The sequence below is a fragment of the Sphingomonas benefaciens genome, assembly GCF_052907485.1.
The window spans coordinates 504,397-560,540 of the sequence record NZ_JBREIC010000002.1 but is presented as its reverse complement, the minus strand read 5'-3'; the positions used below and the strand labels follow the sequence as shown (position 1 = coordinate 560,540).

Below are 56,144 nucleotides of genomic sequence, written 5' to 3'. Positions count from 1 at the left end.
TGACGATCCCCAGCAGGACCACCGCGCCAAGCAGCGACACCAGGATCGACGGCAGGCTGATGATGCCGCTGGTGATGGGCGCGCCGCCGATCAGCGGCGTCAGCAGGAAGCCGGCAAGCATGGCACCGACGATCCCGACCACCACGTTGAGGAAGATTCCCTGCTGACCATCGGTCCGCATGATGATGCTGGCCACCCAGCCGATCAGCCCCCCAACGACGAGTAAGATTATCAAGCCCATGACATCCTCCGCGGGCGGACTGGCGGAATTGCCGATCATCGCCTCTGCTGCCGTATCAACCCGCAGGGAGGTCTGGACGTTCATCGGAGATTACGGCCGGCCCCGGCGCGCATGGTAGTTTCGTCACGATCGAATTGGTAATTCCGCACCGCGGGCGCTGGAACTCCGCGCCTCGCCGAAGGCTTCATGCCGCATGGACGATCAGCCGATGCAAGCCTTCCACGCGCCGACCCTGCGCCATCTGGAACAGCTGATGGCGGGCCTCACCGTCGGCGTGATCCTGGTCGATCCGTCGGGAGCGATCGTCGGGACGAACGATGCGGCATTGTCCATGCATGGCGTGCATCATGCCGACGAACTGGGCGCGACGGCCGACGACTATTGCCAGCGTTTCTGCCTGCGCTACCGCAACCATCAGCGCCTGGCGCGGCGCGACTATCCGATCATGCGCATGCTGGCCGGCGAGAACTTCCCCGACGTGGTCGTCGATGTCGCGCCGATCGGCACCAACGAGCCGCGCTGGACCCATATGGTCCACGACGTCGTGATGGACGTCGACGGCGGCGACCCTGACTATCTTGCCCTCGTCATTCAAGACGTTTCCGAGCGCTACGATGCGGAGGCACGGTTCGAGGCGATGTTCCAGGCCAACCCAGCCCCTGCGCTGATCCTGCGCCTCGCCGACCAGCGCTTTGTCCGGGCCAACTCAGGCTTCGCGGAATTGTGCGGATGTTCGCGCGACGCGATCGAGGGACGGCATCTGCGTGATCTCGACATTCTGGCCCATACGGAGCGGAACGCGCTGGTCGCCGAGCGGCTTCAACGCGGCGCAACGATCCCGCAGGTCGAGGCGGAATTGCCATTGCCAGACGGATCGTCGCGGCTCGTCATCCTTGCCGGCCAGCCCATCGAGGTTGCCGACCAGCGTTGCATGCTCTTCACCTTCGCGGATCTGGAGCCGCGGCGGCTCGCACAGCGCGCTCTGGCGTCGAGCGAGCATCGCGCGGCGACGATGTTCCGGCTCGCCCCCGGCGGTATGGTCGTCACCGCTCTGCCCGACCACCGCATTGTCGAGGTCAACGAGGCTTTTGTCCGGCTGACCGGTCGCGGCTCACACGATCTGATCGGACGCGACGCGGATGAGATACAATTATGGAACGATGCAACGCAGCGCGAGGCCGTCGAGCGCGAGCTAGAGCGGCGCGGAGGCATACGTACTTACGACGTCCGCGTGCTCCCGGCGAGCGGCGCTCCGATCGACTGCTTGGTCTCGGCGGAGATCGTCGACCTGCATGACAAACGCTGCGCCCTCTGGCTCTATCAGGACGTGACGGCACGCCGCCACAGCGAGTTGGAACTCGTCGCAGCGATCGACGCGGTGATGAAGGACGCGAACTGGTTTAGCCGCTCGATCATGGACAAGCTAGCGACGCTACGTGGCGGCGGTGACGCGGAGCAGCACCATCCCCTCGACCTCAGCAAACGGGAACGCGAGGTGCTCGAACTCATCTGCCAGGGCGCCAACGACAAGGCTATCGCAGACCAGCTCGGGCTGACGAGCAATACTGTGCGCAACCACGTATCGCGCCTCTATGCGAAGATCGGCGTCAACCGGCGCAGCGCAGCGGTCATCTGGGCTCGCGAACGCGGCATCGGCATGGGTTGAGCAACCCCGTCCGTCCCCGTTGATAGCTCGTGAAATCGATCACGATCGACGGCGGGCTGGACCCATAATCGGCCACGCTACGTGACTAAGCCAATTCTCCATTCCTGCCGTTCATCTCGCGCGTGGCGGATCACCCGGGGATGCAGGCGATGGAAGGAGTGCTTTCGGGTGGGTGTCGCTGGCCATTGCCTGACGTCAGGCTGATCAAAGATTGCTAGGTGGGGCGGCGACTGCGATATCGTCATCTGGGTGCGCGCTTTGGCCGGAAGGCGCAGGTTTATGGCGTTGGTCGGGCCGCCGGCGCCGATTACCTGTGACCAGGAATGCCTATGCTCGATATGAAAGCATCCGCTCGACATGCGCACGCGCCTCTCGTCCTCGGCATATCCTGGAACAATCGACCGCTTCGATTGAGGGTTATCGGCGCGACGGTGGGGGGCGATCGATGAGCGGCGATATCGGGCTGACCGAACTCGGCACCCTCCTCGTCGTCGCCTCGCTCGTCGCGATGGTGTCGCGGCGGATCGGGCTGCCCTATACGGCGGGTCTGGTGCTTGCCGGCATCGGCCTCGCCTATCTGCCGGTCGGTGCCGAGCTGCCGCTGTCGCGCGAGCTGATCTTCAACGTCTTCCTGCCGCCGCTGATCTTCGAGGCGGCGATGCAGCTGCGCTGGTCGCGCTTCCGCGAGGAAATGCCCCTCACGGTCGTGCTCGCCTTCCTCGGCGTTGCGATCAGCGCGGTCGTGGTCGCGGGCGGCATGCACCTGCTGCTCGGCTGGAGCCTGCTCGGCGCGGCCTTCTTCGGGGTGCTGATCGCGGCGACCGATCCGGTGTCGGTGATCGCCGCCTTCAAGGAGATGAAGGCCGAGCCGCGGCTCAGCATGGTGGTCGAATCCGAGAGCCTTCTCAACGATGGTGTCGCGGCGGTCGGCTTCGCGATTCTCGTGGGCATCGCCAATGGCGAGGCGCTGACCGTATCGGGCGCCGCCTTGGCGCTGCTGTGGACGGTCGCCGGCGGTCTGGTGATCGGCGTGGCGATCGGCATCGGCGTGCTGACCCTCGCCGGCCGGACGAGCGATCATCTGGTCGAGGTGACGCTGACCACCGTGGTCGCCTGGGGATCGTTCCTGCTCGCCGAACATGTTCATGCGTCGGGCGTGTTCGCGGCGCTCGCGGCAGGCCTCATCGTCGGCAACGTCGGGCCGCGCGGTTCGATCTCGGTCGCGGGGCGCCAGCATGTGCAGGATTTCTGGGCCTATGCCGCCTTCCTTGCCAATTCCTGTCTGTTCCTGCTGATCGGCAGCCACGAGGCGCATCAGCCGATCGCCTTGGTGTCGCTGCCGCTGGTCGTCGCGATCGTCCTCACGCTGATCGGCCGCGCGGCGGCGGTTTACCCGCTGGCGCTGCCGTTCGCGCGATCGCAGCTGCGGCTGCCCGCGACCTATCAGCATGTGCTGGTCTGGGGCGGATTGCGCGGCGCGGTCGGCCTCGCGCTGGCGCTGGCGGTGCCGGCGAGCGTCGCCGAGCGCGGACAGATCGTCGTCATCACCTTCGGCGTGGTCGCCTTCTCGATCTTCGCACAGGGGCTGACGATGCCCCGTCTGCTCCGCCGCTGGCAATTGACCGGATCGGACGAGGCGGAACACTGACGCGCTGCTGCTGCGGAACCCCACGCCGTCGCCAAGGCTTGGACAGCCGAAAGGGGAGCGGCCGTGACGCGTTGGCAATGGGTGATCCGACTGCTGACGCGCCGGATGTGGTTCCGGGCGGCGCTGATGTGCGGCTTCGGCGGGGCTCTCGCGCTTGCCGGCGCGCTGGTCGGGCACACCATCTCCTATCACTTCGCCGCGACGGTTGGATCCAAGTCGGTCGACAGCATCCTCACCATGCTCGCCTCGAGCATGCTGGCGGTCACCACCTTCTCGCTGACCGCGATGGTGTCGGCCTATTCGGGGGCGACCAGCACGATCACGCCGCGCGCGGTCCAGCTGCTGATCGACGACAGCACCGCACAGAATGCGCTTGCCACCTTCCTCGGCAGCTTCCTGTTCGCAATCGTCGGCATCGTCGCGCTGTCGACCGGCCTCTACGGCGATACCGGCCGCGTCATCCTGTTCTTCGGCACCATCCTGGTCATCCTGTTCATCGTCGTGACGTTGCTGCGCTGGACCGAGCATATCGCCCGATTCGGCCGCGTGTCCGACACGATCGACCGGGTCGAGCGCGCGGCGATGTCAGCGGTGGAGACGATCGCCGTACCGCTGGCGCTGGATGGCGAACCGCCCACGGTCGAGCAGAGCGGCAGGACGGCCGTGCCGGCGCCGACGATGGCGCGGGTCACCCATGTCGACATCGCGCGGCTGGGTCGGATCGCCAAGGCGATGGATGCCGACATCCACGTGCTCGCCCTCCCTGGCAGCCCGGTCGAACCCGGACGGCCGATGGCGCTGATTGGCGCCGCCGCCGATGAGGCGGCGGTGGACGACGTGCAACAGGCCTTCACGCTGGCGCACCAGCGCGCCTTCGATCACGATCCGCGCTTCGGTCTGGTGGTGCTGTCGGAGATCGCGTCCCGGGCGCTGTCACCGGCGGTCAACGATCCCGGCACCGCCATTGCGGTGATCGAAGCGGGCAGCCGGGTGATGCTGCGGCTGCTCGATTTCGGGTCGCAGCAGATCACGCCGCTACCCACCAAAGTTCATGTTTCACCGATTCCGCTAGCCGCATTGCTCGACGACTGGTGCAGGCCCATTGCGCGCGACGGCGCCGGACTCGTCGAAGTCGGCGTTCGCCTGCAAAAGGCGCTCGGGGCGCTAGCGCGGCATGCGCCGGCGGCACGACAGCTTCTCGCGCGCGAGGCTTCCGATGCCGTCGATCGGGCACGCGCCGCGCTGACCAGCGACACAGACCGGGAGCTGGTCGAGCAGACGCATCGCGAGGCATTTGGAGTCAGCGAACACGAACATCTCGCCCTTGGAATGTAGACGCGACACCTCGCGCGACTGCAGCATTATTTGGTCGAGGCGGAGGATTTATCCGCCTTTCCCTTGCAACAGACGGGCGGCCACATTCCGCGCCATAGCTGTCCGCAAAGACGCTTGATGGCCGCCAGCGCTCATTGGGTACCATTAACCTTCGACAAATACGCAAGTTTATCGATGTGGTACCTCGCTCATTCCGCAACCCACGGAAGGAGAGTGCGGCATGCCAGCGAAATTATTCTTGAACCGCCTTTGCCAGCTCGCAGACTTGGAAGAGCTCGACATCGACCTCGTCCAATCCATCCCCTGGTCATCCGTGTCGGTCAAGCGCGGGCGCGATATCCTGCAGGTCGGGGATCGCCCGGGTTACGTCTACGTCATCGAGAGCGGCTGGGCTGCACGTTACAGCGTCCGCAGGAATGGAAGCCGACGTATCACGGGGTTCATGCTTCCGGGCGATTTCTGCGGCATTCACGCCGTGACCGGAGAGGCGATGGAGCACGCCATCGTCGCCCTGACGGACTGCGAGGTGGCGCGAGTCCAGGCTAATGTGATCGAACAAGCCGTCGCAGTGTCTCCCGCGATCGGCAAGGCATTGTGGCGTGCGAAGCTGACCGACGAAGCTATCTTGCGGATGTGGCTGCTGAATTCGCAGGATGCGGAAACTGCGCTGGCCCATCTGATTTGTGAGCTGCACACCCGAGCTGATGCCATCGGCGCGGTCCGTGACGGTCGATTCCTGGTGCCGGTGATACAGGAGCAGCTTGGCGACGCGCTTGGCCTGACTGCGGTGCACGTCAACCGTATGATGAAAAAGCTGCGACTTGCCGGTCTTGTAGAGTTCGAAGGGCATGAGGTCATCATCCCCGACATAGCCGCGTTGGAATCGGCCTGCGGCTTTTCGCCCTCGTATCTTCATCTGCCTTTGGTCACAGGGCATCCGGCGCTGGCGGCGTGACGGTACGGACATATCCGTCACGCCTCGGCATCCCCAGTGCCATCGCACACGCACAGGCTGTACCGCGCGAGACTTCACGCGTCGGGAACGCCTGTGACATTCATAATAAGGCTTGGATAGCGCCGAAGAACATTCTGACAATTTGACGCACTAGATTCGGCTTGCACGCATCCCGAACCGACGACGATGCTGTTGCCTGGTCCGCAGCGACTGGAAAGTTCTGAAGGAAGGCTCATGGCATCGAAACGGTCATTATGCGCGAACTAACTGTTCAACCTGTCGATGCTCACCACAAAACAGATTAATGATCAGGATCATACAGGATGGCACTCGCCGATTGAGGCGCATTAGGGACATGCACTTGCGCTGCAAGTAAGATCAACTCGCCGGCGGGGGCCGATCAGGGAGATACTGATGAGCACTCCAATTCCGGCTGACGCCCCATTTCCCGCCGCACAGTCGCATCTGCTCATCTGTTTTTCTCACCTGCGCTGGGATTTCGTGTTCCAGCGGCCACAGCATCTGATGACCCGCATGGCCGAGCGGATGGCCGTGGTCTTTTGGGAAGAGCCGGTAATCGACGGCGATCAGCCGCCAGCTTTAGAGGTGCGACACGATGGCGATGTCTGCATCGTCGTTCCGCATCTGCCGACGGGGCTCGACGCGGACGCCAGCCAGATTGCGCTCACCGAACTGCTTGGCGACTTTCTGAAGGATCAGCCACCGGTTGCCGTCCGCTGGTATTACACGCCGATGATGCTTGCCTTCTCGCGCGACGTCGAGGCGCAATGCACCGTCTACGATTGTATGGACGAACTGTCCGCGTTCCGCTTTGCACCGGCTGAACTGCTGGCCCTGGAAAGCGAATTGCTCCGTGCGGCCGACCTCGTTTTCACCGGTGGCTACAGCCTTTACGAAGCGAAGCGCGAACGGCATGCGGACGTGCGGCCTTTTCCGTCCAGCGTCGATGTCGCGCATTTCGCCCGGGCGCGGGACGCCACGCCATGCCCGGACCTACCGGCAACGCTCGGCTTCTACGGCGTGATCGACGAGCGCATGGACATGGACCTTGTCGCGCAGCTCGCCGATGCGCGACCAGATTGGCGGATCGAGATGGTCGGCCCGGTGGTCAAGATCGACCCGATCGACCTGCCGCGGCGCGACAACCTTCACTATCTCGGGCCGCGATCCTACGACGACCTTCCCGACACCGTCGCGTGCTGGGACGTCGCGTTGATGCCCTTCGCGATCAACGATGCGACCCGGTTCATCAGCCCGACCAAGACGCCGGAATATCTTGCCGCTGGCCGGCCGGTGGTGTCGACGCCGATTGTCGACGTGGCCCGGCATTACGGCACCATGGCCGGCGTGATGATCGCCTCCGGCTCCCGCTTCGTCGCCGCGTGCGACGAGGCGCTGGCGCTCGCTCGCGGCAGCGACATGGCGTGGCGCGACGAGGCCGACGCCGTGCTTGCCGCGTCCTCGTGGGACGACACCGCGGCGGCCATGCTGGCAGCGATCGCCGAGGTCGCCTTGCCGCCCTCGCGCCCGCACTATGACGTTCTCGTCGTCGGTGCCGGATTTGCCGGCAGTGTCATGGCGGAGCGATTCGCGTCCGAGGGCGATACACGCGTGCTGGTGATCGACCGACGTGCGCACATTGGCGGCAACGCCTATGATGAAGAGGACGCGGCCGGCATCCTGATCCATCGCTATGGCCCTCATATCTTCCATACCAATTCGGCCGAAGTCTTCGAGTATCTGTCGCGATTCACCGATTGGCGGCCTTACCAACACCGCGTCCTCGCGGAGGTCCGCGGCCGGCAAGTGCCAGTCCCGATCAATCGTACCACGCTCAATATCTTGTTCGACGCCGGGCTGGACAGTGATGCGGAGGCCGCCGCCTTTCTGGCCGCCCGTGCCCAGCCGGTCGGAGAAATCCGCTCGTCGCAAGACGTCGTCGTCTCCACCGTCGGCGACGAACTCTACCGGTTGTTCTTCCGCGGCTACACGCGCAAGCAATGGGGTCTCGACCCGTCTGAGCTCGACAAGGCGGTCACCGCCCGCGTGCCGACCCGCACCAATACCGACGATCGCTATTTCACCGATACCTTCCAGGCGATGCCCGCCGAGGGCTACACCGCGATGTTCGCGCGCATGCTTGATCATCCCAACATCGACGTCCGGCTCGACACGGACTTTGCCACGGCAAAGCATATGGTCGACTTCGACAGGCTCGTATTCACCGGCCCCATAGACGAATATTTCGACCATTGTTACGGGGCACTTCCCTATCGCTCGTTGCGGTTCGAACATCGCAGCCTGCCCGTCGCGCGACATCAGCCGGTGGCTGTCGTCAATTATCCGGACGAGACGGTGCCGTATACGCGGGTCACCGAGTACAAGCATCTGACCGGCCAGATTGCCCCGGTGACCAGCGTCACCTACGAATTTCCGACCGCGGAGGGCGATCCCTATTATCCGATCCCCCGCCCAGAAAATCAGGCACTGTTCAAACGCTACGAGGCGCTTGCTCTTGCCGAGCCGGATGTTCTGTTCGTCGGGCGCCTTGCCACCTACCGCTATTACAACATGGACCAGGTCGTGGGTCAGGCGCTCGCCACCTATCGCAAGTTCAAGGCACGCAAGGATCCGGCGCCGCTCGCGACCGCCGCGGAATGATATGACCGGCGAAGCCATGGGTGGGCTGCTGCGGCGGCGGCACATCCTTTTGATTCACGAGGACGCGTTCATCGGGCGGTATCTCGCCGAGGTGATCATGCGCAGCGGCGGCACAGTGACGCATCTCCCTGGGGTCACGGCGGGTGCGGCGCCGTTCGACATCCTCCTGCTGGCGTGTGCCCTGGTATTGAGTGACACGGCGCCCGCCAGCGATGCCGTTGCGGCCGCTGCCGCCGAACGCGGCCTCCCCTTTGCGATCGTGAGGTCTGCACAGCGCGCCTGTGCCGTCGCGCCGACCGAGCACGTGTTGACCGCCCCATTTGCGGGTTTTCAGGTCGTCGAACTGTTGCATCACATGCTCGAGAGGCAGGAGCCCGCCATCGGCACTGCGGCAGATCGGCCCCGTCATGGCGGTTGACGCGAAGCGGATCGAACTTTGGGGGGGCGTCGAATGCACCGTCAACCGCGTGGGCGACGCCTATCGGGACCAGCTGCGATTGAGCGGCCATCAAGGCCGGCCCGACGATCTCGACCGATTTGCGGGTCTCGGCATCAACGGCCTGCGATATCCCGTTCTATGGGAGCGCACGGCATCAGCCGGCGTTCCCGACTGGACCTGGCCCGACCCGCGTCTCGAGCGCATACGTCTGCTCGGCATGCGACCGATCGTCGGCTTGGTCCATCACGGCAGCGGCCCCCGGCACACCCACCTGCTCGACGACGGCTTCGCCCCTGGGCTTGGCGCCTATGCGGGTCAGGTGGCCGCCCGCTATCCCTGGGTGGAGGCTTGGACGCCCGTCAACGAACCGCTGACCACGGCCCGTTTCGCCGCGCTTTACGGCCATTGGTATCCGCATGCGGCCGACGAACGGTCGTTCTGGCTGGCGCTGCTCAACCAGATCGATGCGACGCGCGCGGCCATGACCGCGATCCGCAGCATAACCCCAACCGCGAAGCTGGTGCAGACCGACGATCTCGGCCGCACCTATGCGACGCCTGCGCTGAGGGAGCAGGCCGACCATGACAATCTGCGTCGTTGGGCGGGTTGGGACCTGCTGTTCGGGCGGATCGACCCGACGCACCCGCTGTTTGGACGTCTGGACGCCCTGGGCTTCGGCGATCGTCTGCGCGCCATCGCGGATGATCCCTGCCCTCCCGACATCGTCGGCGTGAACCATTATCTGACAAGCGACCGCTTCCTCGATCATCGCCTCGACCGCTATCCCGGCGAATTACATGGCGGCAACGGACGGCTGCGTTACGCCGACACCGAAGCCTTGCGAGCCGCCAGCGCGACGCCGGCCGGCCTGGGCGGCGCCTTGCGGGAGGCCTGGGCACGGTATCGCACACCGATCGCGGTGACCGAGGTGCATAACGGCTGCACCCGCGACGAGCAGCTGCGCTGGGCGGCACAGGCATGGGACACGGCGCAGGCCGTAGCGGCGGAGGGCGCCGACATCGTTGCGGTCACGGCCTGGTCCTTACTTGGCAGCCATGGCTGGGATACGCTGTTGCGGGCGGACGGCACATACGAGTCCGGCGTCTACGATGTGGCTGGCGGTACGCCTCGTGAGACGGCCCTGGCGAGCTTATGGCGCGGTCTGCCACTGGACGCGCCGCGTCACCCCGTCGCTCTGGAGTGCGGATGGTGGGAGCGCCCGGAGCGTCTCATCTATGCAGACGAGCCCTTGGCGGTCCGACCTCAGCCGAAGCCCCGACCGGGGCGGCCATTGCTCATCTGGGGATGGGACGGCAGTCTTGTCGACCGGGTGTCGAACGCCTGTACCGCGCGCGGCATTACGCATGTGGTGGCTGGCCGCGACCTTCCTGCTTGGCCCGAGCGAGGCGATATCGAAGGGCTATTGCGGGCCTTGAAGCCTTGGGCCGTTTGCTACGTCGTGTCTGGCTTCCCTACCCCGAGCGCGGTCGGGGGACCAGCGTACGCCCGGTGTGATGAGGCGCATGCCTCGCCGTTGATCCAGGCCTGTTCGGCCATCGGCATTCCCTGCATGGGGCTCGACGCGCCAAGTCGCGAATCCGGCCTCGGCCAAGCGTCTGTCGACGTCGCTTTGGACCGTCTGATCGATGCATGGCCATGCCCGCACCAACCCATCGTCGAGCAGCAATAATCCCGGGCATCTCTCACTGGGGCAACGGTCGCCTTCGCCTGTTCCCTAGCCACGCAGAAGCGCCCGCCGAAGACGCCCCGCGTGACGCCGCTCGCCTATTTCAGCGTGTAGAGATAGGCCGTCATGTCGCGGGCGTCGCGTTCGGTGACACCCTGTTCGGGCATAGCGTTGCCGGGGATCATCGCCTGCGGATGCCGTAGCCAGCGCGCCATGGTGGCAGGGTCGTTCGGGAATTTTCCTGCGATCGTCGCACGCACCGCGACTTTACCCAGGTCGGGCCCGACCTGCCCGGTCGCGCCGGCGATACCCGGAATGACGTGGCAGCTGCCGCAGCCATAGGCTGCCATTGCTTCCCGCCCCGCCCGGCTGCTTCCGTCACTGACCTGGTCCGCCATGATCCGCGTGCGCGTCCGACCTTGCGCAAACATGATCCCGCCCGCCGCCATCGCCGCCAGCACGGCGGCCGCAAACAGCGCCCCGAGCCATTTCAGACTAGCGGGCATGCGGCACATCCTTCCCCGGTTCGGCCAGCAGGCGCCGCATCAGCAACAGCGCGGCGCCGGCGTGGACCAGCCCGCCTGGCACCCACATCAGCAACCCGGCAAGTTGCTGGTCTTCAGCCGGGCTGAGCCCGAACGGCGCCATGCCGAGACTGGCATAGCCGGCGTACCAGGGACTGGTGGCGAAGGCCATCAGCGCGCCGAGCGCGCCCGACACGATGGCGGTGGCGACGAGGCAGAGCGCAGCGCTTCCCGCCGGGGTGCGCCGATGCAGCATCGCCGTCCAGAACAGCAGCGCGGTGACGAGGAAGGACAGATGCTGCGCGACGTGCCAGCCCTCGCTCGCCAGCGCGCGGTCGAACAGCGCGGGGGCATGCCATAGCCACAGCGCGGCGGCCTGGAGCACGGTCGCGGTCACCGCGCCGGTGAGCCGTCGCCAGGGCAGCGACACGACCGGCAGCGCGGCGGCAAGGGCGCGCCGGCCTGCCGGCGGGAAGGCCCAGAGGATCACCACCAGCGGTTCGGCGAGCACCAGCAGCGGCGCGCCGACCAGCATCAGCAGCTCATGCTCGAACATATGCGCCGCGAAGGAGCGCTCGCCCGCCTCGTGCAGCGGCGAGATCAGCGCCGCGGCGAGTACGACCAGCCCGATCGCGTAGAGCAGGCCGCGCCGCCGCAGCGCCCCGCTTCCCTGCCCCGAGCGTGCATGAAGTCGTCGCCAGCCACGCGCGAACAGCCAGGCGGCGAGCAGCAGTGGTCCGACGATCCACGGGTCCAATGTCCAGCCCGGCGGCGCGTGATGGTCGCGCGCGCCGGTCGCGTGCGCCGCGGCGGGGACGGCGCGGAGCAGCGCCGCGAGCGGGAGCAGGCGGATCAGCCGACGCATGCCGGCACCAGCAGGATCGCGAGCGTCTGGAAGGCGATGGCCAGCGCGAAGATGCCCGCGAGCACCAGCGCCAGCCGCGCCAGCCACAGGAGCGAGAGCCGGTTGCCGCCGCGCCGCGCCAGCGGACGCGCCAGCCACGCCGCGAGCGCGCAGGCGGCCAGGCTCGCCGCCCCCCAGGCGAGTCCCCAGCCGGCGAGGTCGCAGCGCGCGTGGAGCAGCGCGGACAGGCCCTGCTCGAAGCCGAACCACGCGACCGGCGGCAGCAGCAGCGCCGCCCAGCTGCGCGCCCGCACGCTCACCATAGCCGCGCCAGCACATAGACGATCGCGCCGATCGGCAGCCAGGTCAGCACCACGAAGGTCCAGTAATTGGCATTGTCCTCGACGTCGGCGAACTGATCGTCGCCGACCTCGTGGGTGAACAGCCACGCCGCCTGCACCGCGGTGTCGCCCCAGTCGGTGACGACGTGGCTGGTGTGCAGCACCATCAGCATCCACACCACCGAGCCGTAGGCGTCGCGGTCCCAGCGCGTGTTGAGATGGGCGAACTCATAGCCGCGCGGGATCAGCAGCAGCAGGCCGATGACGGCCATCGCCGCCACGCCGATCCGCACGCCGCGCGCGTCCTTGGCGAGCGCGCGGCGGCGCACCCACAGGTTGGGCAGCTCGCTCACCAGCAGCCCGAGCGTGAAGACCAGGCCCCAGGTCAGGTCGGGCGGGCGCGTGCCGGGCGGCGGCCAATGCGGCGCCTGCTGCGTCATGAGGTACAGATAGGCCGCCGCGGCGAGCGCGAAGCCGGTGCCCTCGATCAGCATGAAGCCGATATTGCCCCACCAGACGAGGTGGCGCGCGCCGTTCGCGCTCGCCGGCAGGCCGGACAGATCGCCGACGATCTCCACCTCGCGCGGCTCAACCTCGCTCATGACCGCACCCGCAACGGGCCGGTCTTGGCGCGCCCGCGCTGTGGCCAGAACCAGCCGGTCAACGCCGCCGCGATCGGCAGCGCGCCCGCGACGATCGCCCAGGGCGTGAAGATGCTGCCGAGGAACATCGCGGTCACCGCCAGCGCCGCGACCACGGGCCAGATCGACGGCGACGCGCTCTTCTGCCGGTAGAGCGGCGCGGCATCGACCACCGAGGTGACGACCACCTCGCGCCGCTCGATCGCGATGCCGTCCATCACGCGCAGGGTCGGCGAGTCCCATAGCGGGGTCAGGCTGTCGACCACGGGCGTATAGGCGAGGTTCCACGGCGGCGACGGCGACTCGCCCGCCCATTCGAGCGTCGACGCGCCCCAGGGGTCGGCCCCCGCCGGCGCGCCGCGCCAATAGCTCAGCAGCGCGTTGGCGACGAACACCAGCCCGCCCGTCACCGCCACCGCGCTGCCCAGCGTCGCGACCTGGTTGAGCCCGTCCCAGCCCATGCCGGCGGGATAGGTATAGACCCGCCGCGGCATCCCCATCAGCCCGAGCAGGTGCATCGGCGCGAAACCGAGGTTGAACCCACCGACGATCAGCGCGAAGGCGACCCGCCCCCAGCGCTCCGACATCAGCCGCCCGGTCGCCTCGGGATACCAGTAGCAGAAGGCGCCGAAGAGCGGGAACATCGCCCCGCCGACCAGGACGTAATGGAAGTGCGCGACGACGAAATAGCTGTCGGTCAGCTGGAGGTCGAGCGCGGCCGAGGCGGTCATCACGCCGGAGAGCCCGCCGAGCACGAAGGTGGCGACGAAGCCGAGCACCCATAGCATCGGCGTCGCCAGCCACAGCCGCCCGGTCGCCATGGTCGCGATCCAGCAGAAGATCTGCAAGCCCGCCGGCACCGCGATCGCCATGCTCGCCGCGGTGTAGAAGTCGTTGCCGAGCCGCGGCAGCCCGACCGCGAACATGTGGTGCACCCACAGGCCGAAGGCGAGGCAGCCGATCGCCAGGATCGCGAGCACCAGCACGTGGTGGCCGAACAGCCGGCGCCGCGCGAAGGTCTCCACGATCGACGAGACGAAGCCGGTCGCGGGGATGAAGATGATGTACACCTCCGGGTGGCCGAAGAACCAGAACAGGTGCTGGAACAGCAGCACGTCGCCGTTGGCCGCAGGCGCGAAGAAATGCGTCGAGACGAGCCGGTCGGCGATCAGCATGCTCGTCACCAGCATAATCGCGGGCATCGAAAGGATCGTCATCAGCGACGCCACGAGCATCGCCCAGAGGAACACCGGCATCCGCGCCAGCGTCATGCCCGGCGGCCGCATCTTGAGGATGGTCGCGGCGACGTTGACCGAGGCGCACAGCGCCGCCACCTCGGTGAAGGTGATCATCTGCGCCCAGATGTCGGCGCGATGGCCGGGCGCATAGTTCGGCCCGGACAGCGGCGGATATTCGAACCAGCCGAGATCGGGCGTGATGTCGAGCGCGGGCGACACCCACAAGGTCAGCACGCCACCGAGATAGAGCCAGTAGCTGAACGCGCCGAGCCGCGGGAACGCCATGTTGCGCTGCCCCAGCATCAGCGGCACCAGCCACAGCGCCATCGCCTCCATCGCCGGCACCGACACCAGGAACAGCATCGTCGAGCCGTGCAGCGAGAAGCTCTCGTTGTAGAGCTGCGGCCCCATCCGCGTGTTCTCCGCCCAGGAAAGCTGCCAGCGCATGTCGAGCGCGAGCAGGCCGGCGAGGAACAGCAGCAGCAGCGCGGTGACGATGTAGCGTGCCGCGATCCGCTTGTGATCGACCGTGGTGAGGAAGCCCCACCAGCCCGGAACGTCGCGCCAGGCCTGCGCAAGGCGATCGCGGCGATCGGCGTCGGGGGTCATCGCAAGGCCATCAGATAGGACGCCACCGCGTCAGCATCGGCGGGGTTGAGCGGAATGGCCGGCATCGCCGTGCCGGGTTTGATCGCCTGCGGCTGCGCGATCCAGCCCTGAAGATTGCCGCGCGTCATCGTCAGCGTACCCGCGGCCAGCGTGTGGCGGGTCGCTACATGCGTGAGATCAGGGCCAGCGCGCCCACCTGCCGCCATACCGCGTATGGCGTGACAGGCCGCGCAAGCGTCGGCGAATACCTCAGCCCCTCGCCCGCTGTCAGCAACGGCCGGGCCCTTCTGCGCAGCCAGCCAGCTGTGGAAGGCGGCCGGCGCTTCCACCTTTACCGACAACGCCATATGCGCGTGCTGCAACCCACAGAATTCCGCACATTGCCCACGGAACCAGCCGGGTCTCCGCGCGGTGACGTCGAGGACGTTGGTGCGCCCCGGGATCATGTCGAGCTTGCCTGCGACATTGGGCACCCAGAAGCTGTGGATCACATCCGCCGCCCCCAGCACCAGCCGCACCGTCTGCCCCTGCGGCAGGTGAAGTTCATTGGCGGTTTCGACCCAGCCACCGCTCGCCGGATCGCGGTACTGGATCCGCCACCACCACTGATGCCCGGTGACACGCACCTCCAGCGCAGGCGAGATACGGGTGGCGAACAATGCTCGGTCGGCGAAGAAGCTGGCGGTGATCAGCATTGTCAGCCCGAGGACAATGGCGCCAACGGCAAGCGGCAGCAGTCGCGCCAACCGTCCGTCCATGCCGCGCGTGACGCTGCCATCGCCGCGTGCGTCTGCCCCGCGGCGACGCCACGCGCGCCATAGCGCCCAGCCGAGGCCGGAGGACACGACGACATAGACGCCGCCGCACACCCACATCATCAGGGCGAAAAGCGAAAACAGGGCATGCGCCTGATCACCTCCCGGGTTAAGCGTGCTTTGCGCACCTCCGCATCCGGAAAGGAGAAGGCAGAGAGCGAACAGGCGAAGTCTCATCGGACTGGCCCCGACCAGCTTCGCCCCTGCGGCTCGCCGACCTGATCGACGCTCAGCCGCCGCCGCTTTTCCGGCGTATGCTGTGGCAGGTCACGGACATAGGCCGCCAGTTGCCAAAGCTGCTCCGGAGGCACGCGCTTGGCATAGTCCAATGGACCGTGCCGATGCGCGATCGACGCGAAGACCTCATCGAAGCTGCCGCCGTGGCGCCAGCGGCCATCCACGAGGTCGCGCACTCCGGAAGCGCCCTCGTCATGGCAGGCAGTGCAGCCATACCACCGGAAATAGCGGCCGCCCTGTGCGACCTGATAAACATTGTCCTGATAGTAGCCGATGCGGGGATCCGCGGCGCCCCTCGGCGCGGTCTGCGGCAACGACGGCCCGATATCGCGCGCCTCTCGCTGGCACCCGGCCAGCAACAAAGCGGCAGCAAAGCGAGTAGTAAGATCGCCGAGCCGAAACCGCATCCCGCTCCCTTGTGCCTATGATCCGACACATATTGTTACAGGAACGGAGCCAGGTCGCATTGTGCTGGATCAACCTGAAAGAATGATGGTGCCTCGACGGTGATGCGGCTGCCAAGGCCCAGTTGCGGACGCTCAAGGCACCTCTTCCCGTCCCCAGCTTCGGACGCCCGTTCAGCTTGCGGTGTCGGGGGGGATGCTGGCGGAAGCGCCGTGCTTCGCTTATATAGGATTGAAGGAGAATCGAGGGTCATGGCTAAGGGTCAACACGTCGTTCCAAACGCGGGTGGTTGGGGAGTAAAGAAGGCGGGCGCGTCGCGCGCGTCGAGCGTTCACACGACGCAAGCCGAAGCGATCGCAGCAGCTACGCAGATTGCACGCAACCAGAAGACCGAACTCTACATTCACGGCCGTGATGGACGAATCCGCGAGCGCAATTCCTATGGAAACGATCCCCATCCGCCTAAGGGCTGATCGTGCCGCCTTTTGACCGGTCGGTCTTTGTAAATTGCCCCTTCGACGACGATTTCGCGCCAATCCTGCAGGCGATTGCCTTCTGCATAACCGATTTGGGTTTCTATCCCCGTCTCGCCCCTGAAAACGCCGACAATGCCGCTAATCGGCTAGATCGCATCTTAGAACTCGTCCGTGGCTCGAAGTACGGCATCCATGATCTGAGCCGCTGTAAATCGACCCAAGCCGACGAGTACGCGCGGCTGAATATGCCATTCGAACTCGGCATTGATCACGGATGCCGGAAGTTCGGTGGAGGTCAGCTTACCGGGAAAGCCATCCTTATTCTGGAGGCGACCCGTTACGATTATCAGAAGGGCCTTTCCGACATCGCCGGATGGGATATCCACCCGCATGGCGGCGACTACATCGAAGCCGTTCGAAGCGTCCGGACATGGCTCGTGCGGCAGGCCGGAGCAGTTTCCCTTGGTGCATCCCGCATCCTCGGACATTACGCTGCCTTCCAAGAATGGTATTGGGAACGCGAACTAGCGCTCGGTGCTTCAGAGGATGACATTAAGGCTTATCCAACCGTGCAGATGGTTGAAGCGATGCGCGAATGGGTCGACGCAGGCCGCCCTGTCTGAGGTCGTTCAACCTACGGTTTCGCTTGTTCCTGGCTCACTCGCCGCCGCAGCCACCAAGGCCCAGAAACCGACGTTAAGCGGCATTTGTGCGGCTCCCAAAAGTCGACGTTCGTTCACATGCGTGCCGGTCTTCCAGGGAAAGCACGCCGGTAGGCTCTCAGCAGCCTAGCCCCTAGTGAAGGGTGGCCCGCGTACCTTGATAGTGAACAGCCGGGCTACCTCTCCAGGTGCTACTGTTTCATCGACATGGCCTCCCCAAGTCGGTTAACCGAGGTCGGCACCTAAGGAACTGCCGATGCTCCAAAACGCACTGCTCGCCGCTACCGCTCTCTCCATGGCGATTACCCCGGCGATATCTGCCGGCCCGTTCGCCCAGCGTAGTTCCTTGCCCTATGAGGCGCCGCCTTTCGACCGCATCCGGGATGCCGACTATCAGCCGGCGATCGAGGCCGGCATGGCGGAAAGCCTGACCGAGGTGCGGCGTATCGCCAGCAACCCGGCGCCTCCTACGTTTGACAACACGATCGTCGCACTGGAACGGCAGGGCGAGATGCTCGGCAGAGCGCAACGGGCGTTCGGCCAAGTCACACAGGCGAATACCAATCCTACGCTGCAGGCTGAGCAGGCCGCGCTCGCGCCCAAGCTTGCTGCCTATGGTGACGCCATTCACCTTGACCCGAAGCTGTTCGGCCGGATCAAGTCACTCCACGACCGAAAGGCTACGCTGAAGCTCGACGCCGAGCAGTCGATGCTGCTCGATCAATACTATACCGATTTCGTCCGCGCGGGTGCGCAGCTGTCGGCCGGGGATCAGGCCACGTTGCGCGCGCTGAACCGCGATCTTTCGACGGCGGGCATCGACTTTCGGCAGCGGCTGCTCGCGGCAACGAAGGCAGGGACTTTCGTCGTTTCCGACCCCAAGCTGTTCGCCGGCCTAACCCCAGGCGAGCTCGAGGCCGCTGCGCGCGACGCGGCTGATCGAGGCATGGCCGGCCAATACGCCCTGCCACTCCAGAACACGACCGGACAACCGGCCATGCAATCGTTGAACGTCCGCCAAACCCGCCAGGCGCTGTTCAATCAAAGCTGGACCCGAGCGGAGAAGGGTGACGCAAACGACACGCGCGCGACGATCCTCAAGCTGATCGCGCTGCGAACCAAGAAGGCGAACCTCCTCGGCTATCGCACGTGGGCCGACTATTCACTTGCCGAGCAGATGGCAAAGACACCGGACGCCGCCCGCGGGTTTTTGAACGCACTCGACGCCCCGGTCGCGGCGGCGCAGCACACCGAGGCCGGCGAGCTGCAACAGCTGATCGATGCGGACCAAGGCGGGTTCCAGCTGCAGCCATGGGACTGGCCTTACTACGCCGAGCGGCTCCGCCGCGCCCGGTTCAACCTCGATGAAAACGAGACCAAGCCGTATCTCGAGATTTGGAACGTCCTCGAAAACGGCGTCTTCTTTGCCGCCAATCAGCTTTACGGGATCACGTTCAAGCGGCGGACGGACATCCCCACCTATCATCCCGACATGCGCGTCTACGAGGTATTCGAGGCGAACGGGACGCCGCTCGGGCTCGCCTATTTCGATTACTGGAAACGCGACAACAAATCCGGCGGCGCCTGGATGAACAGCTTCGTGCCTCAATCAAAGCTGCTCGGCACCCGGCCAGTCATCTCGAACACCGCCAACTTCACAAAGCCCGCGCCCGGTCAGCCGGCACTTATCACCTTCGAAGACGTGCGCACCATGTTCCACGAGTTCGGCCACGGCCTGCACGGGCTGTTCGCGAACCAGACATATCCGACGCTATCCGGCACGGCGGTCGCGCGCGACTTCGTGGAGTTCCCGTCGCAATTCAACGAGCATTGGGCGCTAGAACCCCGCGTGTTGGCGCACTACGCCCGTCATTACCAAACCGGCGCCCCGATGCCGCAAGCGCTGGTCGACAAGATCAAGCGGGCCGAGAAGTTCGATCAGGCCTATAGCTTCGGCGAAACACTCGCGGCAGCGCAGCTCGACATGGCATGGCACTCGGTAGGCGTCGACAATCTGCCCAGCGACGCGGACGCATTCGAGGCTCAGGCGCTTGGCGCTACGGGGCTGGACGTCGCGCATGTGCCGCCGCGCTACCGGTCGAGCTATTTCGCCCATATATGGGGCTCGGGCTATGCCGCGGGTTATTACGCGTACCTGTGGACCGACATGATCCAAGAGAACATCTACGAGTGGTTCCAAGCCCATGGGGGCATGACGCGCGAGAACGGGCAGCGCTTCCGCGACCTCGTGCTGTCGCGCGGGCACACGCAGGATTACAACACCATGTTCCGTAACATGGTAGGCCACGATCCCGAGGTCGCCCCGCTCTTGCGAAAGCACGGCCTGACGCAGTGACGAGCGGCGGCAACCACCGCACGCTTGCACCATGTGCGGGGGTTCATCACCCCCGCATGTCACGAGCCAGGGTCGCTGCCGCCGGCCGCGGACCATATGTGAAATGCGGAATTGGCGTTGCAGGCGGATAGACCCAGAAAAGGAGATAGGCGGTCAATCTGCGACGTTCCGAATGCCGTCGTTGGTTCAAGTCGCGACTGGCAATGCCCTCAATCCACGGCTCTTAGAGCCCGAGTCATAATTCGATCTTTGCGATGCGTCGGGTCATTCGGCTCCTGGAATCGATGAGGTGCCAAGCTTCGGAGCACGCGATGGTTGCCTCCAATCCTTGGCCGGGCGGCGGCATCAATTGAGCCATGCGATGGTGCGCTCGATCACACATCGGCGGGACAGGACGACGAAGTGATGGACGTCGGAGCGCTTGACAATTTCAATCGCGAGGCGATCGAGATGCTCGACGGCGGTCGCTAGCTTCGATCCGGCATTGCCGCCATCGGCAAAGAGGCGTGACAGCGACGGATAGGCGTCCTGCCAGCGTGCGATGAGATCCGGCGCGCCATCGCGATCCTGGATGTCGGCAGGTCGCACCAGTCCGTCAAGCAGGTCGCCCGCCGTATCGCTCGCGATGTGACGCTTTTTCCCCCTTATCTTCTTGCCGGCGTCATGGCCGCGCGGCCAACCGGCGTCGGTGGTCTTGACCAGCGGGCTGTCGATGATGCCTGCCGCCGGTCCGGCCTCGGGGCCCTTGGCGACCCGAGCGTACAGGGCGCCGCACCGACCGAGCGACGGACGATGGTGGAGGCGCGGCTCGACTTGGGCGAAAGCACTGCTGGCGCTCAACGAAGTGTTCGTGGGCCACCGCAGCCATCAGTCCGCGCGCTATACGTTGCCGGCGGGCGACGCGGAGGAGAACCAGTCTTCGAGCGGGCTTATCGTCACATCCGGCACCGGCGCAAAGCCCCAGCGCATCGTGTTCAGCACACGGCTCTCGCCCTCCAGCCGGGCAACGAAGCCGGGCTTGCCGGCGCGGCATAGTCTTTCTCGACCGCCAAGCTGTTGCCCGGATCCTCCGCCGCCGCAAGCGCGTCGAAATAGCCGCGGGGGTCGGTCTTGATGCTGTAAAGATTGCACATTTCGCCGTTCGATCATGAGCGGTAGCGCGACACAAGCTTCTTCCACGTCGCCCCGTCCGGATAGGGCAGCTGCGCGCCGGTCAGCGGATCGCGCCCGACGGTGAGGCGGGGGCGGATGCGGACGGCGTCGCGCCCGGCACAGAGGGCGCAGTGCAGCCGCTGCCGTACCGCGGACAGCGCATCGTCCCAGCCGCGCCGCTGGAAATGCCACCAGAGCGGCACGGCGTCGAGGATGCGGGCATGGGGGCAGCGGGGCAGTTCAGGCGCAGCTTCCGCTTGTGCAGCACGCATTGCTCCAGCGTGCGGAGGCGGCCTACAGCGCGCCGAAGGGCTGCGTGCCGCCATTGTGTCCCTCATGCTCTCTGCCTCGCCTCCCCGGCCAAGGGGATGCTCAAGAGCCGAATTGGTCCCTCGACTCGGCGTGCAGATCGCCTTGGGCAGCCAGCAGTCACACCCTCGAAAGTGAGGCTCGGCGAACTTTGCTGACAATGTGCCGACAGTGGCCCGACTGAACCCATTGTAAGCAGCCACTTTCAAGGCCCGCTTCCGCCAACCGGCGGCAATATCAGGGAAAAATGGTGCTGCCGGTGAGGATTGAACTCACGACCTCAGCCTTACCAAGGATGCGCTCTACCACTGAGCTACGGCAGCACTCGCGTCGGGACGCGGGAAGGGCGCCTAGAGACGAGGTGGGGTCGCTTGTCAAGCGCTTGGTGACGCGGCCGGCGTGTTTTAAGGGAAAGCGATGAGCGGACAGCAGGATCGGGCGGCGCGGCTGGCGGCGCAATTGCGGGCGAATCTGCACCGCCGCAAGGCGCAGGCGCGCGCCGCCGACGACTCAGCGATGGGCGACGTGCGCGCCGACGGAGATCAGGCCACTGCCGGCGACATAGGCAAGCCCCGAGCCGAAGGTGAATAGACCGACCATCAGCGCCGCGACCCTCAGCTGACCGGCGAGCATTTTGACTCGAGCCATGCCCTATCCTCTCCGTCGAGCACCGGACCGATCCTAGCGACGACCTCGGCGTGATAGGCATTGAGCCATGAAAGCTCGACCTGGGTCAAGAGCGCGGGATCGATCAGTGTCCGCTCGATCGGCGCGAAGGTCAGGGTCTCGAAGCCCAGCATCGGACGCTCCGGATCACCACCGGGGATCGTCACCGGGATGGTGAGCAGCAGATTCTCGATCCGGATGCCATATTCACCCGCCTTGTAATAACCGGGCTCGTTGGACAGCATCATGCCGGCACGGAGCGGCTCGAGACTGGCGCCACCGGGATAATTGGGCGCGGCGATCCGCTGCGGTCCTTCATGCACCGCAAGATAGCTGCCGATGCCGTGGCCCGTGCCGTGGCCGAAATCGAGCCCCGCCTCCCACAACGGCCGGCGGGCGAAGCCGTCGATCTGCGCGCCGGGCGTGCCATCGGGAAAGATCGCCGTGGCGATCGCGATATGGCCTTTTAGGACGCGGGTGAAGCGATCGCGCATTTCCTCGGTCGGCGCGCCGATCGGCATCACACGTGTCACATCCGTGGTGCCATCGGCATATTGGCCGCCCGAATCGATCAGGAACAGCTGGCCCGGCGCGATCCGCGCGTTCGATGCCTCGGTGACGTGGTAATGGGGAATCGCGCCATGCGCGCCGGTCGCCGAGATGGTCGAGAAACTGGTGTCGCGCAGCAGCCCCGTCTCCTCGCGGAAGGCGAGCAGGCGGGCGGCGGCGGACAATTCGGTCTCGCCACCCTTCGGCCCTTCCCGCTCGATCCAGCGCAGGAAGCGGCTGAGCGCGGCGCCGTCGCGGATCGAAGCGGCGCGGTGACCGGCGACCTCGGCAGGGTTCTTCAGCGCCTTGGCGAGCACCACCGGGTCGCGCAGCGGCAGCACCCTGGCGCCACCGGCGGCGAGCGCTTCGTGGATCGCGGCGACGGCGCGTTCCGGGTCGGCGGCGATCCGCTGCCCGTCATAGCGGCCGAGCGCGCCGGCAAACGCCTGGCGATCGTGGATGCGCACCGCATTGCCGAGATGCTGGCGCAGCGCGTCGTCGACCTTTCCCGGCGCGACGAACAGGTCGGTGGTGCCGTCCGCGGCGACGATCGCATAGCCGAGCGCGACCGGCGTGTGGGCGACGTCGCCGCCGCGCACGTTGAGCGCCCAGGCGATCGAATCGAGCGCGGTCAGCACCACCGCATCGGCGCGCTGTTCGGCGAGCCAGTCGGCGATCGCGGCCCGCTTGGCCGCCGAGGCGACGCCGGCATGCGCATCGTCGTGGACGGTCATCCGCGCCGGCGACGGTTGCGGCCGGTCCGTCCAGATCGCGTCGATCGGATTGGCGTCGACCGCGACCAGCTCTGCCCCGACGTCGGCGAGCGCGGCCCGCATCGCGGCGACCTGGCCCACCGTATGCAGCCAGGGATCGTAGCCGATCCGTTGCCCGGCCTTCGCCTGCCGGGCCAGCCACCCGGCGACGCTGTGCTGCGGCACGTCGACATAGGTCCAGTCGCCGGCGTCGACCTGCTCGCGGACCTGGATGGTGTAGCGGCCATCGATGAAGATCGCCGCGGTTTCGGGGAGCACGACGGCGGTGCCCGCCGAGCCTTCGAACCCGGTCAGCCAGGCAAGCCGCTGCGCATAGCCGCCGACATATTCGCTCATATGCTCGTCGGTCAGCGGGACGACAAGGCCGGCGAGGCCGTGGGTGACGAGTTCGGCGCGCAGCGCGGCAAGACGGTCGGAATGGTCGGTCATGCGTCGTCTATCGGCGTCCCGCCGCTGCGCGGCAAGCGGCATGGCGCCCCATCCCTTCCAACGATGTCGCCATGCTGCGCGATGCAACCATTTTCGTTCTATTCACTACCGTTGTGCCATAGAGAAGGTATTCGCGCCGTTTCTACCGGTCGATCCTAATGTCGCCGGGCCTCGACAAGACTAGACGCAGATCAGATACTGGCGTTAACCACACATTATCCTATTTCTACTACACCGCGGACGATGAGGATCGCCCGATTGGCATATCGACGGCTGTATGCGTCGCTGTACGGTACGCGGCACGACGAGAGTCAGACGATCACGCGGCTGCTACTCTGCCTCGTCCTGCTGGCGCTGTTCGCCTCTGTCGTCACCACCGCCTTTCTGACCTGGCGCGCGGACCGCGATGCCAACCGCCTCGCCGCCACGACGATCGCCGGCGCGCTGGATCGCGAACGGTCGCGGATCAGCAACGAAACCTATATCAATGCCGCCTGGAACGACGCCGCCGACCATGCCTATGGCGCGATGGATCCCCGCTGGGTCGAATCGCAATGGGGCACGCCGATCGGCCATGCCTATGTGATCGATGCGGCCGGGCGGACGCTGTTCGGCCATATCCCCCACCGGCCGGCGCCGCCACTCGACCGGATGATCTCGCCGGCGACGATGAAGGCGCTGCTCGCCCGCCTGCCCGCCACCGAAGCGGCGGTGCGCGCCCGCCACGACGCGATCGTGCTGCCCGGCCGGTTCGGCGGCAAGCGGGCGCTGATCGGCTTTTCGCCGATCGTCCACGAGAAGGGCCCGTCACGACTCGACCGCAGCAGCTACCGCATCTTCGTCGACGTACGCATGCTCGACGCCAAGGTCCTGGACGAATGGGCGCAGGGATTCGGGCTCAAGGACCTGCGCTGGGTCGAATCCGGCGTGCACGACCGCGGCGACGCGACGACGGTGGTACACGACTGGCAGGGTGGCGAACTCGGCACCATCGCCTGGCGGCGGCTGACCCCGGCGATCGGTGCGCTCTATGCGATGCTGCCCGCGCTGGCCGCCTGCCTGCTGATCTTCCTGGTCATCGCCGCTTGGGTGATCCATCTGGTCCGCCGGTTGAGCCGCAGTCTCGCCGCCAAGTCGCGTGCCGCCGAACGCGCCGCGGAACAGGAGCAGATCGCACGCTTCGCCGCGGACGATGCGCGCCACGCCGCCGAAGCGGCGCTGCATGCCGCGGAGGAGGCGCGCCGGGTCGGCGAGGCGGAGGCGCAGCGACGCATCGCCGACGCCATGCGTCACCGCACCGAAATGACCGCCGCCGCCAGTGCGATCGCCGACCAGCTGCAACAGACGATCGGCGCCCTGCTCGGGCCGCTGCGCGATGCCGCCAACGACCTGGACGCCAGCGCGGATGAGACGCTGGCGACAATCGTCGACCAGCAGGGTCAGGCCGAATCGGCGCATCTGACCTCGTCCCGGGCGAGCGAGGCGACCGCGACCCTGCTCGACGGGCTGCGCGTGCTCGCCGCCAATGTCGACGTGATCGCGGGCGAGGCGAAACGGTCGGCGGAGACGACGATCCAGGCGGCCAGCCATTCGGCGACCGCTCAGGCGGCGAATGCGACGCTGGTGCGCAGCGTCGCCTCGATCGAACAGTCCTCGCAACAGATCGCGACGCTGAGCCAGGCGACCAACCTGCTCGCGCTCAACGCGACGTTGGAGGCGGCGCGCGCCGGCGAGACCGGGCGCGGCTTTGCGGTGGTGGCGCAGGAGGTGCGCAACTTCTCGCAGGCGACCGCCGGCACCACGCGCGAGATCGCCGCGAAGGTGCAGGAGATCAGCCAGGCGACGACGTCCGCGGTCAGGGTCAGCGACGCGCTGCGCGGCGCGCTCGATACGCTCGCCGCCTCGGCCGTGCAGACGGTGGAGACCGCGACCCGCCAGCATCAGACCAATGCCGAGATCCGCGAGACGATCGGCGCGATCGAGGCGAGCACGGTGGCGGCGCGCGACACCTTCCGGTCGCTGCGCGAGACATTCGTTCGCACCGCCACCGTCGCGCAGCAGACGCGCACGATCAGCAGCGACATGCGCCAGCGCACCGAGACGCTGCAGCGCGAATGCGATCGGATCGTCGCACTGTTGCGCCGCGCCGCGTAACTCCGCCGGCGGCGGATCAGGCGAGCAGGTCGGCCAGCCGCTCCAGCCGTGCTTCCGGATCGTCATGCCGCTCCTGGAGCAGGAAACGGCCCTTCTTCTCGGTCAGGCCGTCGATCGCCGCCAGATTGGCGTCCTTGCGCGGCGTCAGCGCGATCGCCGCCGGGCCGGCATCGACCCGCGCGATGCCGAGCGTGCGCATCCGTTCGCGGACCCGCGCGACGCCGAGCAGCTGGCGCGCCTCCGCCGGCAGTTCGCCGAAGCGATCCTCCAGCTCCGCCTCGAAATCGTCGAGCGCGGCATCGTCGCGCAGCCGGCTAAGCCGAGCATAGAGCGACAGGCGCAAATCCTCGTCGCCGATCCACGCTTCCGGCAACCGCCCGGCGAGGCCGAGGTGCAGTTCCGGTGTCCAGCGTTCGACCGTCTCGCCGCGCGCGGTGCGCAGCGCATCCTCCAGCAGCTGCTGGTAGAGTTCGACGCCGATCAGCCGCATGTGCCCCGCCTGGGTGTCGCCGAGCAGATCACCGGCGCCGCGCATGTCGAGATCGCGGGCGCTGATCGCAAAGCCGGCGCCGAGCCGGTCGAACGCCTCCAGTGTGCGCAGCCGCTTCAGCGTGCGCGGCGCGATTCCCCCTTCCCCTTGCGTGAACAGCAGCACCTGGCCACGGCGATGGCCACGGCCGACGCGGCCGCGCAACTGGTGCAGCTGCGACAGGCCGAACCGGTCGGCGTGGACGATTGCCATCGTATTGGCACGCGGCACGTCCAGCCCCGCCTCGATGATATTGGTGGCGAGCAATACGTCGCCGTCGCCGCCGCCGAAGCGCACCATCACCTCGTCGATCTCCGCCGCGGGCAATTTGCCGTGCGCCTGCAGAACCTCGAGTTCGGGGACGAGTTTCGCCAGCGTCTCGGCGAGCGGCGCCATGTCGGCGATGCGCGGCACCACGACGAAGCTTTGGCCGCCACGCGCCCGTTCGCGCAGCAGCGCGGCGCGCAGCGTCTCCGGCGCGAAGGCGGAGACGGCGGTTCGGATCGGCTGGCGGCGCGCCGGCGGCGTCGCGATCACCGACATCTGGCGCAGCCCGACCAGCGCCGCCTGCAGGGTACGCGGAATCGGGGTCGCCGACAGCGTCAACACATGGCCGGCGGACAGCGCCTGCAGCCGCGCCTTGTCGGCGGCACCGAAGCGCTGCTCCTCGTCGACGATGACCAGGGCGAGGTCGTGATAAGTCACGCCCTTGCCGGCGACCGCGCCGGTGCCGATTACCAGCTGGATGCTGCCGTCGGCGAGGCCCTGCTTGACCCGACGCTTCTCGGCCGCGGTCGACAGCCGCGACAGGCCGGCAACAGCGATGCCGGTGCCCTCGAAGCGGCGGGCGAAACTGTCGAGATGCTGGCGGGCGAGCACCGTCGTCGGCGCGGCGAGCGCGACCTGCTTGCCGGCGAGCACCGCGATCGCCGCGGCGCGCAGCGCGACCTCGGTCTTGCCGAAGCCGACGTCGCCGATCACCAGCCGGTCCATCGGCCGGCCCGAGGCGAGATCGCCGCGCACCGCCTCGATCGCGGTCAATTGGTCCGGCGTCTCGGAGAAGGGGAAACCGGCGGCGAAGCGCTCGTAGTCGGCGACCGGCGGGTCGAGCACCGGCGCGGTGCGCTCCGCCCGTTCCGCCGCCAGTTCGGTCAGTCCGCGCGCGGTCTGGGCGATCGCGGCGTCGATGCCGGTGCGCCGATCGTGCCAGCTCTTGCCGTCAAGCGTATCCGGGCGGACCGCATCGTCCTCCGCGCCATAGCGCCACAGGCGATCCGCCTCCGCCACCGCGACCAGGCGAGTGGTGTCCTTGGCATGGAGCAGGCAGATCGCATCGCCGGCGTGATCGTCCTGCGGATCAATCGGCGCGATGCCGCCGACGGTGGCGATGCCGTGATCCTCGTGGATGACGGTGTCGCCGATGCGGATGTCGGCGGTCTGCACCAGCGACAGGTCGACGCGGCCGGCAGCGCCGTCCTCGCGGATCGCGCGGCTGCCGAGCAGGTCGGCGGCGGTCACCGCCAGCACGCCGTCACGCCGGAAACCGCGGTCCGCCGGAGCGGCGAGCGCGAGCACCGCGCCGGCTTCGGCGGCGAGCACCGACGGCCAGTCGTCCACCGTCGTCAGCGGTCGGCCGAGCGCCTTGTCGACGCGCTTCGCCAGGAAGCGCAGGTCGCGCGCGCTGCCCAGCAAGGCGACGCGATCGCCCGCCGCGAAGGCGGCCTTGGCGGCGGCGGCGAAGGCGCGCATCGGCGACCTTTGCTCGACGAAACGGGCGGGCGGCTCGCCCGCCGTTGCGATGCGCTCCTGCCGCCGGTCGGCGAGGGCGCGCGTCCAGTCGGCATCGGCGACCATGTCGCGCGCCGCACGCCGGCTGCCCCGCTTGGCGGCGTCGGCGCTGAGCAGCAGCAGGCGCCGCCGCCGCTCGTCCGCCGCCGGTTCGATCACCACGGTGGCATCGGGCAGATGGTCGAGCAGGGTCGAGCGCTTGCCCGTGAGCGGCGGTTCGGCGACGCGGCCGAGCTCGCGCCGTTCGACGCTACCGCTGCTGCGCTGGTCGGCGGGGTCGTAGGTGCGGATCGCGGCGATGGTGCCGTCCGCCACCTCGATGCGCAGCGGCTGGTCGGCATCGGCGGGAAAGACGTCGAGCACCTGTTCGCGGACCGCGACCTCGCCCGGTTCGTCGACGCGATCGTCGGCGACATAGCCGAGATCGGTGAGCATCGCATGCAATTGCGCCAGGTCGCACGGCGCGCCGACTGCGACACAGGGCGGCGTCGCCTCGAAGGTCGCCGGGGCGGGCAGCGCGCGGGCGAGCGCCTCGCCGGTGGTGACCAGCGCCAGCCGCTGCCGCCGCTCGCCGCGCTGGGCGATCCGCGCCGCATGCAGGGCCGAGACGCGCTGGCCGACATTGGCGGGCGAGGCCGGCGCATCGTCGCCGGGCAAGGCATCCGATCCGGGGCAGAACAAGACGGTGGCCGTTGGCATCAGCGCCGCGAGCAAGCGGCTGATCGCAAGCGCGCGCACCTCGTCGGTGACGGCGAGCAGCAGGTCCTGGTCGGCGAGCAGCGCGGCCGCTGCTGCCGCGGTTTCGGCGATTCCGACGACCGGCTGTGGCCCGTCGGCCCGTGGGGTCAGGGTGGCGATCTGCGCCTCGGTCAATGTCCGCAACTCTCCGGTCCCCCGCGTGAATCAGCAAGGGAGAGCGAACGGGCGGCATCGGGGGACGTTCCGGTCGCTTGATCGGGATCAATGCGAAGACGGGTCAATGCGCAGACGGGCGGCGCGACCCACCCGGCGTGCCGGCATAGGCGGTGTCCGGTCAGTGCTTGCGCGGCACGAGATGCAGCAGGCCGACGATCGCCGCCCCCAAAGCGAGGCCGATCAGCGCGGAGGCGGCGGCGGTGATCAACCAGCCGGCGACGCCGCCGAGCGCGCCGAGCCCCGCCGCGACATGGTGCGCGGCGTCGTGCAGCGCATGCGGCAACGTGTCGAGGCCGAACGCCTCCAGCCCGTGCAGGATGATGCCGCCGCCGACCCATAGCATCGCCGCGGTGCCGATCACCGACAGCGCCGCCAGCACGCGCGGCATCGCCGCGACCAGCCCGCGGCCGAGCGCGCGCGTCGCCGGCCGTTCCGCCAGGTGCAGGCCGATATCGTCCATCTTCACGATCAGCGCGACGACGCCATAGACGCCGGCGGTGATCGCCACCGCGACCACGGCCAGCGCGATCGCCTGGTTGAGCAGCGTCTCGCCGCCCAGTTCGCCAAGCGCGATCGCCATGATCTCGCCCGACAGGATCAGGTCGGTGCGCACCGCGCCGGCGACCTGGCGATCCTCCAGCTCCTTGGGGTCGCTGATCGTCGCCGCGGCGTCGCCATGATGGCCGCCGGTCAGCGCGGCGATGATCTTCTCCGCGCCCTCGAACGACAGATAGGCGCCGCCCAGCATCAGGATCGGCGTGATCGCCCAGGGCGCCAGCGCGCTCAGCACCAGTGCCGCGGGCAGCAGGAACAGCAATTTGTTGCGAAGGGAGCCCTTGGCGATCTTCCAGATGATCGGCAGCTCGCGCGCCGGCGACAGGCCGGTGACATAGGTCGGCGTGACCGCGGTATCGTCGATCACCACGCCCGCCGCCTTGGCCCCCGCCCGCCCCGCCGCGCCGGCGACGTCGTCCAGGCTCGCCGCCGACAGCTTCGCCATCGCCGCGATATCGTCGAGCAGCGCCACCAATCCGCCGGGCATGTCCGTTCCCCTGTTGTCGCTGCGCCTCATGCCCGCCCGGGGCGGCGGTACGCAACCGCACGTGTGTTGCCGGATCGTTGCTGGCCGGAACTTAATCGCCCGCCCGAGGCATGACGCCGCTCGTCCGCCCCGCTAGAGCTGCGTCCATGACCGATCCGAACCTGCCCCAGCCCCCCCTCGCCGAACGGCGCCCGCACCGCTTCACCGCGCATGGCGTGACGGTCGAGGATCCCTATGCCTGGCTGAAGGACCCGAACTATCCCGAGGTCGGCGATCCCGAGGTGCTCGCCTATCTGGAGGCGGAGAACGCCTATTTCGAGGCGGTGATGGCGCCGCACCGGCCGCTGGTCGACCGGTTGTACGAAGAGATGAAGGGGCGGATCAAGGAAGACGAATCCTCGGTGCCGCAGAAGGACGGCGACTGGCTGTACTGGACCGCGTTCGAGACGGGCGGGCAATATCGCGTGTGGTGGCGCCGCCCGGTCGCCGGCGGCGACGACGAACTGCTGCTCGACGAGCCGGCGCTGGCGGCGGGCAAGGAGTATTTCCGGCTCGGCGCCTTTTCGGTGAGCAACGACGGCCGCTACCTGGCCTATGCGATCGACGACAACGGGTCGGAACGGTTCACCGTCCGCGTCAAGGATCTCGCCACCGGCGAGCATCTGCCCGAGGTGATCGAGGGCATGCTGTCCGACCTCGTCTGGACCAGCGACGATGCCGGCTTCCTCTACGGCCTCGCCAATGCGCAATGGCGGACGGACAATGCGCGCTTCCACCGGCTGCACACGCCGGTCGCCGACGACGTGCTGCTCTATCATGAGGCGGACGAGGGCTATCGCGTCGCCGTGGCCGAGACGAGCGACCGGCGCTGGCTGATCATCGGCACCGGCGACCATGTCACCAGCGAGGTGCGGCTGCTGCCCGCCGACAACCCCCATGCCGAACCGATCCTGGTCGCGCCCCGGCAGGAGGGCCGCGAATACGACGTCGACGCGCATGGCGACACGCTGTTCATCCACACCAACGACATCGATCCGATGTGGCGGCTGGTCACCGCACCGATCGCGAGTCCCGGCGCGTGGACCGAGCTGATCGCGCCCAATCCGCATTTCTACATGACCGGGGTCGAGTGCTTCCGCGACTTCTTCGTCGTCGAGGGGCGCGAGGACGGGCTCGATCGCATCGCCATCCACCGCTACGACGCGCCGACCGTCGCCGAACGGATTGATTTTCCGGAGGCGAGCTATGCCGCCGGTGTCGGCGACAATCCCGAATATGACATGACCGTGATCCGCATCGGCTATGAGTCGATGGTGACGCCCGGCACCGTCTACGATTACGACACCGCGACGCGGCAGCTGACGACGCTGAAGGTGCAGGAGATCCCGTCGGGCTATGACGGCGCGCGCTACCGCACGGAGCGGCTGACGATCACGGTGCGCGACGGCACGGCGGTGCCGGTGTCGATCGTCTATCCCGCGGGCTTCGTGCGCGACGGGTCGCGGCCGCTGTTCCTCTACGCCTATGGCGCCTATGGCTATGCGATCCCGCCGGGCTTCTCGACCGGCCGACTGAGCCTGCTCGACCGCGGCTTCGCCTATGCCATCGCGCATATCCGCGGCGGCGACGATCTCGGCCAGCAATGGTATCACGACGGCAAGCTGGACAAGCGCACCAACACGTTCAACGACTTCGTCGACGTCGCCAAGGGCCTGATCGAGCAGGGCTGGACCCGCGCCGGCCGGATCGCCACCGCGGGCCGCTCCGCCGGCGGCGAGCTGATGGGCGCGATCGTCAATTCCGATCCCGGGCTGTGGGGCGCGGTGATCGCCGACGTGCCGTTCGTCGACGTGCTCAACACGATGCTGGACGCCGACCTGCCGCTGACGCCGGGCGAATGGCCGGAATGGGGCAATCCGATCGAGGACAAGGCGGCGTTCGACCTGATCCGCAGCTACAGCCCCTACGACAATGTCGTCGCGCAGGATTATCCGCCGCTGTTCATCTCGGGCGGGCTCAACGATCCGCGCGTCACCTATTGGGAACCGGCAAAATGGGCGGCGAAGCTGCGCGCGACCAAGACCGACGACCATGTGCTTTTGCTCAAGACCAACATGGGGGCGGGCCACGGCGGCAAGTCGGGCCGCTTCGAATCGCTGCGCGAGGCGGCGGAGGAACATGCCTTCGTCCTCTGGCAGCTCGGCATAGAGGAATGACGCCACAGTGAGCATCGAGCAGCTGATCGCGCATTACGGCCTCGCCGCGCTGTTCGTCGGGGCGGCGGTGGAGGGCGAGACGGTAGTCGTCGCCGGCGGCCTCGCCGCGCATCAGGGGCTGCTGCCGCTCGCCGGCGCGATGGTGGCGACGGGCCTCGGCTCGTTCGCGGCGGACCAGGCCTGGTTCGCCTTCGGCCGCCGCTTCCGCAACCATCGCTGGGTCAAGCAGGCGCAGGCCAAGCCCGCCTTCGCCAAGGCGATGGACTGGCTGGAACGCTGGCCGGTCGGCTTCATCTTCGCCTTCCGCTTCATCTACGGTTTCCGCACCGTCAGCCCGATCGCGATCGGCACCACCAAGGTGCCGGCAAAGACCTTCGTCATCGTCAATGCCATATCGGCGGCGGTGTGGGCGGTGATCTTCACCGGCATCGGCTATCTGTTCGGCAATGCCTTCGAAAAGATGATCGGCAAGGTGAAGCCGCATCTGCCCTGGCTGATCGGCGGGCTGGTGCTGCTCGGCCTGAGCATCGCCGGCGTCCATTGGTGGCGCAGCCGGGCGCAAAAGGCATGAGCCGCTTCACCCTGTCCATCACCGCGAGCGCCGACGACATCGACGAGCTCGGCCACGTCAACAATGCGGTCTGGGTGCGCTGGATCCAGGAGATCGCCGTCGCGCATTGGGAAGCCGTGGCCCCGGCCGACCAGCGTGCGGCCTATGTCTGGGTCGTCACCCGCCACGAGATCGACTATCGTGGCAACGTCGTCGCGGGCGAGACGGTGACCGGCGAGACCTGGGTACCGGAACCGCCCAAGGGCGCGCGCTTCGACCGCCACGTCCGGTTCCTGGGCGCGGACGGGCGGGTCAAGGTGGAGGCGGTGACGACCTGGGCGTTGATCGACCGCACCACCGGTCGACTGCTGCGCGTCCGGCCGGAGATGGCGGCGCCGTTTCTGGGAGGGTGAGACGGCGACCGATCAATAATGGAACCGGCATTGCGCGATTTCGAGACTTTGCCCGGGCGCCTTGCCGTTCACCCGATAGACCAGCCGATCGTCCTGGGTCAGCCGGCGCGACCACCAGCCCGAAAGGTCGCCCCGCAGCGGCTCCGGGTTGCCTCTGCCCTTGAACGGGCTGCGCCGGCATTCGTGGATCAGGTCGTTCAGCCGTTCGAACGTCTTCGGATCGGCGGTGAGCCAGTGGTGGTATTGCTCCCAGGCAAGATCGGAAAAGACGAGCTTCACGCCTGTGCCCGCTCGATCAGCTCCCGTTCCTGGCCCTTGCCCGCATCGAGTTGCGCGATCGAATCGCGGAGGACGCGAGCATTGGCTGGCGTCGAGAGCAGATGCATCGTCTCCCGGATCGCGTTCCAGGCATCCAGCGACACCATGACGACCGGTTTGCCGTTCTTGCGCGTGACGACCACCTCCTCGTGATCGTCGACGACCTGATCCATCACGTCCTTCAGATTGGCGCGCGCATCGGTGTAGGTCACGACCTGCATGTCATCCTCCGTCCCCGCCATATGTACATCTTCTTGTACAGCCGCAACCGAGTCGGCGGCGTTCACCCGCTGTTGCGCAGCGCGGTCGCGATCGCGTTGATCGACAGCAGGATGCCCTCGGCGATGCGCGGATCGTCTTCGCCGGCGCGGTGACGCTTCATCAGTTCGATCTGCAGCAGGTTGAGCGGCTCGATATAGGGCAGGCGCAGGCGGATCGAGGCGTCGAGTGCGGGATGCTTCTCGAGCAGCCGGGTCTGGCCGGTCGCGTCGAGCAGGCCGTCGACGGTCCTCTGCCAGCCGTCGCGGATACGGCCGAAGATGTGGCCGCGCAGCCCCTCATCCTCCACCAGCTCGGCATAGTGGGCGGCGATGTCGATGTCCGACTTGGCCAGCACCATCTCCATGTTCGCCAGCGTCGAGGCGAACAGCGGCCAGCCTTGTGCCATGTCGCGCAGCAGCGCCTTGTCGGCGAAGGCGTCGAGCGCCTGGCCGACGCCGTACCAGCCGGGCAGCATCACCCGTGCCTGCGCCCAGCTGAACACCCAGGGGATGGCGCGCAGATCCTCGATCGCGTCGGATTTCTTGCGGCTGGCGGGGCGGCTGCCGATCTTCAGCCCGGCGATCTCGCCGATCGGCGTCATCTGGCGGAAGAAGGTGCGGAAGCCTTCGGTGCCGTAGACGAGGTCGCGATAGGCGTGGAAGGCGGTGTCGGACAGCGCATCCATCGCCGCGCCGAACTCCGCATTCTCGGCATTGGACAGCCGCGCCGGCTCCAGCGTCGCCAACAAGGTCGCCGAGGCCATCGCCTCGAGATTGGTCATCGCGCTGTCGCGGGTGCCATATTTGGCGGCGATCACCTCGCCCTGTTCGGTGATGCGGATGCGACCCTGCACCGTCCCGGGCGGCTGGGCGCGGATCGCGGCGAAGGACGAGCCGCCGCCGCGGCCGACCGCGCCGCCGCGGCCGTGGAACAATTGCATGCCGACGCCGGCCGCCTCGAACACCGGCTTCAGCGCGGTCGACGCCTTGGACAGCTGCCAGGTCGAGGTCAGATAGCCGCCGTCCTTGTTGCTGTCCGAATAGCCGATCATCACCTCCTGATGCCCCCGCCGGCTGGCGATCGTCGCGATCTCGGGAAGGGCGAACCAGTCGGTCATGATCGCCGGCGCCGCCTCGAGATCGCCGACGGTCTCGAACAGCGGCACCGCCATGATCGCGGCTTCGGGCCGATCGCCGCCGCGATAGAGGCCGACCTCCTTGAGCAGCAGATTGATCTCGAGCAGATCGGACACCGACTGCGCCATCGAGACGATATAATTGGTGATGCACGCCGGCCCGTATTTGGCATGCGCCTCCGCCGCGGCGAGGACGATCTGCAGCTCGCCATGGGTCTCGTCCGAATATTGCGTGAAGCGGCTGGCGAGCGGGCGCGGATGGGCGAGTTCGCGCCGCAGCAGGGCGACGCGGGCGGGTTCGTCGAGGGCGCCATAGTCCGCCTCGACGCCGGCGACCTTGAGCAGTTCGGCGACGACGCGTTCGTGCACCGCGCTGTTCTGGCGCAGGTCGAGCGTGGCGAGATGGAAGCCGAACGTCTCGACCGCGCGGATCAGCCGGCCGAGCGCGCCGCTGGATTTGAGCGTGCTGCCCTGCGACAGGCCGTGCGCCAGCGCGGCAAGGTCGGCGCGCAGCGCCTGAGGATCGGCATAGGGCTCGCCGTGCAGCCGGCCGGGCCGCGGCGCCGCCTTGCCGGTCAGCGCCTGATGCGTCGCCGCGAGCCGGGCGTAGATGCCGGACAGGGCGCGGCGATACGGCTCGTCGGCGCGGCTGGCGGCGGCATCGCCGCTCGCCTCCGCCAATGTGGCGACGCGCGCGTCGACCGCGGCATGTTCGGTCGAGATCGACAGTTCGGCGCCGAGCGCATGGACGGCGTCCATGTAGAAGACGAGCACCGTCTCGCAGGCGCGTCCGAGCGCGGTGCGCAGCGATTCGGCGGTGACGAAGGGATTGCCGTCGCGGTCGCCGCCGATCCAGCTGCCGGGACGCAGGAAGCTCGGCACGCGCTCTCCGAACGCCCGGTCCCACCGTTGGTAGAGCGCCGGGATCGTCGGCAGGAAGACGTCGCGCAGATAGCTCAGCGCCGTCTCCACCTCGTCGGTGACGTACAATCGCTCGCGGCGCAGCACGCGCGTCTGCCACAGCAGCGCGATCTGGCGGGCGATGGCGTCGTCGACCCGGTCGCCGTCGGGCGTCTCCTCGGCGCCGGCATCCTTCAGCCGCATCAGCTCGGCGATGCGGTTGCGGTGGTCGATCATGCTCTTGCGCCGCACCTCCGTCGGATGGGCGGTGAGCACCGGCGCGACCAGCGCGTGGGCGAGCAGGTCGAGCACGGCGGCGCGGTCGATCCCCTCGTCCGCCAGCGTGGCGAGCGCGGAGGCGACGTCGGCGCCCGCCTCGGCGGCGATGCCCTGGCGGTCCTCGGCGAGGTTCGCCAGCATCGAGAAGAGCATGAAGCCACGGACGAAATCGAGCGTCTCGTCGAGGCCGAGGCCGGTGAGCAGCGCCTGGATGGCGTCGCCGTCGCCGCCGTCGCGATGCCGCTCCACCGAGGCGCGGCGGATCGCCTCGGTCGCCTCGAACAGGGCATCGCCGCCATAGCCGCGGATCACGTCGCCGAGCGTGGCGCCGAGGAAGCGCACGTCGGGGTTGTTGGCGATCGGCGGCAGGGAGGAGGAACTGGCCATGGCGCGATGCTGCGCTGCGGCGAGGGTCGGGTCAACCGCTAGCGCGCTGCTCCCGCTGCGGATTCCGTTCTGCCCGGCGGCGCGATGCGGACGGAAGGTCGCAAAGGTCGCACTCCCGCGGCGCTCCGCCCGGTCGGCGGCCGCCCGATCAGCGGCGGGTCGGACCGGCGTTGCCGGCGATGTTGCTGACCGTGTCGCCGATCACCGAATCGGCGGGCGATCCGCTGCCGGCTTCGCGCTTGTCGCGGGCGGCCCGCCAGGCGGCTTCCTCTTCGGAGGTGACGGTGCCGTCGTGGTTGAGGTCCATCTGATCGAAGCGCTTGAGCGTGCCCTCGCTCCATTCGATCTGGCTGACCGCGCCGTCGCCGTTGCGGTCGAGCGTCATGATGCGGCTGCCGCGGCGGGGCAGCTCGTCGGCGGTCAGCCGGTCGTCGGCATTGCGGTCGAGCGTGCGGAAGCGGCGTTCCATCGCGCCGGCGAAGTCGACGCGACTGGTCACCGCCGGCGGCACGAAGCCCGCCGCGCTGGCATTGGCGTCGGCCTGCGCCACCTTTTCCGCGCGATTGCCACAGCCGGCCAATACGGCGCCTAGCGCCGCCGCCATCACCCACGCTGCCCGCATTGTGCCTCCCGTTACGCTTCCAGCTCAACGTCCCAATAGAGCCAGTCGTGCCATGTGTCGTGGAGATAGTTGGGCGGAAAGGCGCGGCCGTGTTCCTGCAATTGCCAGTTGGTCGGCCGGATCGGTTCGACGTAGAGCGGCATATGCGCCTGTTTCGGCGTCCGCCCGCCCTTCTTGAGGTTGCACGGCGCGCAGGCGGTGACGACATTCTCCCACGTCGTCCGCCCGCCCTGCGCGCGCGGCACGACATGGTCGAAGGTGAGATCGCGGCCGATGCCGCAATATTGGCAGGCGAAACGGTCGCGCAGGAACAGGTTGAAGCGGGTGAAGGCGGGGAATTGCGAAGGTCGCACATATTGCTTGAGCGCGATGACCGACGGCAGCTTGATCGCCGAGGTCGGGCTGCGCACCTCGCGCTCGTAATGGGCGACGATGTCGACCCGGTCGAGGAACACCGCCTTGATCGCGGTCTGCCACGGCCAGACGCTCAATGGATAATAGGACAGCGGCGTATAGTCCGCATTCAAGACCAACGCCGGGCAACTGTCCGGGTGGCGGATCAGATCGGGATGAAACACGGCTCCTCCCTCGGGGTCTTGCCCGCGGACCGTGTCGTCCACGAGGATGACGCCGGTATGACAGCACGGCCCATGATTCGCGGTCAAGCCCGTTGCGTCGCCGTCCGGCGATCCGCCCGATGATGCCGACCACCCGTTTCGCGCCCTCGCCGACCGGGCCGCTACATCTCGGCCACGCCTTTTCGGCGTTGCAGGCGCATGATCGCGCGCGCGCCGCCGGCGGCCGCTTCCTGCTGCGCATTGAGGATATCGACGGCACGCGCAGCCGCGAGGCGCATGTCGCGGGCATCCTCGACGATCTGGCGTGGCTGGGCATCGCCTGGGACGGGCCGGTGGTGCGCCAGTCGCAGCGACTCGACCGCTACGAGGCGGCGCTCGACCGGCTGCGCGCCGCCGGGCTGCTCTATCCGTGTTTCTGCACGCGGGCCGACATCGCGCGCGAGGTGGCCGACAGCGCCAGCGCACCGCACCACGGCCCGGACGGCCCGCGCTATCCCGGCATCTGCCGGCATCTGTCGCCGGACGAGGCCGCCGCGCGGGTCGCGGCGGGCGTGCCGCATGCCTGGCGACTCGCGATCGACGCGGCGGTGGCGGCGGCGGGTCCGCTCACCTGGCAGGACGCGACCGCGGGCCGGCAGGTCGCCGACCCGGCGGCGTTCGGCGACGTCGTGCTGGCGCGCAAGGACGCGCCGGCCAGCTATCATCTGGCGGTGACCGTCGACGATGCCGCGCAGGGCGTGACCGAGGTGGTGCGGGGGATCGACCTGTTCGCGGCGACCGACGTCCATCGCCTGCTGCAGGCGCTGCTCGACCTGCCGACGCCCGCCTATCGCCACCACCCCCTGCTGCTCGGCCCCGACGGCGCGCGGCTCGCCAAGCGCCACGGCGCCCCGACACTGGCCGCGTTGCGGCAGGCCGGGGAGGACGGCCGGGCGCTCGCCGAGACGCTGCGCCGCGGCGATCTTCCCACTGGATTTGTCGCGGCAAATTCCTAAGTTATCGTCATGAACACCTTCCTCGCCATCCTGCTGGTCGCGGCGATGATCGCCACCCTTGTCGCGCTGGTCCGGGGCATCATCGCCTTTCTGCAGGAATCGACCGATCAGGTGAGGAACGGCGAGGGACCGAGCGCCGCCTCGCTCAAGTCGAACAAGATGATGCAGATGCGCATCTTCTTTCAGGCGCTGGCGATCATGATCGTGGTGCTGATCCTGTTCCTCGCCGGCCGGACGTGAGGCGCGGGCGCGCCAGCACCCCACGCTGATGGTCCGCCTCAACAAGATCTATACGCGCACCGGCGACGCCGGCACGACCGGCCTGGTCGACGGATCGCGCGTGTCCAAGGCGGAGCCGCTGATGGCGGCGATCGGCGACGTCGACGAGGCGAACAGCGCGATCGGCGTCGCCATCGCGGCGCTGGCGGGACAGGCGCCGGCGGCGACGCTGCTGGCGATCCAGAACGACCTGTTCGATTGCGGCGCCGATCTCGCCACGCCGCCCGGCATCGACGGCGCGCTGCGCATCGTATCCGCACAGGTGGCGCGGCTGGAGACGGCGATCGACGCGCTCAACGCCGATCTGACGCCGCTGACCAGCTTCGTCCTGCCCGGCGGCCATGCCGGCGCCGCCGCCCTGCATCTCGCCCGCGCGATCACCCGCCGCGCCGAGCGCAGTGCGGTCGCCGCGCAGGCCGGGGCGGAGGTGCTGGCCTATCTCAACCGGCTGTCCGATTATCTGTTCGTCGCCGCGCGCTGGGTGAACGGGCGCGGCGCCGACGACGTGCTATGGGTGCCGGGTAGCGGGGGGTAGGCCCGCCCCCTCCTCGCGCCCCGGGGAGGCACCGATCGACGGTACGGTTCCGCGCGCGTGGCGATCGCCATGCAACCTTCCGTCGCCTCGAACAGTTTGATCTGGATCGCAGATGCCAGCGGGAAAAGGGGGCGTCGATGCTCAATGTCGCGCCTGTCGCCGCGCCGCTTGCCGATCGTTTCGCGAAGGTGCGGGCGCTGAGCCTCGCGCTGGCCGCGCCCTTGTCCGACGCCGATGCCACCGTCCAGTCGATGCCCGACGCATCGCCGACCAAATGGCATCTCGCCCACACCACCTGGTTCTTCGAGACCTTCGTGCTGCGCGACCATGTCGCCGGCTATCGGCTGCACGACGAGCGCTGGCCGTTCCTGTTCAACAGCTATTATGAGGCGGAGGGGCGTCGCCATGCCCGCCATCGCCGCGGCATGGTCACCCGGCCGACGCTGGACGAGGTGCGCGCCTATCGCGCCCATGTCGATGCGGCGCTGCTGGCGGCGCTGCCCGACCTGCCGGCGGCGGCGCAGGAGCTGGTCGCGCTCGGCTGCCACCACGAGGAGCAGCATCAGGAGCTGCTGGTCACCGACATCCTCCACCTCTTCTCCGAAAACCCGCTCGAGCCGGCGCTCTGGCCCGCCCCGCCCAAGGTGCCGGTGGCAATGCCGGGGCCGATCGGCTGGATCGACCATCCCGGCGGCGTCGTCGGGGTCGGCCATGGCGGCACCGGCTTCGCCTTCGATTGCGAGGGACCGCGCCACCAGGCGCTGCTGCAGCCGCATGCCATCGCCGACCGGACGGTGACCAACGGCGAATGGGCGGCGTTCATCGCCGACGGCGGCTATCGCGACGCGCGCCACTGGCTGTCGGACGGCTGGGCCTGGGTGAAGGCGGAAGGAATCAGCGCGCCGCTCTATTGGGAAGAGCGCGACGGCGGCTGGACGCGCTTCGGGCTGGACGGTCGCCGCCCGATCGATCCCGCCGCACCGGTGACGCACGTCAGCTTCTTCGAGGCGGATGCCTATGCCAGCTGGGCGGGCGTGCGGCTGCCGACCGAATTCGAATGGGAAGCGGCCGCGGCGGCGCACGATTCCGCCGGCGGCAACCAGATGGACACGGCCGGCCCGGTCGAGCCGCGGCCGGCGGCGCGCGGCCCAGCCTTCTTCGGCGACATCTGGCAATGGACGGGCAGCGCCTATCGCCCCTATCCGGGCTTCCACCCCGCCGAGGGCGCGGTCGGCGAATACAATGGCAAGTTCATGAGCGGCCAGTTCGTGCTGCGCGGCGGCAGCTGTGCGACGCCGCGCGGCCATACGCGCGCCTGCTACCGCAATTTCTTCTACCCGCACCAGCGGTGGCAATTCACCGGCGTGCGGCTCGCCAAAGACATCTGACGTACCGCTCGCGACGGCCCGGCGGCAGACCGGACGCGTGGGCCCACAGGAGCGACGACCCCAATGCTCAAGCCCGAGATCGAGGACGGCCAGGCCAGCCTGGCGGACCCACAATTCCGCGCCGACGTCCTCGCCGGGCTGGAACGCCGCCCGCGCGCCATTCCGGCACGCTGGTTCTACGACCGGCGCGGATCGGAACTGTTCGAGGCGATCACCGATCTGCCCGAATATTATCCGACGCGGACCGAGACGCAGATCCTGCGCGACCATTGCCCCGACGTCGCGAAGATCGTCGGCCATGGCCGCGCGGTGGTCGAATTCGGCTCGGGCTCGTCGACCAAGACGCCGGTGCTGCTGCGCTGCGTGTCGCCGCGCGCCTATGTGCCGATCGACATCTCCGGCGACTTCCTGCGCGATTCGGCGCGCGCCCTGTCGGCGGGCTTCCCCGACCTGACCGTGCTGCCGTTCGAAGCCGATTTCATGCGGCCGCTGACCCTGCCCGCCGAAATCGCCGACATGCCCAAGCTCGGCTTCTTTCCCGGCTCGACGATCGGCAACATGATCCCGCTGATGGCGGTCGACCTGCTGCGCGCGATGCGCATGTCGCTCGGCCTCGGCGCGATGCTGCTGATCGGCATGGACCGGATCAAGGACGAGCAGACGCTGGTCCGCGCCTATGACGATGCCGCCGGCGTCACCGCCGCGTTCAACATGAACCTGCTCGACCGGATCAACCGCGAGCTGGACGGCACGATCCCGGTCGACGCCTTCCGCCACGTCGCGCGCTGGAACGACGATCGCGCGCGGATCGAGATGCATCTTGAGGCGGTGCGCGACGCCGCCTTCACCGTCGACGGCCGCCCCTTCGCGATCGAGGCGGGCGAGACGATCCACACTGAGAACAGCCACAAATACGGGCCGCGCGACGCGCGCATCCTGCTGCGCAGCGGCGGCTGGACGCCGATCGGCGAATGGACCGACCCCGAGGGCAAGTTCGGCCTCTACCTAGCGGAGGCGCAGGCCGAACGGCCCGCGCCCTGATCGCTCAGCGGGTCAGCACCCGCGCCCGCCACGTCGTGATGAAGTTCGGATTGCCGCGGCATTCGCCCATGTCGCTCTGCTCGACCAGGCGATAGCGGCGGCCGTCCCAGGCGAGGCGCTGCGCCGACCCGCAATCGCCGAGGCCGCGGCCCTTGGCATAGCTGGTCAGCAGGTTGCCGTCGAAGCTGCCGTTGATCACGCTGTGCACCGGCGTCTCGCTGTCGGCGCCGGTCGCGTCAAAGCCGACCGCGGCGTCGACCGCGGCGGGCGTGACCGTCGATCCGGCGACGACGAACAGCGCACCGATGACGTTATAGGCACCCGCCGAACAGGGCAGCACGACGAGCAGGCGGCCGTCTGGCGCGGCGGCGACATCCGGTGTCGCATCGATGCCGTCGCCGAGCTCGCAGCGCGCGATGCGGTTCATCGTGGCGATGACGGCTGCGGGCAGCGTCGCCTTCGACGGGATCAGCGGTTGCGCGACGACCAGCGGCAGCGCCGGAGCCGGCGGCACGGCGCTGGCCGGCCCCCGCGCGACGGTGGCGCTGGTCGTGCCCGCGCGGTGCTGCGCCGCATCGATGTAGCGCAAGGCCGCGGACGCGCCCTTCAGCGAGACGGTGCCGCCCGGCAGGCGCAATTGCCGGCCGTTGACCATCGCCGCGGCGAGCGCGTCGGCGTCGGCGCCGAGATCGCGGCCGTCGATGGTGAAGCGGGGCGCGGCGGGGCGCGGCTGTGCGTCGGTGGCGCCTTCGCCGAGGTCGGCGTGGTAACGCCCCGCCGGCCCCGCATCGCGGGTCAGCGCGAGCGTCGGGCCGCTGCCGAAGCCGGTGTCGGGCAGTAGCGACGCCATCGTGCAGGCGAGGCCATTGTCACAGCCGACGGTCCAATCGCCGAAGGTCTTGAGCGCGCCCGGCCGGGGCGTGACCTTGCTGTCCGCCGTGGCCGCGGCTGCGGTGGCAGCGGGGGCCGGCCTGGCGGTCGGGCTCGGCGCCGACTGGCGGTCGTGCTGCGGCGCGCGCGAGCAGGCGGCGAGCAGCAGCAGCGCGATCGGGGCGGCACGGGTCATTGCGGCTGCGATCCTTCTGCGGATGGGGTGGCGAGGGCCGAACGCCGCAAGGCGGCGCGCAGCACCACGACGCAGACGATGAGGCCGACCAGCATCGCCGGCACCGACGCCTCCGGTCCGAAAGCACCCCCGCTCAGCCAGTCGGCACTGCCGGCGACGGGGGCGCTGACGAACAGACTGCCGCTGTCGGCCGTGCCCGATACGCGGGCGCCGAAGATCGAGCCCTGCGCGATGTTCCATGCCGCATGGACGCCCACCGCCATCCAGATGCGGCCGGTGAGCAGATAGAAAGCGGCGAGCATCAGCCCCGCCTCTACCGCGATCGCAACCGCCGCGGTCAGCGTCGCATGGGGATTGCCGAGGTGCATCAGCCCGAACAGCGCCGCCGACAGCGCGAGCGCCGCCCACAGGCCGAAGCCGCGCATCAGCAGCCGGAAGACGATCAGCCGCAGCAGCAGCTCCTCTCCAAAGCCGACGCGCAGCATGCCGGCGATGTCGCTCGCCCAATCGGTCCAGTCGCCCGCCGCCAGCGTATAGACGCCGGCGAGTCGCAGGATGGTGAAGACCAGGGCGAACATGCCGGCGCCGACGGCGAGGCCGAGCAGGAGCTCGGGCAGCGCGACACGGGGTGCCAGCTCGTCGGGCACCCGCCGCTCACCCCAGCGCACCGCGGCGGCATAGGCGAGATAGGCGATCAGCGTCAGCACGGGACGGATCACCTCCGGCCCGACGCCGGGCAGGCGCAGCCAGCCCGGATAGAGCAGCAGCGTCGCGACGACGAACAGCAGCACCATCCAGCCGAGCGCCCGCAACCAGCGCCAGCGCCCCGGTCGCAACACCCCCGCATCGCCCAACGTGATCATCATCGTCTCCCACCCTCACGGCCAGCGTAACCGGGTGGCGGCGGCGGCGAAAGCCGCTAGAGGAACGGCAAAAGGAGAGCCAAGCATGCAGACGGTGGGTGTGATCGGCGCGGGTCAGATGGGCGCCGGCATCGCGCAGGTGAGCGCGGCGGCGGGCTATGACGTGCTGCTGACCGACGTGTCGCAGGCGCGCGCGGAGGCCGGCAAGGCGGGCATCGCCAAGCAGCTGCAGCGCCAGGTCGACAAGGAGAAGATCGACGCCGCGACCCGCGACGCCATCCTCGGCCGGATCGCGGCGGTGGAAGGCACCGGCGGCATGGGCGGCTGCGACCTGATCGTCGAGGCGGCGACGGAGCGCGAGGAGATCAAGCGCGCGATCTTCGCCGACGTCGGCCGCGTGCTGAAGAGCGACGCGATCCTCGCCTCCAACACCTCGTCGATCCCGATCACCCGGCTGGCGCAGGCGACGCCCGATCCGGCGCGCTTCATCGGCGTGCATTTCTTCAATCCCGTGCCGGTGATGGGCCTGATCGAGATCATCCGCGGCCTCGCCACCTCGGACGCGACCGTCGCGGCGATCGAAGCCTATGCGACCACGCTCGGCAAGCAGGTGGTGCGTGCCAACGACGCACCGGGCTTCATCGTCAATCGCGTGCTGATGCCGTTCATCAACGAGGCGGTGTTCGCGCTGGGCGAGGGCGTGGCGACGATCCGCGACATCGATCTCGGCTGCCAATTGGGCCTCAACCATCCGATGGGGCCGTTGACGCTGGCCGACTTCATCGGGCTCGACACCTGTCTCGAGATCACCCGCGTGTTGTTCGAAGGCACCGGCGACCCCAAGTTCCGACCGGCGCCGCTGCTGGTGAAATATGTCGAGGCCGGCTGGTACGGCCGCAAGACCGGCCGCGGCTTTTACGACTATAGCGGGTCCGAGCCGGTCCCGACGCGTTGAGCGGACGCGCGGTGGCGACCGCCGCGCGGTCGAACGAGGAGCAGCAGGCATGAGCCTGGACGACACGATCGTCGAGACGCCGGAAGGGCCGATGACCTTCCGCGAATGGAAGAAGAAGAATCCGGTGCAGCTGCCGTCGCGGCGCACCAAGGGCAAGGACCTGCCCAACAAGGTCAAGACGCGCACCGGCGAATGAACCGCATGCCCTTCCGCCGGCGGGAGGGTCCGGTCAGCGCCGGCGCAGCACCAGCCAATAGGTCAGCGACAGGATGGCGACGAACGGCACGCCGTAGAGCAGCGTCGCGCCGAAGGCGGCGGTGAACGGCGTCATCGCCAGCACGGCGACGATCCCCGTCAGCCCGGCAAGACTGGTCCAGGGATAGCCCCACATGCGGAAGGCGGCGGGCGCGCCGGCGCGGGCGCGGAAGGCGAGATGCGTGGCGAAGATCATGCCCCAGGTGAACAGCGCACCGAACACCGATACCGCGATCATCACCGCCAGCGCGCTGTCTGGCGTCGCGGCGTAGATGGCGGCGGCCACCGCAATGCCGCTGCCCGACATCAGCAGCGCGCGCACCGGCACGCCGCGCGCATCGACCCGGGCGAAGCCGCGCGGCGCGAGGCCGCGTTCGGCCAGGCTGAACACCATCCGGCTCGCGGTATAGATCTGGCTGTTCATCGCCGACAGCGCGGCGATCAGCACCACGGCGTTGATCGCCCCCGCGGCGAAGGGCACGCCGGTCGCCGCCATCACCGTGACGAACGGGCTGGTCGCGGTACCGGCCTGCGTCCACGGCACGATCGCCAGCATCACCGCCAGGCTGCCGAGATAGAAGAGCGCGAGCCGCAGCATCGTCGCGCGAAAGGCGCGGACGATGGCGCGCTCCGGCTCCGCCGCCTCGCCCGCCGCGACCGCGATCATCTCGATGCTGATATAGCTGAACAGCGCGACGATCACCGCCTGCGCCATGCCCCACCAGCCGTTGGGCAGCAGCCCGCCGTGGCCGGCATAGGTGGCGAGCGCGGCGCCGCCGCCGGCGCGGGCGATCACCGCGATGCCGCCGGCGACGAACAGCAGGATCGCCGCGACCTTGATCGCCGAGAAGACGTATTCGACCGCACCGAAGGCGCGTACGCTGGCCAGATTGACGATCAGCAGCGCCGCGGAGAAGCCGAGGATCCAGACCAGCCCCGGCACGCCCGGCGCCCAATAGCGCATGTAGATGGCGACCGCGGTCACCTCCGTCCCCACCGCCAGCACGTTGGCGAACAGATAAGCGTAGCGGACGAGAAAGCCGGCATAGTCGCCGAGATAGCGTTCGGCGAACAGGCCGAAGGCGCCGGTGGCCGGATCGGCGACGGTCATTTCCGCCAGGCAGCCCATCAGCGCGAGCGTGATCGCGCCACCGATCGCATAGCTGAGCAACACCGCCGGCCCGGCGAGCTGGATGGCGAAGCCGCTGCCCAGGAACAGGCCGGTGCCGACCGCGCCACCAATCGCGATCATCGCCAGCTGCCCGGCGCCGAGCGCGCGGCGCAGGCCGGGGGTGGTGCCGGTCAGCGGAGCGGCCAGCGGATCAGCCGATCAGCAGGCCGGCGAGCGCCGCCGACATCAGATTGGCGAGGCTGCCCGCCGCCAGCGCGCGCAGGCCGAGCCGCGCGATCGTCGGCCGCTGGTTGGGGGCGAGGCTGCCGGTCACCGCCATCTGGATCGCGATCGACGAGAAATTGGCGAAGCCGCACAGGGCGAAGGTGATCACCGCGATGGTATGCGGGCTGAGCTGCGCCGACTGTTTGCCCAGATCGATATAGGCGACGAATTCGTTGAGCACGATCTTCTCGCCGAACAGACCGCCGGCGATCCCCGCCTCGTTCCACGGCACGTTGAGCAGGAACATCACCGGCTGGAAGACATAGCCGAGCAGCCCCTGGAAGCTCAGCTCGGGATGGCCGAACAGGCTGCCGATGCCGCCGAGCAGACCGTTGGCGAGCGCGACCAGCGCGACGAAGGCCAGCACCATCGCGCCGACCGCCACCGCGAGCCGCACGCCGGTCTGCGCCCCCTGCGCCGCCGCCATGATGAGGTTGGCGGGCTTTTCCTCGTCGTGCGTCGCATCGGGCAGCGGCTCGCCCGGCGTCCCTTCGGGCAGCAGCGCGGCGGGGCCGCGACCGCTGACCCGCCCCTCCGCCAAGGCGATGACGCGGTCCTCGTCGGGCACGTCGCCGAGCGGCAGCTCGCCGTCGCGGGGGGCGCGCGTATCCGGCATGATGATCTTCGCCATCAGGATGCCGCCCGGCGCCGCCATGAAGCTGGCGGCGAGCAGATAGTCGATGCTGATCCCCATCGACGCATAAGCGGCAAGGATGGTGCCCGCGACGCCGGCCATGCCGCTGGTCATCACGGTGAACACCTGCGGCGGGGTCAGGCCGGCGAGATAGGGGCGGATGACCAGCGGGCTCTCGCTCTGGCCGACGAAGATGTTGGCGGCGGCGCACAGGCTTTCGACCTTGCTGGTGCCGACCACCTTCTCGATCGCGCCGCCGAGCCAGCGCACCACGAACTGCATGATGCCGAGGTAATAGAGGATCGACACCAGGCTGGCGAAGAAGATGATCACCGGCAGCGCCGCGATCGCGAAGCTCTGGCCGCCGACGGTCGGGCTGGCGAGATTGCCGAACAGGAACTCCGTCCCCTTCTGCGAATAGCCGAGCAGCGCCGCAACGCCGGCCGAGGCGCCGGCGAGCGCGGCGCGCCCCGGCAACCAGTAGAGCACGACCGTCGCGATCAGCGCCTGCAGCGCAAAGGCGGCGCCGACCACCCGCAGCCGGATCGCGCGCCGGTCGGCCGACAAGGCGAAGGCGATGCCGAGGATGACGAGAATGCCGGCAAGGCCGATCAGGATACGATTCATGAAGCGTCCGCAGATGGTGAAGGGACGCGGCCCCCCGGCAGCGTCGATCCACCATACACGTGCTTTTTCCGGGGGCTAGGGGGAAGTGGCAGCCCGGTCCCGCCGCGCCGCACGGGATTGCGGGGACTTTGCCCGTGTGACGAAACCCGCTAGCGTCGGCGCGATGGACACCCAGCCGCGCGGCATCGCGCCCTCGCTCTTCGCGCTCTCGATCTTCTACGGCGGCATGGTCTGCATCGCCGGCGTGCTGGGCAACAAGCAGGTCGCGCTCGGCCCCCTCGCGGTGGAAGCGGGGATCTTCGCCTTCCTGCTGCTCGTCGTCACCTCGAGCGCGATCGCCGAGCTGCACGGGCGCGGCGTCGCCAACCGGCTGGTCCAGGTCGGATTCGTACCGCTGCTCGTCTCGCTGCTGTTGTCGTGGATCGTCTGGATGCTGCCGCCGTCACCGGCGATGCTGCCGGCGAACCGCGACGCGATCCAGCTGATCCTGGGCTCGACCTGGCGGATCTGGCTGGGCGGGATCGTCGCCTATGGCGTGTCGCAGACGCTCAACGTCACGATCTTTGCGGCGCTGAAGGGCCGGGAAGGCAGCCGCCTGCTGTGGCTGCGCGCCGCCATCTCCAGCATGCTCAGCCAGGTGGTCGACACCTTGCTGTTCGTCACCATCGCCTTTTACGGCGAATTCCCGATCGGCCCGCTGATCGTCGGTCAGATGATCGCCAAGGTGACGCTGTCGGCGATCCTGGTGCCGCCGCTGATCTATCTGTTCGTCGGCCTCGGCAAGCGGATGGATGCCAGGGCCTGATCCGCTCCTCCGCATGCCGCGGCCAGACGAACGCCGGTGTCCGAAGCCAAGACGGTCGCGCATCCGGATTCCCGCCTGTGCCGGAACGACGGGGATGGCCCCTCCCGCGCGGGACCGCTAAAGGCGCGGCCATGACCGACTCCCCCTCCCGCGCGGCGCTGCTCGCCAAGGCCGAGACGCTGACCGAGGCGCTGCCTTATCTGCAGCGCTATGCCGGCAAGACCTTCGTGGTGAAATACGGCGGCCATGCGATGGGCGATCCCGAGCTGGCGCGCGACTTTGCCGAGGATGTCGTGCTGCTCAAGGCGGTCGGCATCAATCCGGTCGTCGTCCATGGCGGCGGCCCGCAGATCGGCGCGATGCTGAAGCGGCTGGGCGTCGAGTCGCGCTTCGTCGACGGGCTGCGCGTCACCGACCGCGAAACCGCGGACATCGCCGAAATGGTGCTGGCCGGATCGATCAACAAGGAAATCGTCGCCTGGATCGGTAAGGCCGGCGGCCGCGCGGTCGGCATCTCCGGCAAGGACGCCGCGCTGGTCACCGCCGCCAAGGTCGGCCGCGACGCGCCCGACCGGCTGCAGGGCGTCGAGCGCCACGTCGACCTCGGCTTCGTCGGCGAGCCGGTCGCGGTCGACCGCACGATCATCGACCAGTTGTCGGCCAGCGGCATCATCCCGGTGATCGCGCCGATCGCGATGGGCGTCGACGGCGAGACCTACAATATCAACGCCGACACGATGGCGGGCGCGATCGCCGGGGCGCTCGGCGCGGCGCGCTTCTTCCTGCTGACCGACGTCGCCGGCGTGCTCGACAAGGCGGGCGCGCTGCTCACCGATCTCGACGCCGCACGCATCGCCCGGCTGAAGGCCGAGGGCACGATCTCCGGCGGGATGATCCCCAAGGTCGACACCTGCGTCGCCGCGGTCGAGGCGGGCGTCGACGCGGCGGTGATCATCGACGGCCGCGTCCCCCATGCGATGCTGCTGGAGATCTTCACCAGCGCCGGTGCCGGCACGTTGGTCCACGCCTGACCCCGGCCAAGGCGCCGATCAGCCGCGCCATCGGGCGCCCGTCCGTCGCGTCCGTCGCTCCGGCGATCGTAACGGGGTCGACTTGATCGGCATGTAGCGCCACCCATGTTGCAGCGCAGCAACACAGGTCGAGCATCATGCCCTTCCTTGCCAGCCCCGGCCGTTTCCTGTGGCATTATGTCGCGGTGCGGCCGTGGATGTTCCTTGGCCTGGCGACGCTGGTCGCTGCCGCCTCGATCGGTTCGGTCGGGGTGCAATATGCGATGAAGCTGCTGGTCGACGCGATGACCAGCGGGCGCGAGGCGCGCGCCCATGTCTATGAGGCGCTGGCCGGCTTCGTCGGGCTGGTGGTGCTGGAAAGCGCGCTGCAACGTGCCGCCGCGCTGACGCTCGGCCACGCCACCGTCGTCTCGGGCGTCGGCATCCGGCTCGACATGGTCGACTATCTGACCGGGCATCAGCTGCAGTTCTTCCAGAGCCAGCGTGCGGGCTCGCTCGGTCACCGCATTTCCGGTCTCGCCGGCATCTTCGGTGCGCTGATCCACCGGCTGCTGCAGGAGGTCACGCCGCCGCTGATCGCCTTCGCCGGCGCGATCCTGATCTTCGTGTCGATCGACGCGCGGATGGCGATCGCGCTGGGCGCGATCTTCCTGGCGGTGACTGCGACGCTGGTGCTGCTCGGCCTGAAGGGTCATATCCACCATCGCGAATTCGCCGAACGCGCCGGCGTGGTCGGTGGCGAACTGGTCGATCTGATCGGCAACATCTGGGTGGTGAAGGCCTTTGCCGCCCGCCGGCGCGAACTCGACCGGCTGCGCGACTTCCTGCACGAGGAAGCGGCGGCGCAGCGGCGCGGCTGGTTCTTCGTCGAGCACATGCGCGCGCTGCACGACGCGGCGCTGGCCATCCTGGTCGGCGGCACGCTGATCTGGGCGATCGGCCGCTGGTCGGCGGGCGCCATCTCCACCGGCGACGTGGTCGTGATCAGCACGATGACGTTCCGCATCCTGCACGGTTCGCGCGACCTCGCCATGGCGCTGATCGATACCAGCCAGCAATTCAGCTATCTGCGCGAGACGCTCGACATCATCGGCGTGCCGCAGGCGATCGCCGACGCGCCGGACGCGGTGCGGCTGCGCCGCGGCGAGGGCAGCGTCACGCTGCGCCACGTCACCTTCGGCTACGATCCGCGTCGCCCAGTGCTGCACGATCTGTCGCTCGACGTGCCGGCGGGGCAGAAGGTCGGCATCGTCGGCCCGTCGGGGGCGGGCAAGTCGTCGATCCTGCAGCTCGTCCAGCGCTTCTACGATCCGCAGGGCGGCAGCGTGCTGGTCGACGGCCAGGCGATCGACGCGGTGACGCTCGACAGCCTCAGCGATGCGCTGGCGGTGGTGCCGCAGGAGGTGCTGCTGTTCCACCGCACGGTGATGGAGAACATCCGCTTCGCCCGGCCGGAGGCGAGCGACGAGGAGGTGCATCGCGCCGCCGAAGCGGCGGGCTGCGACGATTTCATCCGCCATCTGCCGCACGGCTATGACAGTATCGTCGGCGAGCGCGGCACCAGCCTGTCCGGCGGCCAGCGGCAGCGGATCGGCATCGCCCGCGCATTCCTGAAGGACGCGCGCATCGTGCTGCTCGACGAGGCGACCAGCGCGCTCGACACCGAATCGGAGCTGGAGGTGCAGCGCGGGCTGGAGGCGCTGATGGCCGGTCGCACCGTGCTGGCGGTGGCGCACCGGCTGTCGACGATCGCCGGCTTCGACCGCGTCCTTGTCGTCGAGGCGGGGCGGATCGTCGAGGACGGGCCGCCGCAGGCGCTGCTGGCACGGCCTGACGGCGCCTTCCGCGCGCTGTGGACCCGGCAGGCGGAGGGACTGGAACAGTCGCGGCAACGCGGGCTGCTGCGCTTCCCGGCTACCGCCGGGTCGCGGCTGATCGGCGAGCGGGTGCAGGCGGCATGGCGGCGCGCGCGGGCCCGCTGAGCGCGGTCGCGCGCGATGCCGGCGTCGGGAACCGCCCCTGTTCGCCGGGCGTCCGGCACGCTACATTCGTATCCGACCCATTCCCCGTGAAAGGCCCCGCGTGTTCGCGCTGACCATCATCCAGATCCTCCAGGTACTGCTCGACGTCATCTGGTGGATCATCTTCGTGCAGTTCATCCTGTCGCTGCTGATCGTCTTCAACGTCATCAACACCTCGAACAATTTCATCCGGTCGCTGCACTATGGCCTCGATCGGGTGACCGAGCCGATGTACCGGCCGATCCGGCGCTTGCTGCCCAATGCCGGCGGCATCGATTTCTCGCCGATGGTGGTGCTGATCCTGATCGCGATCGGTGACATCATCCTGCGCAATCTCGCGATCAGCGTCGTCAGCTCCGCGGTCGTCTAAGCCATGCCCGCGTGGCGGGTCGTCGGCGACGGGCTGGCGATCGCGATCCGGGTGACGCCGCGCGCCGGCCGCGACGCCCTGGGCGCGGGCACTGACGACCATCTCGTCGCCCGCCTCGCCGCGGCGCCGGTCGACGGCCAGGCCAATGCCGCCCTGATCGCGCTCGTCGCCAAGGCGTTCGGCCTGCCCAGACACGCCGTCACCCTGGTCGCGGGCGACACCGCACGGGTAAAGCGGCTGCACCTCGCCGGCGACGGCGCTGCGCTGGCACAAATCGCCGCCGCCCTCTAAGAGACGGGCATGACCGCTACCCTCATCGACGGCAAGGCGCGCGCGGCGCGCCTGCGAGCCGACATCGCCACCCATGTCGCGCCGTTCAAGGCCGCCACCGGCCGCGCACCGGGCCTGGCGGTGGTGCTGGTCGGCGAGGATCCGGCCAGCGCCGTCTACGTCCGCTCGAAGGGCAAGGCGACGCGCGAGGCGGGCATGGAGAGCTTCGAGCATCGCCTGCCCGTCGATACCACCTCGGAGGCGCTGCTCGCGCTGGTCCGCGACCTCAATGCCGATCCGCGCGTCGACGGCATCCTCGTCCAGCTGCCGCTGCCCGCGCATATCGACACGCAGGCGGTGCTGCTCGCGATCGATCCCGACAAGGACGTCGACGGCTTCCACCCGGTCAATGCCGGCCGGCTGGCGATCGGCGCCGCGGGCTTCGTGCCGTGCACGCCGCTCGGCTGCCTGCTGCTGCTCCAAGACATCCACCCGCAGCTCGCCGGCATGGAGGCGGTGGTGATCGGCCGCTCGAACATCGTCGGCAAGCCGATGGCGCAATTGCTGCTGCAGCAGAGCTGCACGGTGACCGTGACGCACAGCCGCACCCGCGACATCGCCGCCCATGTCCGCCGCGCCGACATCGTCGTCGCCGCGGTCGGCATCGCGCAGTTCGTGCAGGGCGATTGGATCAAGCCGGGCGCCAGCGTGATCGACGTCGGCATCAACCGGACGGAGACCGGTCTGGTCGGCGATGTCGACTTCGCCGCGGCGCAAGCGGTGGCCGGGGCGATCACGCCGGTGCCGGGCGGCGTCGGGCCGATGACGATCGCCTGCCTGATCCGCAATACCTATGTCTCCGCCTGCCGCCGCGAAGGCCGGCCCGACGGGCTGGGGACGGCATCGTGATCGAGCTGTTCGTCTCCTCGGTCATCACCTTCTTCGTCGTCATCGATCCGCTCGGCTGCGCGCCGATCTACGCCGGCCTGTCCGCCGGCGCCTCGCCGATCCACCGCCGCGCGATGGCGGTCCGCGCCGTCACCGTCTCGTCGATCATCCTGCTCGTCTTCGCGCTGGTCGGCGAGAAGCTGCTCCACGGCCTCGGCATCAGCCTGGCGAGCTTCCGCATCGCCGGCGGCATCATGCTGTTCCTGATCGCGCTCGAGATGGTGTTCGAACGCCGCACCCAGCGCCGCGAGGACCGCGCCGCCAAGGTCGCCCACGATCCGGAAGCGGACGATGTGTCGATCTTCCCGATGGCGATGCCGATGATCGCCGGGCCGGGGTCGATCGCGACGGTGATGCTGCTGATGGCGCGCAGCAACGGGCTGGAGTCGTCGCTCGTCGTGCTCGCGGCGATGGCGACGATCTTGCTGATGACGCTGCTCGCACTGCTTGCGGCGGGGCCGCTGATGCGGCTGGTCGGCACGCGGATCGAGGCGGTGATCACCCGCCTGCTCGGCGTATTGCTCGCCGCGCTGGCGGTGCAGTTCGTGATGGACGGGTTGCAGGTCAGCCTGCACTGAGTCGCCTGGCCCATGCGGTGACGGCGGCCAGCCGGAGCGCGAGCGGATGACGGCCGAGGGCAACCCCGGCTGACCAGACGAGATTTCCGTGCAGCGGCGTTCGCGCTTGTTGGCGGCCGCCCTGTTCGCCTACCATCGCCGTCGGTCGCGTGGCGCGTCGAGCCACGCGAGTCTTGGGGGAGTTGGCGATGAAGCGGGGTCTATCCGGATGCATGGCGATCGCGATGCTGCTGACGGGATGTGGCGGCGATGGCACCGGCGCGATCGCGAGTAGCGGTGGTAGCGGCGGCGGCTCCTCGCCCACGCCGACCAGCGCGGCGGGATGCAGCCTCAGGGAACGGCAGGATTGGGTCGCTTCACAGGTCCGCGAATGGTATCTGTTCCCCGACACGCTGCCGACCAGTCTCGACCCGTCCGGCTATACCACCGTCGATGCCTATCTCGACGCGCTCACCGCCACCGCACGCACGCAGGGCAAGGACCGCTATTTCAGCTATTTGACGTCGATCGCGCAGGAGAATGCGTACAATGCATCGGGGGCGACCGCGGGTTTCGGCATCCGCCTGTCGCTCGATACCAGCGCGGGCGCGCGGCTCTACGTCACCGAAGCCTTCGAGAACGGCCCGGCGCTCGCTGCGGGGATCGACCGCGGGACGGAGATCACCGCGATCGGTACCAGCAGCAGCAATCTCGTCACCGTCACCGATCTCTACGCGCAGGGTGGCACAGCGCTCAACGACGCGTTGGGTCCGTCGACCGCGGGGACGGTGCGCTACCTCCAGGTCCGCGACGCGAACGGCACGCGCACCGTTGCGGTGACCAAGAGCGACTTCAATCTGTCCGCCGTCTCGCCGCGCTACGGCGCGCAGATCATCACCGATGCCGGCCAGCAATATGGCTATATCAACCTGCGCACCTTCATCAGCGCCGCCGACCAGTCGCTGCGCGACGCCTTCGCGCGCTTCCGCGCGGCGGGGATCACGCAGGTGGTGATCGACTTCCGCTACAACGGCGGCGGCGCGCTTTCCACCGCGGAACTGATGGGCGACCTGCTCGGCGCGAACCGCTCGACGTCCGACGTGTTCGACTACGTCACTTTCCGCCCCGAAAAGGCGAGCAACAACACGACGCGCTTCTTCCAGCCGCAGCCGCAGTCGATCGCGCCGACCCGCCTCGCCTTCATCGGCACCGGCAGCACCGCCTCGGCCAGCGAGCTGGTGATCAACGCGATGATCCCGTACCTCCACGCCAATGTCGGGCTGATCGGCACCAATACCTATGGCAAGCCGGTCGGGCAGATCGCGCTCGACCGGTCGCAGTGCGACGACCGCCTGCGCCTGATTGCGCTGGCGATCCAGAACGCCAACCGGCAGGGCGGCTATTACACCGGCCTGGCCAACACGGTGGAGGCGAGCTGCCGCGCCGGCGACGACATCCGCTATCCGATGGGCGACCCGCGCGAGGCGTCGACCCGCGCCGCGCTGGACTTTCTGCAGGGCAAGAGCTGCACGCGCATCACCGCCAGCACCGGCACCGGCGTGAGCGCCCAGGCGGCGGGTGGCCGTGTGTCGCTGACGCCGTCGGCACGCGACGCCTCGCCGGCGCAGCGCGACGTGCCGGGGCTGTTCTGAGCTGGTCGACCGGGCTTCGATAGGGAGGCCCGGTCGCCCCCCTGCCCGAATTCAGGCCGTTAGGCCGTGGTGGTTGATCGCGGCACCGTCGCCGCGATAGACCGCGCCGCATGGCCGATCCCCATATGGACCCGAGCTGGCTGGACCCTCTCCGGCCGGAATTCGACAGTGCGCACATGGCGGCGCTGCGCCGCTTCCTTCAGGCGGAGAAGGCGGCGGGCAAGCGGATCTTCCCGCCCGCCGACAGCTGGTTCCGCGCGCTCGAACTGACGCCGCTGCCCGCGGTGCGCGTCGTCATCCTCGGCCAGGACCCGTATCACGGCGCCGGCCAGGCACACGGCCTCTGCTTCTCGGTCCGTCCCGGCGTCAAGACGCCGCCCAGCCTGGTCAACATCTACAAGGAATTGCAGGCGGATTGCGGCATCCCGCCGGCGCGCCACGGTTTCCTCGAACATTGGGCGCGGCAGGGCGTGCTGCTGCTCAACAGCGTGCTGACCGTCGAGGAGGGCCGTGCCGCGGCGCACCGCGAGCGCGGCTGGGAGCGGTTCACCGACACGATCATCCGCCTCGTCGCCGCCAAGCCGGAGCCGGTCGTGTTCCTGCTCTGGGGCAGCTACGCGCAGAAGAAGGCCGCATTCGTCCAGGACGTCGCGCACGGCGGCCACCATCTCGTGCTGAAGGCGCCCCACC

General features: G+C 68.3%; 54 protein-coding genes and 1 tRNA gene (2 of these 55 only partly in view). 30 read left to right on the top strand and 25 right to left on the bottom strand.

Going from position 1 to position 56,144, the window contains the following annotated elements; all coding sequences use genetic code 11:
• A protein-coding gene (locus tag ACU5AX_RS11055; RefSeq protein ID WP_198354459.1) for a GlsB/YeaQ/YmgE family stress response membrane protein crosses the window boundary here: on the bottom strand, positions 1-241 show its 5' portion. 29 nt of this gene lie to the left of the window's left edge; the window shows 241 of its 270 coding nt (coding positions 1-241); the start codon lies at positions 239-241; its stop codon lies off the left edge, out of view.
• A 193-nt stretch (positions 242-434) separates the two neighbouring features.
• Between ACU5AX_RS11055 and ACU5AX_RS11050 the strand changes: the two genes are divergently transcribed.
• The 7 genes from ACU5AX_RS11050 (at position 435) to ACU5AX_RS11020 (ending at position 10,656) form a co-directional block, all read left to right on the top strand.
• Positions 435-1,907 (top strand): PAS domain S-box protein, encoded by a 1,473-nt coding sequence (locus ACU5AX_RS11050; RefSeq protein ID WP_446690927.1) that lies wholly within the window; start codon positions 435-437, stop codon positions 1,905-1,907.
• Positions 1,908-2,352: 445 nt separating this feature from the next.
• Positions 2,353-3,555: a cation:proton antiporter gene (locus ACU5AX_RS11045; RefSeq protein WP_446690926.1), complete on the top strand. Its 1,203-nt coding sequence runs from the start codon at positions 2,353-2,355 to the stop codon at positions 3,553-3,555.
• Positions 3,556-3,618: 63 nt separating this feature from the next.
• A complete protein-coding gene (locus tag ACU5AX_RS11040) occupies positions 3,619-4,890 on the top strand; it encodes a DUF2254 domain-containing protein (RefSeq protein WP_446690925.1) in 1,272 nt (423 codons plus the stop codon).
• Between the two features lie 220 nt (positions 4,891-5,110).
• The gene (locus ACU5AX_RS11035; protein WP_446690924.1) at positions 5,111-5,845 is read left to right on the top strand and encodes a Crp/Fnr family transcriptional regulator; all 735 of its coding nucleotides are present in this window, start codon (positions 5,111-5,113) and stop codon (positions 5,843-5,845) included.
• Positions 5,846-6,259: 414 nt separating this feature from the next.
• Positions 6,260-8,527 (top strand): UDP-galactopyranose mutase, encoded by a 2,268-nt coding sequence (gene glf, locus ACU5AX_RS11030; protein WP_446690923.1) that lies wholly within the window; start codon positions 6,260-6,262, stop codon positions 8,525-8,527.
• 1 nt (position 8,528) lies between these two features.
• Complete coding sequence (locus tag ACU5AX_RS11025) at positions 8,529-8,945, top strand: hypothetical protein (protein WP_446690922.1); 417 nt, start codon at positions 8,529-8,531, stop codon at positions 8,943-8,945.
• Positions 8,935-10,656 carry a glycoside hydrolase family 1 protein gene (locus ACU5AX_RS11020; protein WP_446690921.1) on the top strand — a complete coding sequence of 574 codons (1,722 nt, stop codon included), beginning with the start codon at positions 8,935-8,937 and terminating at the stop codon, positions 10,654-10,656. The genes ACU5AX_RS11025 and ACU5AX_RS11020 overlap by 11 nt, the downstream gene beginning before the upstream one ends.
• A gap of 95 nt (positions 10,657-10,751) precedes the next feature.
• On the opposite strand, the gene ACU5AX_RS11015 is transcribed toward ACU5AX_RS11020, so the two are convergent.
• The 7 genes from ACU5AX_RS11015 to ACU5AX_RS10985 form a co-directional block, all read right to left on the bottom strand.
• Positions 10,752-11,159, bottom strand: coding sequence for a c-type cytochrome (locus ACU5AX_RS11015; RefSeq protein ID WP_446690920.1), 408 nt, complete (start codon positions 11,157-11,159; stop codon positions 10,752-10,754).
• Positions 11,149-12,042, bottom strand: a complete 894-nt coding sequence (locus tag ACU5AX_RS11010; RefSeq protein WP_446690919.1) for a cytochrome c oxidase assembly protein — start codon at positions 12,040-12,042, stop codon at positions 11,149-11,151. The genes ACU5AX_RS11015 and ACU5AX_RS11010 overlap by 11 nt, the downstream gene beginning before the upstream one ends.
• Positions 12,030-12,344, bottom strand: coding sequence for a hypothetical protein (locus ACU5AX_RS11005; RefSeq protein WP_446690918.1), 315 nt, complete (start codon positions 12,342-12,344; stop codon positions 12,030-12,032). Before ACU5AX_RS11005 ends, ACU5AX_RS11010 begins: the two co-directional genes overlap by 13 nt.
• Positions 12,338-12,964 carry a cytochrome c oxidase subunit 3 gene (locus ACU5AX_RS11000; RefSeq protein ID WP_446690917.1) on the bottom strand — a complete coding sequence of 209 codons (627 nt, stop codon included), beginning with the start codon at positions 12,962-12,964 and terminating at the stop codon, positions 12,338-12,340. Before ACU5AX_RS11000 ends, ACU5AX_RS11005 begins: the two co-directional genes overlap by 7 nt.
• Entirely contained in the window at positions 12,961-14,850 is a 1,890-nt protein-coding gene (locus tag ACU5AX_RS10995) for a cbb3-type cytochrome c oxidase subunit I (protein WP_446690916.1), read from the bottom strand. The genes ACU5AX_RS11000 and ACU5AX_RS10995 overlap by 4 nt, the downstream gene beginning before the upstream one ends.
• Positions 14,847-15,728 (bottom strand): cytochrome c oxidase subunit II, encoded by an 882-nt coding sequence (locus ACU5AX_RS10990; RefSeq protein ID WP_446690915.1) that lies wholly within the window; start codon positions 15,726-15,728, stop codon positions 14,847-14,849. Before ACU5AX_RS10990 ends, ACU5AX_RS10995 begins: the two co-directional genes overlap by 4 nt.
• A 110-nt stretch (positions 15,729-15,838) precedes the next feature.
• Positions 15,839-16,309: a cytochrome c family protein gene (locus ACU5AX_RS10985; protein ID WP_446690914.1), complete on the bottom strand. Its 471-nt coding sequence runs from the start codon at positions 16,307-16,309 to the stop codon at positions 15,839-15,841.
• 249 nt (positions 16,310-16,558) lie between these two features.
• On the opposite strand from ACU5AX_RS10985, the gene ACU5AX_RS10980 reads away from it, so the two are divergent.
• The 3 genes from ACU5AX_RS10980 (at position 16,559) to ACU5AX_RS10970 (ending at position 19,801) form a co-directional block, all read left to right on the top strand.
• Entirely contained in the window at positions 16,559-16,780 is a 222-nt protein-coding gene (locus ACU5AX_RS10980) for a DUF2188 domain-containing protein (RefSeq protein ID WP_446690913.1), read from the top strand.
• Positions 16,781-16,782: 2 nt separating this feature from the next.
• Positions 16,783-17,406, top strand: coding sequence for a hypothetical protein (locus ACU5AX_RS10975; RefSeq protein ID WP_446690912.1), 624 nt, complete (start codon positions 16,783-16,785; stop codon positions 17,404-17,406).
• Between the two features lie 295 nt (positions 17,407-17,701).
• The gene (locus tag ACU5AX_RS10970) at positions 17,702-19,801 is read left to right on the top strand and encodes a M3 family metallopeptidase (RefSeq protein WP_446690911.1); all 2,100 of its coding nucleotides are present in this window, start codon (positions 17,702-17,704) and stop codon (positions 19,799-19,801) included.
• 345 nt (positions 19,802-20,146) lie between these two features.
• Here ACU5AX_RS10970 and ACU5AX_RS10965 read toward each other — a convergent pair whose 3' ends face one another.
• The 6 genes from ACU5AX_RS10965 to ACU5AX_RS10940 form a co-directional block, all read right to left on the bottom strand.
• Positions 20,147-20,641: a transposase gene (locus ACU5AX_RS10965; protein ID WP_446690910.1), complete on the bottom strand. Its 495-nt coding sequence runs from the start codon at positions 20,639-20,641 to the stop codon at positions 20,147-20,149.
• A gap of 134 nt (positions 20,642-20,775) precedes the next feature.
• The gene (locus tag ACU5AX_RS10960; protein ID WP_446690909.1) at positions 20,776-20,934 is read right to left on the bottom strand and encodes a hypothetical protein; all 159 of its coding nucleotides are present in this window, start codon (positions 20,932-20,934) and stop codon (positions 20,776-20,778) included.
• A gap of 12 nt (positions 20,935-20,946) precedes the next feature.
• Positions 20,947-21,225 carry a hypothetical protein gene (locus tag ACU5AX_RS10955; protein WP_446690908.1) on the bottom strand — a complete coding sequence of 93 codons (279 nt, stop codon included), beginning with the start codon at positions 21,223-21,225 and terminating at the stop codon, positions 20,947-20,949.
• A gap of 285 nt (positions 21,226-21,510) precedes the next feature.
• A tRNA-Thr gene (locus ACU5AX_RS10950) sits at positions 21,511-21,585 on the bottom strand.
• A gap of 187 nt (positions 21,586-21,772) precedes the next feature.
• Complete coding sequence (locus tag ACU5AX_RS10945) at positions 21,773-21,910, bottom strand: hypothetical protein (protein WP_198353922.1); 138 nt, start codon at positions 21,908-21,910, stop codon at positions 21,773-21,775.
• Positions 21,877-23,679 carry an aminopeptidase P family protein gene (locus tag ACU5AX_RS10940; RefSeq protein WP_446690907.1) on the bottom strand — a complete coding sequence of 601 codons (1,803 nt, stop codon included), beginning with the start codon at positions 23,677-23,679 and terminating at the stop codon, positions 21,877-21,879. Before ACU5AX_RS10940 ends, ACU5AX_RS10945 begins: the two co-directional genes overlap by 34 nt.
• Before the next feature lie 243 nt (positions 23,680-23,922).
• Here ACU5AX_RS10940 and ACU5AX_RS10935 point away from each other — a divergent pair, with 243 nt between their 5' ends.
• Positions 23,923-25,833: a methyl-accepting chemotaxis protein gene (locus tag ACU5AX_RS10935; protein WP_446690906.1), complete on the top strand. Its 1,911-nt coding sequence runs from the start codon at positions 23,923-23,925 to the stop codon at positions 25,831-25,833.
• Between the two features lie 16 nt (positions 25,834-25,849).
• On the opposite strand, the gene ACU5AX_RS10930 is transcribed toward ACU5AX_RS10935, so the two are convergent.
• A complete protein-coding gene (locus tag ACU5AX_RS10930) occupies positions 25,850-29,032 on the bottom strand; it encodes a helicase-related protein (RefSeq protein WP_446690905.1) in 3,183 nt (1,060 codons plus the stop codon).
• 151 nt (positions 29,033-29,183) lie between these two features.
• Positions 29,184-30,107 (bottom strand): DUF808 domain-containing protein, encoded by a 924-nt coding sequence (locus tag ACU5AX_RS10925; RefSeq protein WP_446690904.1) that lies wholly within the window; start codon positions 30,105-30,107, stop codon positions 29,184-29,186.
• A gap of 146 nt (positions 30,108-30,253) precedes the next feature.
• Here ACU5AX_RS10925 and ACU5AX_RS10920 point away from each other — a divergent pair, with 146 nt between their 5' ends.
• Genes ACU5AX_RS10920 through ACU5AX_RS10910 form a run of 3 tightly spaced genes read left to right on the top strand, consistent with a single transcriptional unit; the run spans position 30,254 to position 33,286 of the window.
• Positions 30,254-32,323, top strand: coding sequence for a S9 family peptidase (locus ACU5AX_RS10920; protein WP_446690903.1), 2,070 nt, complete (start codon positions 30,254-30,256; stop codon positions 32,321-32,323).
• Between the two features lie 7 nt (positions 32,324-32,330).
• Entirely contained in the window at positions 32,331-32,894 is a 564-nt protein-coding gene (locus tag ACU5AX_RS10915) for a DedA family protein (protein WP_446690902.1), read from the top strand.
• A complete protein-coding gene (locus ACU5AX_RS10910) occupies positions 32,891-33,286 on the top strand; it encodes an acyl-CoA thioesterase (protein ID WP_446690901.1) in 396 nt (131 codons plus the stop codon). The genes ACU5AX_RS10915 and ACU5AX_RS10910 overlap by 4 nt, the downstream gene beginning before the upstream one ends.
• 12 nt (positions 33,287-33,298) lie before the next feature.
• Here the strand turns inward: ACU5AX_RS10910 and ACU5AX_RS10905 are convergent, their stop codons facing one another.
• The 5 genes from ACU5AX_RS10905 to ACU5AX_RS10885 form a co-directional block, all read right to left on the bottom strand.
• Entirely contained in the window at positions 33,299-33,565 is a 267-nt protein-coding gene (locus tag ACU5AX_RS10905; RefSeq protein WP_446690900.1) for a Txe/YoeB family addiction module toxin, read from the bottom strand.
• Complete coding sequence (locus tag ACU5AX_RS10900) at positions 33,562-33,825, bottom strand: type II toxin-antitoxin system Phd/YefM family antitoxin (RefSeq protein WP_446690899.1); 264 nt, start codon at positions 33,823-33,825, stop codon at positions 33,562-33,564. Before ACU5AX_RS10900 ends, ACU5AX_RS10905 begins: the two co-directional genes overlap by 4 nt.
• A 62-nt stretch (positions 33,826-33,887) precedes the next feature.
• Positions 33,888-36,566, bottom strand: a complete 2,679-nt coding sequence (gene ppc / locus ACU5AX_RS10895) for a phosphoenolpyruvate carboxylase (RefSeq protein ID WP_446690898.1) — start codon at positions 36,564-36,566, stop codon at positions 33,888-33,890.
• Between the two features lie 148 nt (positions 36,567-36,714).
• On the bottom strand, positions 36,715-37,188 hold the full coding sequence (locus tag ACU5AX_RS10890) for a hypothetical protein (protein ID WP_446690897.1): 474 nt from the start codon (positions 37,186-37,188) through the stop codon (positions 36,715-36,717).
• A gap of 11 nt (positions 37,189-37,199) precedes the next feature.
• Entirely contained in the window at positions 37,200-37,766 is a 567-nt protein-coding gene (locus ACU5AX_RS10885) for an HNH endonuclease (protein ID WP_198353911.1), read from the bottom strand.
• Positions 37,767-37,885: 119 nt separating this feature from the next.
• On the opposite strand from ACU5AX_RS10885, the gene gluQRS reads away from it, so the two are divergent.
• The 5 genes from gluQRS to egtD all read left to right on the top strand — a co-directional run bounded on the left by gluQRS (position 37,886) and on the right by egtD (position 42,004).
• Positions 37,886-38,761 carry a tRNA glutamyl-Q(34) synthetase GluQRS gene (gene gluQRS / locus ACU5AX_RS10880; RefSeq protein WP_446690896.1) on the top strand — a complete coding sequence of 292 codons (876 nt, stop codon included), beginning with the start codon at positions 37,886-37,888 and terminating at the stop codon, positions 38,759-38,761.
• Between the two features lie 9 nt (positions 38,762-38,770).
• On the top strand, positions 38,771-39,001 hold the full coding sequence (locus ACU5AX_RS10875; protein ID WP_198353909.1) for a twin transmembrane helix small protein: 231 nt from the start codon (positions 38,771-38,773) through the stop codon (positions 38,999-39,001).
• Between the two features lie 28 nt (positions 39,002-39,029).
• Positions 39,030-39,575, top strand: a complete 546-nt coding sequence (locus ACU5AX_RS10870; protein WP_446690895.1) for a cob(I)yrinic acid a,c-diamide adenosyltransferase — start codon at positions 39,030-39,032, stop codon at positions 39,573-39,575.
• Between the two features lie 137 nt (positions 39,576-39,712).
• The gene (egtB, locus tag ACU5AX_RS10865; protein WP_446690894.1) at positions 39,713-40,963 is read left to right on the top strand and encodes an ergothioneine biosynthesis protein EgtB; all 1,251 of its coding nucleotides are present in this window, start codon (positions 39,713-39,715) and stop codon (positions 40,961-40,963) included.
• A 63-nt stretch (positions 40,964-41,026) separates the two neighbouring features.
• Positions 41,027-42,004: an L-histidine N(alpha)-methyltransferase gene (gene egtD, locus ACU5AX_RS10860; RefSeq protein ID WP_446690893.1), complete on the top strand. Its 978-nt coding sequence runs from the start codon at positions 41,027-41,029 to the stop codon at positions 42,002-42,004.
• 4 nt (positions 42,005-42,008) lie between these two features.
• On the opposite strand, the gene ACU5AX_RS10855 is transcribed toward egtD, so the two are convergent.
• Together ACU5AX_RS10855 and ACU5AX_RS10850 are read right to left on the bottom strand one after the other, a co-directional pair.
• Entirely contained in the window at positions 42,009-43,070 is a 1,062-nt protein-coding gene (locus tag ACU5AX_RS10855) for a DUF1176 domain-containing protein (protein ID WP_446690892.1), read from the bottom strand.
• Complete coding sequence (locus tag ACU5AX_RS10850) at positions 43,067-43,936, bottom strand: CPBP family intramembrane glutamic endopeptidase (RefSeq protein WP_446690891.1); 870 nt, start codon at positions 43,934-43,936, stop codon at positions 43,067-43,069. Before ACU5AX_RS10850 ends, ACU5AX_RS10855 begins: the two co-directional genes overlap by 4 nt.
• A gap of 82 nt (positions 43,937-44,018) precedes the next feature.
• Here ACU5AX_RS10850 and ACU5AX_RS10845 point away from each other — a divergent pair, with 82 nt between their 5' ends.
• Together ACU5AX_RS10845 and ACU5AX_RS10840 are read left to right on the top strand one after the other, a co-directional pair.
• Positions 44,019-44,888 carry a 3-hydroxybutyryl-CoA dehydrogenase gene (locus ACU5AX_RS10845; RefSeq protein WP_446690890.1) on the top strand — a complete coding sequence of 290 codons (870 nt, stop codon included), beginning with the start codon at positions 44,019-44,021 and terminating at the stop codon, positions 44,886-44,888.
• Positions 44,889-44,937: 49 nt separating this feature from the next.
• Positions 44,938-45,084 carry a hypothetical protein gene (locus ACU5AX_RS10840; protein WP_198353903.1) on the top strand — a complete coding sequence of 49 codons (147 nt, stop codon included), beginning with the start codon at positions 44,938-44,940 and terminating at the stop codon, positions 45,082-45,084.
• A 33-nt stretch (positions 45,085-45,117) separates the two neighbouring features.
• Here the strand turns inward: ACU5AX_RS10840 and ACU5AX_RS10835 are convergent, their stop codons facing one another.
• Both ACU5AX_RS10835 and ACU5AX_RS10830 read right to left on the bottom strand, forming a co-directional pair.
• Positions 45,118-46,395, bottom strand: a complete 1,278-nt coding sequence (locus ACU5AX_RS10835) for an amino acid permease (protein WP_446690889.1) — start codon at positions 46,393-46,395, stop codon at positions 45,118-45,120.
• Positions 46,396-46,465: 70 nt separating this feature from the next.
• Positions 46,466-47,800 carry a NupC/NupG family nucleoside CNT transporter gene (locus ACU5AX_RS10830; RefSeq protein WP_446690888.1) on the bottom strand — a complete coding sequence of 445 codons (1,335 nt, stop codon included), beginning with the start codon at positions 47,798-47,800 and terminating at the stop codon, positions 46,466-46,468.
• A gap of 163 nt (positions 47,801-47,963) precedes the next feature.
• Between ACU5AX_RS10830 and ACU5AX_RS10825 the strand changes: the two genes are divergently transcribed.
• The 9 genes from ACU5AX_RS10825 to ung all read left to right on the top strand — a co-directional run.
• Positions 47,964-48,605: a queuosine precursor transporter gene (locus ACU5AX_RS10825; RefSeq protein ID WP_446690959.1), complete on the top strand. Its 642-nt coding sequence runs from the start codon at positions 47,964-47,966 to the stop codon at positions 48,603-48,605.
• A gap of 131 nt (positions 48,606-48,736) precedes the next feature.
• Entirely contained in the window at positions 48,737-49,636 is a 900-nt protein-coding gene (gene argB, locus ACU5AX_RS10820; RefSeq protein WP_446690887.1) for an acetylglutamate kinase, read from the top strand.
• Between the two features lie 137 nt (positions 49,637-49,773).
• Positions 49,774-51,618 carry an ABC transporter ATP-binding protein gene (locus tag ACU5AX_RS10815; protein WP_446690886.1) on the top strand — a complete coding sequence of 615 codons (1,845 nt, stop codon included), beginning with the start codon at positions 49,774-49,776 and terminating at the stop codon, positions 51,616-51,618.
• 100 nt (positions 51,619-51,718) lie between these two features.
• The gene (locus ACU5AX_RS10810; protein ID WP_332837970.1) at positions 51,719-52,027 is read left to right on the top strand and encodes a YggT family protein; all 309 of its coding nucleotides are present in this window, start codon (positions 51,719-51,721) and stop codon (positions 52,025-52,027) included.
• 3 nt (positions 52,028-52,030) lie between these two features.
• The gene (locus ACU5AX_RS10805) at positions 52,031-52,318 is read left to right on the top strand and encodes a DUF167 domain-containing protein (RefSeq protein WP_446690885.1); all 288 of its coding nucleotides are present in this window, start codon (positions 52,031-52,033) and stop codon (positions 52,316-52,318) included.
• A 9-nt stretch (positions 52,319-52,327) separates the two neighbouring features.
• The gene (folD, locus tag ACU5AX_RS10800; protein ID WP_446690884.1) at positions 52,328-53,206 is read left to right on the top strand and encodes a bifunctional methylenetetrahydrofolate dehydrogenase/methenyltetrahydrofolate cyclohydrolase FolD; all 879 of its coding nucleotides are present in this window, start codon (positions 52,328-52,330) and stop codon (positions 53,204-53,206) included.
• Positions 53,203-53,823 (top strand): MarC family protein, encoded by a 621-nt coding sequence (locus tag ACU5AX_RS10795; protein ID WP_446690883.1) that lies wholly within the window; start codon positions 53,203-53,205, stop codon positions 53,821-53,823. Before folD ends, ACU5AX_RS10795 begins: the two co-directional genes overlap by 4 nt.
• 212 nt (positions 53,824-54,035) lie before the next feature.
• Positions 54,036-55,454: a S41 family peptidase gene (locus ACU5AX_RS10790; RefSeq protein WP_446690882.1), complete on the top strand. Its 1,419-nt coding sequence runs from the start codon at positions 54,036-54,038 to the stop codon at positions 55,452-55,454.
• A 110-nt stretch (positions 55,455-55,564) separates the two neighbouring features.
• A protein-coding gene (ung, locus tag ACU5AX_RS10785; RefSeq protein WP_198353892.1) for a uracil-DNA glycosylase crosses the window boundary here: on the top strand, positions 55,565-56,144 show its 5' portion. It continues 137 nt past the right edge of the window; the window shows 580 of its 717 coding nt (coding positions 1-580); the start codon lies at positions 55,565-55,567; its stop codon lies off the right edge, out of view.

Coding starts and splice junctions, on each gene's coding strand:
- ACU5AX_RS11050 (WP_446690927.1), top strand. CDS start 435: ATGGACGATCAGCCGATGCAAGCCTTCCACGCGCCGACCCTGCGCCAT.
- ACU5AX_RS11045 (WP_446690926.1), top strand. CDS start 2,353: ATGAGCGGCGATATCGGGCTGACCGAACTCGGCACCCTCCTCGTCGTC.
- ACU5AX_RS11035 (WP_446690924.1), top strand. CDS start 5,111: ATGCCAGCGAAATTATTCTTGAACCGCCTTTGCCAGCTCGCAGACTTG.
- glf (WP_446690923.1), top strand. CDS start 6,260: ATGAGCACTCCAATTCCGGCTGACGCCCCATTTCCCGCCGCACAGTCG.
- ACU5AX_RS11025 (WP_446690922.1), top strand. CDS start 8,529: ATGACCGGCGAAGCCATGGGTGGGCTGCTGCGGCGGCGGCACATCCTT.
- ACU5AX_RS11020 (WP_446690921.1), top strand. CDS start 8,935: ATGGCGGTTGACGCGAAGCGGATCGAACTTTGGGGGGGCGTCGAATGC.
- ACU5AX_RS11015 (WP_446690920.1), bottom strand. CDS start 11,159: ATGCCCGCTAGTCTGAAATGGCTCGGGGCGCTGTTTGCGGCCGCCGTG.
- ACU5AX_RS11010 (WP_446690919.1), bottom strand. CDS start 12,042: ATGCGTCGGCTGATCCGCCTGCTCCCGCTCGCGGCGCTGCTCCGCGCC.
- ACU5AX_RS11005 (WP_446690918.1), bottom strand. CDS start 12,344: ATGGTGAGCGTGCGGGCGCGCAGCTGGGCGGCGCTGCTGCTGCCGCCG.
- ACU5AX_RS11000 (WP_446690917.1), bottom strand. CDS start 12,964: ATGAGCGAGGTTGAGCCGCGCGAGGTGGAGATCGTCGGCGATCTGTCC.
- ACU5AX_RS10995 (WP_446690916.1), bottom strand. CDS start 14,850: ATGACCCCCGACGCCGATCGCCGCGATCGCCTTGCGCAGGCCTGGCGC.
- ACU5AX_RS10990 (WP_446690915.1), bottom strand. CDS start 15,728: ATGATGTGGGTGTGCGGCGGCGTCTATGTCGTCGTGTCCTCCGGCCTC.
- ACU5AX_RS10985 (WP_446690914.1), bottom strand. CDS start 16,309: ATGCGGTTTCGGCTCGGCGATCTTACTACTCGCTTTGCTGCCGCTTTG.
- ACU5AX_RS10980 (WP_446690913.1), top strand. CDS start 16,559: ATGGCTAAGGGTCAACACGTCGTTCCAAACGCGGGTGGTTGGGGAGTA.
- ACU5AX_RS10970 (WP_446690911.1), top strand. CDS start 17,702: ATGCTCCAAAACGCACTGCTCGCCGCTACCGCTCTCTCCATGGCGATT.
- ACU5AX_RS10960 (WP_446690909.1), bottom strand. CDS start 20,934: ATGTGCAATCTTTACAGCATCAAGACCGACCCCCGCGGCTATTTCGAC.
- ACU5AX_RS10955 (WP_446690908.1), bottom strand. CDS start 21,225: ATGCGTGCTGCACAAGCGGAAGCTGCGCCTGAACTGCCCCGCTGCCCC.
- ACU5AX_RS10945 (WP_198353922.1), bottom strand. CDS start 21,910: ATGGCTCGAGTCAAAATGCTCGCCGGTCAGCTGAGGGTCGCGGCGCTG.
- ACU5AX_RS10940 (WP_446690907.1), bottom strand. CDS start 23,679: ATGACCGACCATTCCGACCGTCTTGCCGCGCTGCGCGCCGAACTCGTC.
- ACU5AX_RS10935 (WP_446690906.1), top strand. CDS start 23,923: ATGAGGATCGCCCGATTGGCATATCGACGGCTGTATGCGTCGCTGTAC.
- ACU5AX_RS10925 (WP_446690904.1), bottom strand. CDS start 30,107: ATGCCCGGCGGATTGGTGGCGCTGCTCGACGATATCGCGGCGATGGCG.
- ACU5AX_RS10920 (WP_446690903.1), top strand. CDS start 30,254: ATGACCGATCCGAACCTGCCCCAGCCCCCCCTCGCCGAACGGCGCCCG.
- ACU5AX_RS10910 (WP_446690901.1), top strand. CDS start 32,891: ATGAGCCGCTTCACCCTGTCCATCACCGCGAGCGCCGACGACATCGAC.
- ACU5AX_RS10900 (WP_446690899.1), bottom strand. CDS start 33,825: ATGCAGGTCGTGACCTACACCGATGCGCGCGCCAATCTGAAGGACGTG.
- ppc (WP_446690898.1), bottom strand. CDS start 36,566: ATGGCCAGTTCCTCCTCCCTGCCGCCGATCGCCAACAACCCCGACGTG.
- ACU5AX_RS10890 (WP_446690897.1), bottom strand. CDS start 37,188: ATGCGGGCAGCGTGGGTGATGGCGGCGGCGCTAGGCGCCGTATTGGCC.
- gluQRS (WP_446690896.1), top strand. CDS start 37,886: ATGATGCCGACCACCCGTTTCGCGCCCTCGCCGACCGGGCCGCTACAT.
- ACU5AX_RS10875 (WP_198353909.1), top strand. CDS start 38,771: ATGAACACCTTCCTCGCCATCCTGCTGGTCGCGGCGATGATCGCCACC.
- ACU5AX_RS10870 (WP_446690895.1), top strand. CDS start 39,030: ATGGTCCGCCTCAACAAGATCTATACGCGCACCGGCGACGCCGGCACG.
- egtB (WP_446690894.1), top strand. CDS start 39,713: ATGCTCAATGTCGCGCCTGTCGCCGCGCCGCTTGCCGATCGTTTCGCG.
- egtD (WP_446690893.1), top strand. CDS start 41,027: ATGCTCAAGCCCGAGATCGAGGACGGCCAGGCCAGCCTGGCGGACCCA.
- ACU5AX_RS10855 (WP_446690892.1), bottom strand. CDS start 43,070: ATGACCCGTGCCGCCCCGATCGCGCTGCTGCTGCTCGCCGCCTGCTCG.
- ACU5AX_RS10850 (WP_446690891.1), bottom strand. CDS start 43,936: ATGATGATCACGTTGGGCGATGCGGGGGTGTTGCGACCGGGGCGCTGG.
- ACU5AX_RS10845 (WP_446690890.1), top strand. CDS start 44,019: ATGCAGACGGTGGGTGTGATCGGCGCGGGTCAGATGGGCGCCGGCATC.
- ACU5AX_RS10840 (WP_198353903.1), top strand. CDS start 44,938: ATGAGCCTGGACGACACGATCGTCGAGACGCCGGAAGGGCCGATGACC.
- ACU5AX_RS10835 (WP_446690889.1), bottom strand. CDS start 46,395: ATGATCGCGATTGGTGGCGCGGTCGGCACCGGCCTGTTCCTGGGCAGC.
- ACU5AX_RS10830 (WP_446690888.1), bottom strand. CDS start 47,800: ATGAATCGTATCCTGATCGGCCTTGCCGGCATTCTCGTCATCCTCGGC.
- ACU5AX_RS10825 (WP_446690959.1), top strand. CDS start 47,964: ATGGACACCCAGCCGCGCGGCATCGCGCCCTCGCTCTTCGCGCTCTCG.
- argB (WP_446690887.1), top strand. CDS start 48,737: ATGACCGACTCCCCCTCCCGCGCGGCGCTGCTCGCCAAGGCCGAGACG.
- ACU5AX_RS10815 (WP_446690886.1), top strand. CDS start 49,774: ATGCCCTTCCTTGCCAGCCCCGGCCGTTTCCTGTGGCATTATGTCGCG.
- ACU5AX_RS10805 (WP_446690885.1), top strand. CDS start 52,031: ATGCCCGCGTGGCGGGTCGTCGGCGACGGGCTGGCGATCGCGATCCGG.
- folD (WP_446690884.1), top strand. CDS start 52,328: ATGACCGCTACCCTCATCGACGGCAAGGCGCGCGCGGCGCGCCTGCGA.
- ACU5AX_RS10790 (WP_446690882.1), top strand. CDS start 54,036: ATGGCGATCGCGATGCTGCTGACGGGATGTGGCGGCGATGGCACCGGC.